Below are 57,671 nucleotides of genomic sequence, written 5' to 3'. Positions count from 1 at the left end.
CTTGAAACCATCGAAGAGGAAAGCTCATGGAAATGCATGTATATGACACTTGGGTGAAAGCCAAGGATGGCCGCACGATGCACTTTGACGTGTTCACAAACACGAGAGACGACAAGAAAGCGATCGAGTATGCGAAGCAGTGGCTGACTTCTATTGGCGAAGGCGATGCAACGGTCAGTAGCAGGGAATGCAGGTTCTGCCACAGCGAAAAGGCCCCTGCCAATGTCGAGGAGGCAATCAGCAAGGACGGCTACTTCATCTACAAGATGGAAGGATGCAGGTGAGCCTGCGGGCCGCTGCGCGAACAATCCAGAAAGAAATTGGAGGAGATCTCAGGGGATCGGTTGAAGTTGTAAATGAATTCAGTTCGAGGGAGGATACACATCCGCAAAGCTTTACTGGTTCTCCACATCGGCTCTGTTCAATGCCTCAGCGTTTTGGCGCTCATGTTCGTTACCCCGCTTTGGGGTAGCGACCTTGTCAAGACCATTGAACGTGTCAAGCCCTCGATCGTAGGGGTGGGTACTTTCCAGAAAACACGTTCACCTGCTCTGAATTTCCTCGGAACCGGTTTTGTATTGAATGATGGCCTCCATGTGGTTACGAATGCCCATGTTGTTCCCGAGGTGCTGGACGTTGCCAATCATGAGTCATATACCGTCATTACCGGCAAGGGAAAACAAGGCGAACTCAGGTCCGCCACTATTGCAGCCATCGACAAGGAGCACGATCTGGCGGTGCTCAGAATTTCCGGCGAGGCTTTGCCAGCCATGGAACTGGGAGATGCGCGCAAGGTGCGCGAAGGGCAGGATCTAGTGTTCACCGGCTTCCCGATCGGGATGATTCTTGGATTTTACCCGGTTACCCATCGTGCCATGGTTTCATCCATCACGCCGATTATTTTGCCCGCGCATAATTCGCGGCAGCTCGACGCGAAGATGATCAACCAGTTACAAAAGCCCATTTATGCAGTTTTTCAGCTCGACGGCACTGCGTATCCGGGCAATAGCGGGAGCCCGCTTTATGATCCCGAGTCCGGGGTGGTCTATGGCGTAATCAACATGGTATTCGTAAAAGGGAAGAAGGAGGCGGCGCTCAGCAATCCGAGCGGCATAACGTATGCTATCCCTGCGACCTATATCCAGGAACTGCTTCATCGCATCGAACCGGAGTAAAGACGTGATTGAAAACTGCTCATACCAGCATATCGGCTGATTTCTGGATAGTTGAGAAGTAACTGGAAGGAGAAACAATGCAAACCGTTACCGTGGCAATAGCGGATACCGACCCCTGCAGGCGTGCGAAATTGGAACAGTCTTTGCAGGGAGGGTCGGGCATCGAGGTGTTGACAGATGTGATGTCCGACGGGGATGGCATCCCTGCAGGCCATGAGCATGAACCTCATAAAAACCCTGTATCAACTGAAGATGTAGTTGCCAGGATTACCCAACTCAAGCCGCGTATTCTTTTTGTCAATCTCGATTTATCCATTGAAAGGGAATGCGCGCTGCTGGAAGCTTTACACCGGACCTGCCCCGAAACGCTCGTGTTACTGCTGACCGATAAATCGGTTCAGGAGGAGCAGGTCATCCAGGCTCTGGCGAATGGGGCGCGCGGCTGTCTGAGCCACGAGGCTGATCCTTTTCATTTTTTGAAGGCGGTTCGTGTCGTGGACAGCGGCGAAATCTGGGTGACACGGCGGATGCTGGGCAAGATAATGGATAGAGTGCTGCACTGATGATTCGCTTTTTTCCGGGAGAACTTCTTGATCCTGCTGGCTAGCGCTTCTCAGGACGATCTGTATCATTGGGAACAGGGGGTGCGTACCCTGTCCCCAATATTCTGCTCGACCAATCTTGAATCTCTCAAGGTCGAACTGGCTCGCTTGAAGCCTTCAGTCCTGCTGCTGGATTATGACTTGCCGCAATTGAACGCTCCAGGTGGAATTTCGGCGCTTATAAAATTGCACCCGGAGGCTAAGGTGATAGTCTTGAGTCGCTCCCTCCCGGACGAGGCCGAGTGGGCGTTGTTCAGAACCGGTGTCAAGGGAGTCTGCCGACGCGATATCGATGGGGAGCAGCTACAAAGTGTGGTGACAGCGGTGCAGCGCGGTGAACTTTGGATTCGAAGAACGCTCAGCTGGCATCTGCTGAATGAGCTTGTTACCATCACCCAGGAAAAGACCAAAATAAAACAGGCGGTTGGAGATCTGCTTGCCAATTTGACTCAACGTGAATATGAAATTGCAACGCTTGTGGGAAACGGTGAAACGAACAAGCAGATTGCCCGCCGGCTGGATATTACGGAGCGCACGGTAAAAGCTCACCTGACGGAAGTCTTTCGCAAGCTGGATATTGCCGACCGGCTCAAGCTGGCTTTGATTGTCAAAGGATCCCTCTACCCCGGAGACTCCTCGAAAATGAGCCATTGAGTGTTTCGCATCCGCGGCCAGATTTCGCTCAATAGCCAATAGCCAATAGGCTGTCCAATACTTCAACCCCGATATCCTTTTCACCTCTGGTTCCTGCTGGTTTTTGTTCCATTTCTCCTTTCCATGTTTTCGCAGTGTTTGATGCGGAATGACCGCAGCGCCCGAACGATGCCTTTCCGGCTCTCGATGTACTAAAGTCCAATTGTCCCTGCTGTAGAAATTGATATGATGTAGCGTATCCAGTTCGGAAAACGGACACTCCTTCGAAGAATGTCTCCTATAAATGTCTCCTATAATCCAGGAAGTTGGATACTTATGAGCGCAGGAATGACGTCATGCGCCGCTACTGGCATCGGAGAATTGAATGGACGGCCCAGCAGTACTTTAAGCAGTGCGTTTAAGCCGGCAGATAATTTTTCGCACGTGTCGGGCCTGAAATCTTCCGGCCAGATCTTCGGTCGACAAAAGGAAAGAGACGGCTGAAAGAAGCGGCGCGAGCTGTCTTGCCCATTGTTGCTCATTGCGGCACAGGATGAGGAGTGAAAATTGTTTCGTATTTCTAATCATTACATATCAAGAACGGTAGTCCTGCTCATCGGCGCGGAAGTATTCGCACTGATGCTCGTAGTGTATCTTGGAACAGGCCTTCGTTTTTTTAACTACGTTGAACCATTTTCTCTCTCCTCCCTGCTTCCGGAAGCTGCCACCTTTGCTTTTGTCATGATCCTGTGCATGGCCGCGATGGGACTGTATCAGCTCGATTCGCGGCTGGATATGAAGGATACTCTGTTCCGCCTGATGCCATCCTTACTGGCCGGATTCGGGATCATGACCCTGATATTCTATCTGGTGCCCGATCTCTATCTTGGGCGAGGTATATTGGGACTGGTAATGCTCCTTGCCTTTTCCGGCATTCTCCTGATGCGTGCGGCTTTCCTTAAATGGTCGAGCCTGCGGCTTCTCGAATCCCAGGCCATTGTGCTGGGAATAGGCGGAAGGGCCCGGGAGTTCGTCGATCGGGCGAAAGATGGTTCCAGGCACCGGGGCCTGAAGATCGTTGGTTTCGTTCCCCTGCCCGATGAAGAGTTGCAGGTCCCGGCCTCTTCGGTATTGCCCAGAGTGGATTCCCTGATGTCCCTTGTGAACCGCCTCAAGGTGAGGGAGATCATCATCGCAATCCAGGAACGCAGAGGAGGATGCTTCCCGATACAGGATTTGCTGGAATGCAAGCTGAACGGTGTCAAGGTTACTGATTCAGCCGCTTTTTTCGAGCGTGAACAAGGCAAGATTCGCGTCAATTCCCTTTACCCGAGTTGGCTGATTTTTGGCGGAGGATTCGATCAGAGTCCCCTCCGAACTGCTATCAAGCGTGTTTTCGATGTGGTTGCGAGCAGCATACTGTTGATTATTACGTTACCCGTCATGATTGTCACTGCCCTCTGTATTCTTCTGGAGGATGGCAGCCCGGTTTTTTACCGCCAGGAAAGGGTGGGAAAGGGCGGTAAGACCTTTATGGTCGCCAAATTTCGCAGCATGCGGAATGATGCCGAGAAGGGGGGAAAGCCGCAGTGGGCGCTGACAAATGATCCGCGAGTGACACGTGTCGGTAGAATTATCCGCAAACTGAGGATCGATGAGCTTCCCCAGATATTCAACGTGCTTAACGGGGATATGAGCTTCGTCGGGCCACGTCCGGAGAGACCTTATTTCGTGAACCGGTTGATTGCGGAAGTTCCCTATTACAACGTCAGGCACAGCGTAAAACCGGGAATAACGGGATGGGCGCAAGTCCGCTATCAATATGGAGCCTCAGTGGAAGACGCGATCGAAAAGCTTCAGTACGATCTCTACTATGTGAAGAACCACAGTTTGTTCCTTGATGTCATTATCCTGATAGAAACCATCGAGGTTGTCCTGTTAGGCAAGGGTGGAAGATGATTTTGAGGAACTATAGCCCGAGATGCTGACGACGGTAGCCACCGCCAGCTATGCAATGGCTGGAATGGGGTATCTGGTCTTGGCTGCGCTCCTGCTTACAAGCTGGCGAGGGCGGCTGCATGGCATGATGCTCCTTGTCGCATGCCTGCTTTCGGTACTATGGTCCGTTTTCTTTGCTTATCAGGCAAACCAGAATGCTCCTCTTTCCCTTTCATCGGATATGCTGGAGATTCTCAGAAATGCTGGATGGACAGGCTTTCTGATCGTACTGCTGGGACTTCACCAGCAGGAAAAAAACTCCTCCGGCACAAGAACTTCCCCAGCTCTCACGGCCATTGCGTTGCTATATGCCGGTTGTCTTTTTGTGGCGGCGTATTCCCACGAGAAGGATGACTTGGCGTTCCACGCAACGACTGACTTCACGAGCAATATTGTCGGAAGTCTTGCCATGGCCATACTGGGCATGATCCTCGTCGAGCAGGTTTATCGTAACACCCCTCTACGACAGCGATGGGGCATAAAGTTTGCGTGTCTCGGTATCGGGGGTATCTTTGCTTACGATTTTTACCTCTACAGCGATGCTTTGCTTCTCAAGCAGATCAATCCCGAGATATGGGCAGCACGTGGAATAATCAATGCCCTGGTCGTTCCGCTTATCGCGGTTTCTGCTGCGCGCAATCCCGACTGGTCGCTGGGGATCGCCGTGTCGCGCCGAATTCTTTTCTACTCGGCTGCATTGTTCGGCGCCGCTGCTTATTTGCTGGCAATGGCTGCCACCGGTTACTACCTTCGATTTTTCGGAGGAAGCTGGGGTACTGTCATGCAGGTCAGTTTCCTGTTTGGCGCAATCGTTCTTCTTCTGGCGGTGCTATTCTCCGGAACGCTGCGCTCCTGGCTCAGGGTCTTCATCAGTAAGCATTTTTTCAGTTACAACTATGACTATCGGGAAGAATGGCTGCATTTTACCCGCACTCTCGCTGAAGGCGAGCATGGGCTGGAGGAGCGCGTGATCCAGGCTCTGGCACAACTGGTGGAAAGCCCGGGCGGAAGCTTGTGGATACGAAAGGAATCGGGAATCTTCGAGCCTGTCGCGCATTTGAATATACCGCCGGCAGGCGGGGCGGAGTCATCAAGCAGCCCCTTCTGTCAATTTCTGGAAAACAAAGAGTGGGTAATCGATCTGGGAGAATACGCAGCAGGTCCCGAGAAGTACGCAATCCCTCTACCCCAATGGCTGCACGCAATTTCCAGAGCCTGGCTGGTCGTGCCGCTGATTCAGCATCGAAAATTGTTCGGCTTCGTAGTGCTGGTCCAACCGCGGAGCAAGGTCAAGTTGAACTGGGAAGTAAGCGACCTGCTCAAGGTCGCCGGGAAACAGGCAGCAAGTTATCTGGCGCAGCACGAGGCCGCGAATGCCCTGATGGTTGCGCGCCAGTTCGAGTCTTTCAACCGGATGTCGACTTTTGTCGTGCATGATCTGAAGAATCTCGTTTCACAGTTGTCCCTCTTGCTCTCGAATGCCGAGAAGCACAGGAAAAATCCCGAATTTCAGCAGGACATGATAGAAACAGTATATCTCTCGGTGCAAAAGATGAGGCGTCTCCTGGAAAAATTGAGCAGTGGCGATTCGCCGGAGAAGCCCGCTCCCCTCGTTATTGCCGAGTTGCTGCAGGAAGCGGTGAAAAGCAAGTCCATTACCGAGCCCAAACCTGTTCTTGAGATACTGGATCCTGACCTTTCCGTATATGCAAATGTTGGCCGCCTGGAGCGCGTAGTTGGTCATCTCATTCAAAATGCAATTGAAGCCACTGCGCGCAATGGAAAAGTGTGGGTTCGGCTAATGCGAAAGAATGATTTTGCCGTAATAGAAATAAAAGACACAGGACGTGGCATGAGCGAGAAATTCATCCGTGAAAAGCTGTTCAAGCCTTTCGAATCCACCAAGTCGGCAGGCATGGGAATAGGTGTTTTTGAAAGCAGGGAGTACGTTTCCGAATTGGGGGGGGAGCTGGAAGTCAGCAGCAGTGCCTCGAGTGGTACGGTTTTCCGGATCATTCTGCCCCTTTATGAAGCGCGGCCTGCGGGCATTCAGAAGGCCGGCTGATTTAATGAATTCGAGGGACCGTAATACACCGTAACACCGGTAATAAGAGGATTGGATGAGTCAGGATAAGAAGAGTCTGTTGGTAATCGAGGATGACCCTGGATTGCAACGCCAATTGCGCTGGAGCTTCGATGCTTATGAAGTGTTGGTGGCAAGCGATCGCGAAAGCGCGCTTGCTCTGGTCAGACGGCATGAGCCCGCCGTTGTTACCATGGACCTGGGGCTTCCTCCCGATCCGGATGGCGCTTCGGAAGGCTTGGCTACGTTGGAACAGATACTTGAACTGGTGCCGGATACGAAGGTAATTGTCCTCACCGGGAATCAGGACCATGGAAATGCTCTCAAGGCTATCGCTGCAGGGGCTTATGACTTTCATCAGAAGCCTTTTGATCCCAATATCCTGAGCCTGGTGATAGAACGGGCATACTATCTCTATGCTCTGCAGCAGGAGAATCGCAAGCTGTTGCAGGCCCAGATGAACTCTCCCATCAGCGGCCTCATAACCCGCGATCCCGTTTTGAGCAAGGTATGCCGCAACGTGGAAAAAGTCGCACCCTCGGATGCTACGGTTATACTGCTGGGCGAGAGTGGTACCGGCAAGGAAATTCTAGTGCGGGCGCTGCATCAGTTGAGCGCCAGGCGGGAGAAGCGCTTCATGGCCATTAATTGTGCAGCCATCCCGGAGTCGTTGCTGGAAAGTGAATTGTTCGGCTATGAAAAGGGTGCTTATACGGGAGCAGTCAAGCAGACGCCCGGAAAAATCGAGCTTGCGCACGAAGGCAGTTTTTTTCTCGACGAAGTGGGTGATCTGCCCATGCCCTTGCAGGCAAAGCTTCTCCGTTTTTTGCAGGAAAGGGTGATCGAGCGAATAGGTGGTCGGAAGGAAATACCCGTGGACGTGCGCGTGGTATGCGCCACTCATCAGAATCTCAAGAAACTGATCGAGGATGGACGTTTTCGCGAAGATTTGTATTACCGCTTGAGTGAAATCGTGATAACCATTCCCCCCTTGCGGCAGCGGGTGGGGGATGCCGCGCTGCTTGCCCATCATTTCAAGAACAAGTTTTGCATGCAGGAGAAACGTTCCTCTCTGAATTTCAGCCAGGAAGCGCTGGCTGCCATTGAAAGTCATTCGTGGCCTGGCAACGTGCGTGAAATGGAGAACTGTATAAAGCGCGCAGTCATCATGGCAGAGGGCTCGGTAATCGGCGCGGATGATCTGGGCCTGTATAGCACAAGTGCAGCTGAGCCTATCAATCTTCGCCAGATACGGGACAGGGCAGAATGCGGTGCGCTGATGAAAGCATTGGCGAGAGTAGACGGGAACGTGGTGAAGGCGGCTGAATTACTGGGCGTCAGTCGTCCCACTATTTATGATCTGATGAATCGTCACGGTTTGAAGTAATACCATGCAGACGTGCATTCCCCATCAAAATTACAGTCAACAGGCTTGCTTTCAATGACGTATCTTGTCCAGGATCTTATTTTCGAATCTGCCAGTCGTTTTTCGGATAAAGAAGCGCTGGTCTACCAGCAAAGCAGGCTGAGCTACGCTGACTTTGCACGGGACATACAGTCAGTACGCGAGGGGTTGTTGGCTCTCGGACTGGATCGAGGCGAGCGCCTCGCCGTTTACCTGGAGAAACGCATAGAGGCGGTTACGAGCCTGTTTGGGGCAGCCTCCGCCGGAGGCGTTTTCGTGCCAGTCAATCCGCTTCTGAAACCGGAACAGGTGGGTTATATCCTGCGGGACTGTAACGTAAGAATTCTCGTGACTTCGGCTGATCGGTTGAAGCTGCTTTCCGAGGTATTGCCTCAGTGTCACGATCTGCACGCGGTGATCGTAACCCGTGGGGCGGAGAGTACCATGCCTGTTGCCGGTCTGACTGTCGCATCCTGGAATGACGTTGTCACCGCCGGCAAACCCGATGAGTATGCAACATCTCGCCATGTGACCGATGCTGACATGGCTGCTATCCTCTACACCTCAGGAAGCACGGGAAAGCCGAAAGGGGTGGTTCTTTCCCATCGCAATCTCGTAGCCGGGGCGGCGAGCGTGTCGCAATACCTGAGGAACAGTTCGGACGACCGCATTCTGTCCGTATTGCCGCTGAGTTTCGATTACGGACTGAGCCAGCTTACGACTGCATTTCGCGTCGGGGCAACCGGTGTTCTGATGAACTACCTGCTCCCACGCGATATCATCGATGCGCTGAAGGAAGAAAAGATTACCGGGCTGGCGGCGGTTCCGCCTCTATGGATTCAACTGGCGCAATTAAGCTGGCCGAAGGATATTCCGTTACGTTATATCACCAATTCCGGTGGCGCGATGCCGCGGGCGACGCTTGATCTGTTGCGCAATGTGTTGCCTAATGCCGCCGTATTTCTCATGTATGGGCTTACCGAAGCCTTTCGCTCCACCTTTCTTCCGCCCGAAGAAGTCGATACCCGTCCGGACTCCATCGGCAAGGCCATTCCCAATGCTGAAGTGCTGGTGGTGCGGGAGGACGGGTCGCCTTGCGCGCCCGGAGAGCCGGGCGAACTGGTGCATAGAGGACCCCTCGTTTCCATGGGATATTGGAATGACAAGGAAAAAACTACTGAGCGATTCAGACCCGTTCCTTGCCGGGAGCCTGGTCTGACTATCCCCGAACTGGCAGTATGGTCGGGAGATACAGTTCGTATGGATGAAGCAGGCTTTCTTTATTTTATCGGCCGTCGCGATGAAATGATCAAGACATCCGGTTATCGGGTCAGCCCGACAGAGGTCGAAGAAGTCGTTTATGGCACGGAACTGGTGGGAGAAGTCGCCGCGGTGGGCGTGCCTCACCCTGTGCTGGGCCATGCTATTATCCTGATTGCCACCGCGAGGCCGGGTTTGAAGCCTGACGACGATGCGTTGCTGGCTGCGTGCAAGACTCATCTTCCCGCCTTCATGCTGCCCAGCCGGATCGAGTACAGAGAGGGCAGTTTGCCGCGCAACCCCAATGGCAAGATCGATCGCAAGCGTCTTGCTCAGGAATTGCATGATATTTTCATGGAACCCGGCGCATGACGGATCCTCGGCCAAGACACGCGTCCATTCAATTTTCCATAAACGACGATTGCCTTCAGATCGGAGGGTTGCCTCTCACACGCCTGGCGCAGCGCGTAGGAAGGACACCTTTCTATGCGTATGACCGGCAGAGGCTGACGGATCGCGTAGCGCTCCTGCGTCAGCATCTGCCTGCGGAAATTCACTTGCACTATGCGATGAAAGCCAATCCCATGCCGGCCGTTGTGCAGCATATGGCTCGATTGGTGGATGGGTTAGACGTCGCTTCAGCCGGGGAAATGAAGGTTGCGCTCGATACACCCATGCCACCCGGCGAAATCAGCTTCGCCGGCCCGGGCAAGATGGACAGCGAGCTTTCCTGCGCCATTGCTGCTGGAATCGTTCTCAACATGGAATCCGAACAGGAAATGGAGCGAATCGCCACCTTGGGTGAGTATCTTGGGATTCGTCCGAAAGTGGCCGTTCGCGTCAATCCGGATTTTGAACTTAAATCATCCAGCATGAAAATGGGCGGTGGTCCCAAGCAGTTTGGAGTGGATGCCGAACGCGTTCCTGCCATGTTGGCCCGACTGGAGAAACTGGCACTCGATTTCGAAGGGTTTCATATTTTCAGCGGCTCCCAAAACCTGAGAGTGGCCGCCCTGCAGGAAGCACATGAAAAGACCTTCCAGTTGGGCATTACACTCGCGAAACATGCTCCCGTTCCAGTCCGCATGCTCAACATAGGCGGCGGTTTTGGCACGCCTTATTTTCCCGGGGATGAAGCGTTGGATATAGCGGCGGTTGGCGAGAATCTGCGGCGCCTCATGCCTGGAGTGAGGCAGGCACTGCCGGAGGCACGCATCGTCATCGAGCTCGGCCGGTACCTCGTGGCGGAGGCCGGCATCTACGTTTGCCGGGTGCTCGAACGCAAGGAGTCCAGAGGACAGATATTCCTGGTCACGGACGGCGGGTTGCATCATCATCTGGCCGCTTCCGGCAATTTCGGTCAGGTGATACGCAAGAATTATCCGGTCGTAGTGGGAAATCGGGTACAGGGAACCGACAGGGAAGTTGTTTCGGTGGTGGGGCCGCTTTGCACACCGCTGGATCTTCTGGCCGACCGCATGGAGATGAGCAGGGCGGAAGCAGACGATCTTATCGTCGTGTTCCAATCCGGCGCATACGGCTTGACCGCCAGTCCCACCGCGTTTCTCAGTCATCCGCCGCCCATGGAAGTGCTGGTCTAGCAGATTCAGCACTGTCATGCATGAGGACCATTATGCCTTTTGACCAAGAGGACGGCAAAAAGCAAATAATCCACAAAAAATCCATCAGATAATGAGAAGCACAATGCCAAGAAAACGTGGAGAATTCCTGTGAGTGGACTATGCGGCTGGCTGGGGTATGGCCATTCTGTTACTGAAAACCTGGCGCTGGTCCGGCAAATGACTAACCCGCTCGTACGGTTTGACAGTTGTAAGTTGCACGCGTGCGCGAACGGGAACAGCGCTTTAGCAATCGCTGCTCCGGACGGGCGCGCTCACATTTATCAGAGGGATGGGCTTCTTGCCGTGTTGTGGGGGTGGGGAAATTTTCTGGAACCTCGTCTGGATGAACAGGCGCAACGCGAAGGCATAGCGAAAACGCTGGCTGAAAATTGGCGGGAAAGGAGTGGAGGAGGCGGAAGAGGCACAAAGATTTTCGAGAGTCTGACCGGTGCATTTGCATGCTGTATTGTCGATGAAAATGCGAATGAGGTCGTTCTGGCGACAGACCGCATGGGCACTTACCCACTCTCCTACCAGGCTTTAGCCGGGGGCCTGATTTTTGCCTCGTCAGCGGATGCCATCCGCTTGCATCCTTCGATCAGGTCGGAAATCGACCCGCAGAGTCTGTATAACTACGTTTACTTTCACATGGTGCCTAGTCCTGGCACCATTTATCAGGGCCAGAAACGCCTTCTGCCAGGTGAATATCTCGTCTACAGTAAGGGCGGCATCGAGACTGGAAAATACTGGGAGATGCGGTTTCGGGAAGATGAAAGACGTCCTTTTCAGGAACTCAAGCAGGAATTTCTGGAAGTTTTGCATTCCAGCGTGCGGACCGCCATTGGCGATGACGAAACCGGAGCGTTTCTCAGTGGCGGAACCGACAGTTCGACGATCGCAGGGATATTGGGTGAAGTGAGCGGGCAACCGGCACGCACCTATTCCATTGGTTTCGATGCAATGGGTTATGACGAAATGGGATATGCCCGGATCGCGGCCAGGCATTTCGGCACACGTCATCAGGAGTACTACGTTACACCGGAGGATGTCGTCTCTGCCATTCCCCAGGTTGCAGCGGTATTCGACCAGCCCTTCGGTAACTCTTCCGCGTTACCCGCCTACTACTGCGCGCAGATGGCAAAATCCGACGGCCTCAGCAGAATGCTCGGCGGAGATGGGGGCGATGAGCTTTTTGGCGGTAACGTACGTTATGCGAAGCAATACATTTTCTCGCTGTATGAGCAGGCTCCCTTGTTGTTGCGCAAGGGACTCATCGAGCCGATCGTTTTTGGTCTTCCTGGTGGAGGTGCGCTTCCCCTGATACGGAAGGCGCGCAGTTATGTCGAGCAGGCGTCCATTCCCATGCCAGCGCGCACCGAGACCTATAATCTTCTCGAACGCTACGGGCGCAAAGCTATTTTTACCCCTGAATTTCTCGATGCGGTAAATCCGGGTTATCCGGCGCGCCTGCTGGACGAGACTTATCATGAGAATAGCGCGGGAAGTCTGATAAATCAAATGCTTGCCTTTGACCGCAAATTCACGCTCGCCGATAACGACTTGCCCAAGGTGGCCAAGGCGTGCGAGTTGGCGGGAATGGATGTGGCGTTTCCGCTCATCAGCGATGAGATCGTTGCTTTTTCCCTGCGGCTCGAGCCTCACCTGAAGCTCAAGGGAACGAAGTTGCGCTACTTCTTCAAGGAAGCGCTGCGAGGGTTTTTGCCGGACGATATTATTGCCAAGCAAAAACATGGCTTCGGGTTGCCTTTCGGGGTGTGGCTTCAAACCCACAAAAACCTGCAGGACCTGGCGTGGGATAGCTTGAGCGATCTCAAATCGCGAAACGTCATACGCGGCGACTTTATCGAGAAGCTGCTGCAGCAGCACCTGGAGGAGCACGCCGGATATCACGGCACCATGGTATGGGTGCTGATGATGCTGGAACAATGGTACAGGCAGCGGCAGGACTCCCCTCGAAGGGCAATACATTCTCAGGCATGAGAACCGGATAAGTAACAGTGATCAGCTGCGTTTCCAGGTACGAAACGCTTCTCCTGTACGTCCTCCGGCCATAGCCCGGATGCCCGAAGTTGCGAACTTCCATCAGCTCTATTCGCAGGCACCAGGAGGATTGCAGGCACAGGAAGTGCTGAATAAGCGAGTGGGTGCTCCTGAGTACTCCCTGCCCTGACCGTTGGCTCCGCGGACACCGCCTTGTATGGAAAAGTACTATGCCTGGCGACATGGCTGAAAGCATAAGGACACCGCGTCAAGGGGCCGGAAAAGACTCCCGCAGCGATTGAAACCGCCATTGCTCATGACCTCTTTCGAGAGAATTTAACCCTACATTTCCTATGGTTACGGATTTGAGCCGTCTATATGTCGCGCTTGACATCGAACTCTTCATCCAGCATACTCCAGCCCTCACGCAGTAATCAATATGCATACCAGCGTAGCAAGTATGGGTATTGCAGGTATGATATTGTTAGTGTGGGATCGGAAAGGATTATTTCCGGCAAGAGGGGTGGAACGGTTCAAGTCAGCTGTTCGATGGTCGCGAAAGAAGTTTGGAAATACTGCTTTTTTCGCCTGCATACAACTGCATGATAGGCCACGACAAGCGGTAAAAAGTGCGGGGTCAGAGGTAAAAGGCGTGGAGATTGCAGGCTCAGCTATTCGATAATGGTTCTTTATCTTTTTTCTGACGGTATCGACCGGGTAGGATATTCTGATGCATGTCAAATCTAAGTCGATTCCTGATCGGAATAAGGTGGATATGAATAGTTTCGGATGCATCGCGGCTGTGTGAACGTTTTGGCGGGATTGTCTGTGTTCCTGGGCGGATTCTCATACAATCTGGAAAATCATCTGAAAAGAGCACATTTTCAGTCACGCCAGGATCATCGCATGAAACCCGGGTTCCCTGTCGGCCGATATTCCATGATTTAACTGGGCATTAGAGATGAAATATACAGAAAGAAGGAGAATATAATGCAAGAAACCGCGTGGCAGGTTTCCCTTGTATTGATGCTGATGATCACGTTTGGTGTCGTGTTTGTCGCTATCAATTCCGGAAAGCGCGAAGAAGAATATGGGCCGCTGGTGAAGCGCGCATACAGTTTTCGCACCAAATTGTTCTGGGTGGTCGCGCTGGTCTTCTTCCCGGCGATGATCTACAACCTGACGGGCTTGCCTTACAGTCCCAAGGCCGTGGCCAGTAGCGGTCCTGCCCAGGTTATCAATGTTACCGGTCACATGTGGTACTGGGAAATGGACCGCGACCAGGTCGAGCCCAACCAGCCGGTCGACATACGTGTCACCAGCGCCGACGTGAACCATGGCTTCGGCATTTATGATCCTGACTTGCGTCTGATTGCGCAGGCCCAGGCAATGCCCGGCTACACCAACGTAATCCACATCACCTTCCCCAGGGAGGGTACCTACCGGGTATTGTGCATGGAGTATTGCGGTGTCGCTCACCACAATATGATGACCGAAATCAAAGTTGGCAAATCTTAAAAAGGAATAAGCATGGCAACTTATACTTATACCCCGGTTCCCGATCAGGGAGCCAAGGCGGGGGTGCTGGCCTATCTGGTCATCTCCTGTGTAGTATTGCTACTGATGATGCTTTTCGGCCTGCTTATGAGGATGGAGCAGGCGCAAATGATCTCCATCGGGGCACTCTGGTTTTATAAAATCATGACGTTGCACGGTGCCGGAATGGTGGGTATCGTCGCGCTGGCCGGAGCAGCCATCATGTGGCATTTTCTGCGCCAGTACGTCGATCTGTCGACAGGCATATTCATGGCCAACCTGATCCTGTTTCTGACAGGTGTCGTCATGATCCTGGCGAGCGTCCTGCTTGGCGATTTCCACGCCGCCTGGACCTTCCTCTTTCCGCTGCCCAGCACTTCCATGGGTATGTGGAGTCCGGGAGCCGCCGCGCTGTTCATGGGCGGATTGCTGGTCATCGGCGTTGGTTTCGTGCTGCTGCATCTGGATATCGCTCGCGCCATCATCAGTCGCTATGGCGGCTTGGGTCGCGGACTTGGCTGGCCACAGCTTTTCGGTCCTGATGACGGCAACGCGCCGCCGCCGGCTGTGGTTGCCAGCACCATGGTCACCATCGTCAATCTGATTGGCCTGGTGGTAGGTGCCAGCATCCTGGTGATGATGCTGATCAATGTTTACGTTCCGAGTTTCGAAATCGATCCGCTGCTGGCCAAGGGCATGATCTACTTCTTCGGACACGTATTCATCAATGCTGTTATCTACATGGCTGTTATCGCGGTCTATGAAATCCTGCCGCGCTATACGCAACGTCCCTGGAAGTCGAACAAGGTGTTTCTTGCTTCCTGGACTGCTTCCACAATCATGGTCATGTTCATCTTCCCGCACCACCTGTTGATGGATTATGCCTATCCCAAGTGGTTCCTGATCATGGGTCACATCATCGGCTATCTCAATACCTTCCCGATCCTGATCGTTACGGGTTATGGCGCCATGATGATCGTGTACCGCTCGGGTATTCGCTGGGATATGTGCTCGAGGTTGCTGTTCGTGTCGCTCTTCGGTTGGGCGGTCGGCGCCATGCCCGCGTTCATCGACGGCACCATCACGGTCAACTATGTCATGCACAACACGTTGTGGGTGCCGGGGCACTTCCACACCTATCTGTTGCTCGGCATGGTTGCAATGGTCTTCGGATTCATGTATTACCTTGGCAAGCCGAACGAGAATGCTCCGGATAGCGCCCTTGATGTCGCTGCTTTCTGGGGATTCGTTATCGGCACGATGGGTTTCACGATGAGCTTCCTCTATTCCGGGAAAATCAGTGCGGCGCGCCGCTATGCGGAGCATCTTCCGGAATGGGTGCCTTACGACAAAATTGCTTCATATTTCGCAATGCTGTTGATCGCTTCCGTGCTAGTATTCATTTTCCGCTTTCTTACGCGGTTGGGGCTGGCGAGTCGCGATTATCAACGTGCCTCTCTTGCGCGAAGTATGGCTACATGACACTTATATGGTAAGGGCGTGACATAACCCATGAGCCTGGCAAAACGCAGCGTACTTATTTCAGCGCTGGTGACTTCGCTGGGCACATGGGTTTTTTGGTGGGGTACTGACGGGTTCACGGCATTTACGGCCGAAACGGCAAGGCGCGTGGAAATACTTCGTTCCCCGCGTGCGCTGCCAGATGTTACACTTGAAGATCAGAACGGAAAAATCTTTCACCTGAAAGATTACCAGGGCAAGTTGCTTGCGGTAGACTTCATCTTCACGCGCTGCACCACCTTGTGCCGGAGCATGGGCATGATCTTCAAGCAGATTCGGGACCTGATACCAGAGGAGTCGTTGGGGCGCGATTTTGCCCTGCTTAGCATCAGCTTTGATCCTGAGCACGACGATCCCGCCAATTTGAAGAAGTATGGCGAAGCCTATGGTGCCGATGGCAAGGTCTGGCGTATCGCAAGAGTACAGGACAAGGCGGAGCTTCAATCGCTGCTGGATGCGTTCGGCATTATCGTGATACCGGACCAGTTCGGCGGATTCGAGCATAACACCGCTCTCCATCTCGTTGGGCGGGATGGAAGACTCAGGCTGATCAGCGATATCGATAAAGCGGTCCCATTCGCCGAGCAAGTTGTAGCATTGCTATGATCGGAACCCTATCTCATCACCCCGGCAGAAGCGCGCTTGCGCTTGGAGTGTTCTACCTGCTCCTTGCCGCACCTATTGCACGAGACTGGCTGGAAGCCTCCATGAGCAGGCATATGCTGGTGCAGATGCCTTTGCTTGTAGTAATCGGAATCATTGCTGCCCGCCTGGTACCTGGGCGTGTGCAGAACTCTCTCCTGATCCGGTTCGGTGGTGCCTGGCCTTGCGTAATAGTGGCCCTGTTTGCTTCAAGTTACTGGATGCTTCCTCGGGCGCTGGATGCGGCATTGACAGATCCATGGGCCGAAGTGGCAAAATTCCTGAGCTTACCATTTCTCGTCGGCTTTCCTCTGGTTTTGGCCTGGAGGCGCCTCACCCTTATTGGCCGGGGCTTTGTCTGGACCAATTTTTTCAGTATGCTGGCGGTACTCGGATGGTTATATATTGTTGCACCTGTACGTGTCTGCAACAGTTACCTGGTGAATGATCAGGAGAATGCCGGGTGGTATATGGTCATAGCTTCGGTGCTGCTTTTCTTTTGGTGGCTCGGGACTTTGCTAGTAGGTGGCGGTGTTGGCCCGGATAAACCCGACCAAGGCGGGTCAGGCAGAACATTCGCATAAATCGTAAACTTTCCGTTAGGAGAATTGAGAGAAAAGTATGGACTATCATCCGCCATTGAAACTCATGGAAGAGGTGGAAGCTGCCAGCAAGAAAAAGGCGGGACTGGACGTCGGCACAATGTTGGTCAAAGGCTTCATGTCAGGCGCGCTTCTGGCGTACGGCACTGCCCTTGCGTTCAAGGTTTCCGCCGGTCTTCCTGAAAACGTTGGTGCACTCGTTTCAGGCGCTGTCTTCCCGGTCGGTTTTGCCATGATCATATTGCTCGGTATGGAGCTTGCCACAGGCAATTTCGCAGTGCTGCCCGTCGGCGTGCTGCGGGGTAAAACCACACTCGATAAACTGTTCCGCAACTGGACCTGGGTATATATCGGGAATTTTTTCGGCTGTGTCTTTGTCGGGTTGCTGCTCGCTATCGCCTTGACCGAAGCGTTTGTCGAGGGGCATGGTGCACTTGGGGAAAAGATCATTGCCGTAGCCAAATCCAAAACACTGGTATATGAGCACGCGGGCGCAAACGGCTGGTTGACCGCTTTCGTCAAGGGCATATTGTGCAACTGGATGGTGGCGATGGGTACCATCCTGGGCATGGTTTCCACGTCCGCTACGGGCAAGGTGGTCGCTATCTGGTTGCCGGTTTCAACCTTTTTTGCCTTGGCCTTCGAGCACTCCATCGTAAACATGTTTGTCATGCCCACGGCCATTCTCCTCGGCGCTGACATCACTGTCGGGCAATGGCTGTTCTGGAACCAGATTCCGGTAACGCTCGGTAATATCGTGGGGGGGGCAGTATTGACAGGCATGGTGCTGCATTATGTCAACAAGTCTGCTCCTTATCCTGCTGTCACAGAAGAAAAGCCGGTGACCGGCGCGACGAGCACGGCGCCTTAAAGAAATATCCCTGGAACATCGCGGCGTCTGGCGTCGCGATGTTCAATTTCCTTGACACAGGATATCTGTCCAGTTAGGCTACGCGCTGTTTTAGTCTGCCCGGGAATTGCGCGGGATCTTGGCTGGGACATGGATATGTGTAGCGAGGGATGGCCGCATCGCAATGGATGCGGTGACGCGGTATCCAGACACAACAACATCATTACGGAGTAAAGGAGAGAAGCAGATGTTAATGAAGCCTTGGCTGAGGCTGGTTACGCTTGCGTGTGGGGTGCTGTTTGCGGGCGCCACGTGGGCTAACTTTCCCAGCGTTCCCAAAGAGACGTATAAGGCACTGAAGCTGGAGCAGTCGGCCTCGCCGAAGGATCTGCATTCAGCGCTGGTGAAGCGTTACAAGGATCCTGCGCAGGGAGCGGGACGTGGCACGCTGGCGAAGTACTGGGAGCCGATCCCGATGAGCATGTACTTTGACCCTGCCTCATATTACAAGCCGCCGACCTCGATGAAGGAAGTTGCGGCGCGTGAGGAATGCGTCAAATGCCACACGGACGAATCGCCGGTATGGGTGAGTGCCTGGAAGAGGAGCACGCACGCGAACCTGGACAAGGTCCGGAACCTGAAGCCTGAAGACCCGACGTACTACAAGAAGGCGAAGCTTGAAGATGTGGAGAAGAATCTTCGCTCGATGGGCAAGCTTGGGGCCAACGACAAGCTCAAGGAAGTAGGGTGTATCGACTGCCACGTCGACATCAACAAGAAAGACAAGGCAGACCACATGAAGGATTTGCGCATGCCGACGGCGGACGTGTGCGGCACCTGCCACCTGCAGGAATTTGCCGAACGCGAATCCGAGCGTGACACCCTGATATGGCCGAACAAGCAATGGCCGCAGGGGCGCCCCTCGCACGCACTGGACTGGAAGGCCAACGTCGAAGTAGCGGTATTTGCCTCCATGCCACAGCGCGAGATTGCCGAAGGCTGCAGCATGTGCCACACCAACCAGAACAAATGCGACTCCTGCCACACGCGGCACGAATTCTCTGCTGCCGAATCGCGTCATCCTGAAGCCTGCGCCACCTGCCACAGCGGAGTAGACCACAACAACTGGGAAGCCTACTCCATGAGCAAGCACGGCAAGACGGTATCGATCATGGGCGACAAGTGGAACTGGAACGCACCCCTGAAGGACGCCTACACCAAGGGCGGGCAGACAGCGCCCACCTGTGCCGGCTGCCACTTCGAATATGAAGGCAAGTACAGCCACAACGTCGTGCGCAAGATACGCTGGGCCAACTACCCCGCGGTTCCCGGCATTGCCGAGAACATCAACAGCGAATGGTCGGAAGCGCGGCTTGACTCCTGGGTCAAGACCTGCACGCAATGCCACTCCGAGCGTTTTGCCCGCTCCTATCTTGAATTCATGGACAAGGGCACGCTGCACGGCATAGCCAAGTACAAGGAAGCGCACGCCGTGGCCGAGAAGCTCTACAAGGAAGGGATGCTGACCGGGCAGAAGACCAACCGTCCGACCCCGCTGCCGCCTGACAAGGAAATGTTCGCAGGCTTCACCCAGCTCTACTGGAGCAAGGACAACAACCCTGCTGCAATCGAGCTCAAGGTGCTGGAAATGGGAGAGAACAACCTTCCCAAACTGCACGTAGGGTTGGCGCACGTCAATCCGGGTGGCTGGACCTATACCGAAGGCTGGGGCCCGATGAACCGCGACTACGTCGAAGTCATGGACGAGAACACCAAGATCCGTGAAATGGCGGCGTTGCAGGCGAAAGTAGCCAAGCTCGATGCCAAGCGCAAGACAAGCCTGTTCGACCTTGACAGCAGCGAGAAGCTCTCGCTTGGCGGTCTGGGTGGCGGCATGCTGCTTGCTGGCACGCTTGCCCTGGCAGGCTGGCGCCGGCGCGAGAAGAACGAGGGCGTCCGCAAGGACTGATATCCTGTTTTGACCGCAAGTACCTCTAGCCGCGCCATCCTGGCGCGGCCTGGCTCCAAACTCCTCCCCTCACTGGGCATTCTCCTGGTGGCGGGAGGAATTCTTTTACTCCTGTGGTTTGCCTGGGCGTGGTTCAATCCCGGGCCTGCCCCCTACCGCTACCAGCTGGTGGAAGAAGGCAGCGCAGACAAATTCCCGCAACTTGGACTGGGCAAGTGGCCGGACCTTTCCATTGCCCGGTACGAAGTCTTTGCCGAAGACATTCCCCAGCCGCTGGCGGTGCTGCATGCGGCTAGGCGCGGCAATGACGCCCCGGTGAGGCTCGACTGGGAAAACCGCACGAGTGAGCTGCTGCTCACCACCGATCTCAAACTCAATGAACTGGCCACCCTGGCTGCCGCCATCGACAAGTACGCCGGCAAGGATGCGCTGGTGCTTGGCTGGTGGGACACCTCGCGCCAGCTGAAGCTTCTCTCGAAGCGCGACACCCTGTTTAGCGGGCAGTTCTCCGAGTACCTGGTCATACCCGCTCCGTGGCAGAAGCAGGCTGACGCCATCCGCAAATACGAAGACGACTTCTGGGGCGGCAAGGCAGGACGGGAAGAGGAGCAGAGATTCGAGCGCTTTGCCGATGCTCTGCTGGCCGAACCTGAAGCGGGTGCTGCCATCCTGCGCGAACTGGCGGGCGATCGCGAAGCCTATGTCGCCATTCATGTCACCGACCTGTACAAGCTTGGCATCATGCGTCCGGGCCAGTTCGACGTTGCCTATCGCAACTTCCCGATGGAAGGCAACATGCATGGCATAGTCGACTATCTCAAGAGATGGGTACAGGACAACAACTACAAGACCTATACCCTGCAATCCCTGTCGGACAGGCTGATGCGCGGCTACTTCCTCAAGGATGACAAAAGCGACCGGACGCTGATTGCGCAGATGCTGCCGTTCACCGAATCGATGCCGCTTGACCTGGCTGCGGTGCAACTCATCTACCAGACCGGGGGCTACTGGGTGTACAGGCTACCGGGCGGCAAGGAGCCTGCATCTCCCGGCGCAATCCCGGAGGATGCCGCATCTTTCCCAACTCCCAGTCTGCCTCCAGCCTCTGAGTAAACCGATATCTGGCAGCCGGCAGCAGCGGTTAATGACCGCTCACTTCTGCCGGCAGCCGCATTGCTAACCGCACCACCTGTCAAATCAGCTATAAAGCAAGAAGTAAGGTAGCTTAGGCCTTGCCCGGGCATGCCTTCTTTATCTGAAGTAGGTCAGGCTTTGCCTGACAGACTATTGATTCCTGAGCTTGGCTTCGGATGCTCCGTCTGACCTATGTGTCTTTGAGCCTTTGAGCATCAGTATTGATGTAAATCCACAAAGCGACCGTGCACGGGACCAGGGATTTTCGCTGTAGCGAATCGGCCCTGTGCATACACCTATATTCAGCACGGTCGCGGCGCCCCTTTACACGATTGAACTTCCAAGGCGACCGTGCATGGGAAAAAAGCACTCCGGTTGCTGATACATCACTTTACTCAGTACACCTACATTAAAGCACGGTCGCAGCGCCCCTCCGCTGCCCGACCCCGCTACGCGGGTCCCCCGTGCTGCGCTTCGGTATCATTTCCTCCAAGGAGTAAGTCTCAATACCATTATTGGTGTAACCTGCAAAGCGACCGTGCATGGAAAAAAAACACTCCGGTTGCTGATACATCACTTTACTCAGTACACCTGCATTAAAGCACGGTCGCAGCGCCCCTCCGCTGCCCGACCCCGCTTCGCGGGTCCCCCGTGCTGCGCTCCGTGCGCTACCGGTACCAGTGGTACCAGAAAGAGTGATAGTACTGGTGCTACCCGTCCCTATAAACGGGAGATACAGTATGGGTACAATAAAAGGTGTGTCCTGAAGTTGCGATCATTGCGCTATCATTACAATGACAGGGAAGACAAACAGAAGAACAAGAACAGGGAATAACAAAATACGGATCAGTTGTAGTCGCATGAAGCTGGAAGAGATACAAAAATCCAGGGATATAACGGAAACAACGGATATACTTGCCGAAAGAAAAAAGGAGGAAGGATGAACCATCGCATGACACTCGCCCTGACCGCGGCAGCGCTGTTTGCGGTCATGGCAGGCAGCGCGTCTGCCCAATCGTTTGAAGGCCGCAAGAAATGCAGTTCCTGTCACAAGAGCCAGGCCGAATCCTTCGGCAGCACGGCGCACGCCAAGGCCATGGACTCGTTGAAGCCCAACAACAAGGCCGAAGCCAAGAAGAAGGCCAAGCTCGATCCTGCCAAGGACTACACCAAGGACAAGGACTGTGTCGGCTGTCATGTGGATGGCTGGGGCAAGGAAGGCGGCTATACGATTGAAGACCCGAGCAAGTTCTTAACCGGAGTAGGCTGCGAATCCTGCCATGGACCCGGCTCCAAGTATCGCGGCATCCACCGCAAAGCCGGTGCCGCTTTCGAGAAATCGAAGAAGACCGCCTCCCGCCAGGTACTGGCCGATGCCGGTCAGGACTTCAGCTTCGAGGAAAGCTGCAATGCCTGCCACATGAACTACAAGGGCAGCCCGTGGAAGGGCGCGAAGGAACCCTACACCCCCTTCACCCCGGAAGTGGACAAGAAATACACCTTCGACTTTGACAAGTACGTGAAGGACACCAAGGCCATGCACGAACACTTCAAGCTCGATGGCGTCTTCACTGGCGATCCGAAGTTCAAGTACCACGATGAATTCCAGGCCAGCGCCAAGGTAGGCGAGAAAGGTTCGGACGACTGACATGGCGATGAAGACAGGCAGTGCCCTCCTGGTAGGCACACTCTTGGGGGTGGTGATGGTGGCGGTGGTATTGGGCGGCGAAGCGGCCGTCTCCACCACCGAATTCTGCACCAGTTGCCACTCCATGACTTATCCGGCCGAGGAGTTGAAGGAATCCTCGCACTATGGCGCTCTTGGCGCCAACCCTGGCTGCAAGGATTGCCACATCCCGCAGGGATTGCAGAACTTCCATCTGGCGGTGGCGACCCACGTGGTGGATGGGGCGCGCGAGCTCTATCTCGAGACGGTCAATGACTACTCCACGCTGGAGAAATTCAACGAGCGTCGATTGATCATGGCGCACGATGCGCGCATGAATCTCAAGAAGTGGGACAGCCGCACCTGCCGCGCCTGCCACCGGAATCCGCAGCCTCCCGGAGCGGATGCCAAGGCTGCGCACAAGAAGATGGAGACGGAAGGGGCCACCTGCATCGACTGTCACCAGAACCTGGTGCACAAGGAGGTTGCAGAAACCGACCTGAACGAGAGCATCAAGCAGGGCAAGATGGTGCTCAAGCCCGAAAAGAAGGATGAGGACGACGAGGAAGAGGAAGACGAGGAGTAATAATCAGCCGATTCGCTGGCGGTTGTTACCCTGATTCCTTTGAGACGCCTGCTAACAATAAGAGTAATTTTCCTGTTCAACCACTGTTTCCGGCAACAACCGGAAACAGTGGTTTTATTTCATGGAGGCCTTGATTTTGTATTCCTGCCTATCCTCGCGCAGAAACGCCAAAAAGAAATCCCGGATGTATGGTATGGTTCACACTTTATAGTTGTATAAGCCTCATACCGGTTAATTACCCCTCAGACTCCCGACAGCTGTCCCCAACACAAGATTCAAGAAATGTTACGCAACTTTCCCAAACCAGGTACTCCATATGCACATAGAATGCGCGACTACTTTATCGCCGCACTCACTTTTCTTTGTGTAGCGCTCAGTCTAAACCTGGATGCAACTGGTAGTCTCGCGCAGCAAAGCTTCATGGGATTGATCGCATGGACGTTTCTGTTCGGACTGCTGATGGGCGAAAATAAAGAAGTGCGGATGCAGGTGATCATTGCGGTCGCTTTCGCCACTGCGGGTGAACATTTTGCTTCCATTTACATGCAAGGCTACACCTATCGTTTTGGAAATGTGCCCGCCTACGTGCCTCCCGGGCATGGCATGGTTTATCTTACCGCAGTCGCCCTGGCCCGCTCCGGCCTCTTCCTGAAGTATTCCAGAAGAATAGCGGCTTTCGTGGTCCTGACTTGCGGTATCTGGTCGCTCTGGGGGATCAGCGGATACCCTGAGCAGGGGGATCAGGTAGGGGCACTGCTATTTTGCGTGTTTCTGATATATCTGTTCAAAGGTCGCTCCCCAATGGTTTATCTGGCAGCCTTTTTTATTACCACCTGGCTGGAGTTGATCGGCACCGCAGCCGGGACATGGAAGTGGGCTACGATAGAACCCGTTCTCAGCCTATCCCAGGGAAATCCGCCAAGCGGTGTAGCGGCCTGGTATTGCCTCGTCGATGCGGTAGCGATTGGTGGCGCACCGGTATTATTGCGTGTTTTCACGAAAAGCGGCGAATGGATCAAAGGAACCAAGCCCGAAAGTATCCGCCAGCAAGCAAGAAATGATTAAGAGTGAATGAATTTTATAATTCGCAGATAGTCTAAACTTTAGATTATTGGCATACGTTAATACTGTACACCTTATTAAATTCGACTCGTCACAAACAGACCAATGCTGTTTAACGCTCTACATAGCGTTAGTCTCTTCATCTTCTACAACCATTGTCGTACATCATTTCCCTTATTTATAAATTATCCTCCTCCGACCGCATTGACACCTCGTGTCATGCGGTCTCGAAGTATTGAATATGTCGTTTACCCAACTTAATTTAACGCCCGAGATTCTGCGCGCCATAGCAGATCAAGGCTATACCGACCCAACTCCGATTCAGGCCCAGGCAATTCCCCGTATCCTCGAAGGCAGGGATATCATGGGCGCAGCACAGACTGGTACCGGCAAGACCGCGGGTTTTACATTGCCGATGTTAAATCTCCTGCAACCCGGCGCTAACACCAGCGCCTCTCCCGCCCGACACCCCATCCGTACGTTGATTCTCGTCCCCACGCGCGAACTCGCTATCCAAGTGCACGAGAGCGTAAAAACCTATGGCAAATATCTTCCCCTGAGATACGCCGCAGTTTACGGCGGAGTGGATATGGAACCGCAAGCTCGTGAGTTGCGGGCGGGAATCGAGATTCTGGTGGCAACGCCGGGACGCCTGCTGGATCATATTCAGCAGAAGGCAATCAATTTGGCTAAGGTAGAGATTCTCATACTGGATGAAGCGGACCGAATGCTCGACATGGGTTTTTTGCCGGATATCAAGCGCATTCTTGCATTGCTGCCGCCCAAACGCCAGAGCCTGATGTTTTCGGCCACATTTTCCGATGAGATCAAGAAACTTGCGGGGAAGCTTCTGAGAGAGCCGGAGTTGATCGAAGTCGCGAAGCGCAACACTATCACTGAATTGATAACTCATGTAGTACATCCTGTGGTTCGCGAGCGCAAGCGTGAATTGTTGGCGCACATCATCAAATCTCAAGACCTGAAACAGGTTCTGGTATTCGCGCGAACCAAGCATGGAGCGAGCCGACTGGCTAACCAACTGGAACGGGACCACATCAGTGCAACGGCGATTCATGGGGACAAAACCCAACCGCAGCGTACTGAAGCATTGACAAAATTCAAACAGGGCGAGGTCCGCGTCCTGGTGGCAACCGACGTTGCTGCCAGGGGATTGGACATTGAAGAGCTACCGCACGTGGTCAATTTCGAATTGCCGACAAATCCTGAGGACTACGTGCATCGCATTGGCCGCACGGGTCGCGCTGGAACCAAGGGCGATGCCGTATCACTCGTATGCGAGGATGAGGCGGAATTACTCAAAGGTATCGAGAAGCTGCTCAAATTCAAGCTGGAATCGAAAGCAATTCCAGGTTTCGGGCCGGAAACCACGGTTGCTCAAGGGGAAGCTGCCACATCGCACGGAAGAATCGACCATAGATCCAATCAACCAACCGAGAAGAAATCTGCCGGATCGCAGCCTCGCGGATTGCAGTCGCGAAAACTGGAGCAGGCAAATTCAATTATGTCGCCTAACGGGACCAAGGGTAAAACTGCCAGGAGTTCCAAGGAGTATGCAGGCTCCCGCAAAGCTGGCAAGTTACCGGAGGACCCGCTCTTTACTCAACCCTATACACCGGGCCCATTTTCCGAAGAGTCTTCGGACAGAACCAGCGCCAAGTCCGAAACATCTCCCCCGGAAAAACGGTTTGACTATTTCGGCCATAAGCAGCAAAAAAAACCCATTCCCGCATTATTCATGCCGCCACGCAATCAAAGCAAGCAGGAGCAGGAAGGGTGACCCCGTATTGCCCGGTTAACGGAAATCACCCCACAAGTTGATAGGCGGTTGGCATGGGAAAGCGCCTGACCAGGATCTATACGCGGACCGGTGATGACGGGACTACTGGACTGGGAGACGGTACCCGCTCTTCCAAGCAGAGCTTGCGTATCGAAGCTATGGGCACAGTGGATGAACTCAACAGTTTTGTCGGCCTTTTGCTTGCGGAAACGCTGGATGGCGAAACCAGGATAAAACTGGAAGATATCCAGCACGACCTGTTCGATCTGGGTGGGGACATATGTATCCCGAGGCGGGTCACTATTAGCGCCGGACAGGTCGACCGCCTGGAGGCGCAACTGGACCATTATAACGAAGCGTTACCGGCGCTCAGGGAATTTATACTTCCCGGTGGCACTCGCGCCGCTTCATTATGCCACGTTGCCCGGGCAGTATGCCGTCGCGCCGAAAGGCGCCTCGTAGACCTTTACCAGGCAGAAACGTTAATTCCTGTACATCTTCAGTATCTCAACCGGCTGTCGGATTTTCTGTTCGTGTTATGCCGCTTCCTGAATCGGCAGCAAGGTGTGGAAGACGTGATGTGGCAGCCCGGCAAGACGGCTGTCTGAAACATCTTCTTGCGCCGTAATCACCTGCTCTTTGCAGTGTCCGCGTCCTTTCGCCGAAAACCGTCGATCACCAGCAATACCGCCCCCAGCGAAATCGCTGAATCCGCCACGTTGAAGGCGGGCCAGTGATAGCCCGCTACATGGAAATCAAGAAAGTCGACAACATGACCCAGGGTGGCGCGGTCCCACAAATTTCCCAGGGCGCCGCCCAGGATCAAGCTCAAAGCTATGCAGAAAAATTTGTCTGCCGCATGCCTGTACAGCAAAAAAACGATTAATACAGAGGCGCCTGCGGAAACGGTTGTGAAAAACCAGCGCTGCCATCCTCCCGCATCGCTCAAGAAACTGAACGCTGCTCCCGCGTTGTATGCCAGCACCAGATTGAAAAAACCGGTCAGCGGCACATGTTCGCCATAATCCAACATGCCCTCTATCCAGCGCTTCGTGACGAAATCGAGCACCACTACAATCAGCGCAATAACCAGGCTTACCCACAGCTTCATATAAGCTTGTCACCATAAGCAAACCGATCAAGCATAGAATCGTTCCTCGCCAGTTCCATATAGATTGGATACGCACCGCCCGCAAATGGTCAGGTGTTCCCTGTCCACACCTACATCCTCCCGATAATGCCAGCACCGTTCGCATTTCGGGTGAGCGCTGGGCGTTACGGCAACGCTTTCCCCTTCCAGTTTCTCAGTGTGAACGACCTGCGCCGCCGAGGTGATCATGACAAGCCGGAGATCATCGCCTAGCGACTCCAGCAGAGAAAAGTCATCTCCAGCAACTCGAATCTGCACCTCGGCTGCAAGTGAAGAACCGATCTTCCCCGAGGCGCGCGACTCCTCCAGGGCTTTCTGAACCTGCGAGCGCAGCTCCCGTATCCTGCTCCAGCGCGCCACGAGCGCTTCCTCATCCGGTTGTGGCGGTAGCTTGTGCCACGTATGCAGGAAAACGCTGTTCTCCGATTCGCCGCGGAGATATTGCCATACCTCTTCGGAGGTAAAGCTGAGGATGGGCGCAAACAAGCGCACCAGGCTATGGGCAATGTGATACAGCGCGCTTTGTGCGGAGCGACGCGGAAGACCGCTAGCCGCAGCTGTATACAGCCGATCCTTGAGAACGTCGAGGTAGAAACCGCCAAGATCCTCCGAACAGAAGTTATGCAAGCGATGCACGATCAAATGAAAGTCAAAGTTGCGGTAGTCTTCCACCACTTCATCCTGGAGCCTTCTCGTAAAGGCCAGCAGGTAGCGGTCTATTTCCAGCCATTGGCCGATGGGCACGGTATCGGTTGATGAATCAAAATCCGCAAGATTGGCAAGCAGAAAACGCAGCGTATTGCGTATCCGCCGATAACTCTCCACCACCCGCTTCAGGATTTCATCCGATATCGAAAGCTCACCCGAATAATCCGTAGACCCCACCCATAATCGCAGGATATCCGCCCCCGACGTATCCATCACCTTCTGCGGCGCGATCACATTCCCCCTGGATTTGCTCATCTTGTGGCCATGCCCGTCCACCACGAAGCCGTGCGTGAGCAGGGCATCGTAAGGCGCGCGCCCGTCGATCGCACAACCGGTGAGCAGGGAGGACTGGAACCAGCCGCGGTGCTGGTCCGACCCTTCCAGGTAAAGGTCGGCCGGATACCCGAGTTGCGGATCAGGCTTCAGAATCGTATCGTGCGTCGTACCCGAATCGAACCACACATCCAGAGTGTCTGTGAGCTTCTTGTAATCTTGCGCTGCCTCTCCCAGAAGCTCCTTCGCATCCAAACGAAACCATGTTTCAATCCCTTCCTGCTCCACCCGTTGCGCAACCTGCTCCAGCAGTTCGCTCGTGCGCGGATGCAGTTCATGGGTTTCCTTGTTGATGAAAAGCGCCATCGGCACGCCCCAGTTGCGTTGCCGCGAAATGCACCAGTCCGGCCGGTTGTTCACCATCGCCTCCAGCCGGGCCCTTCCCCAGGACGGATAAAAGGCGGTTGCCTCCACTGCGGCTGTCGCCGACTCGCGCAGCGATTGCGCGATCTCACCATGATCCTTACGCGAGACTTCTTTATCCATGGATATAAACCACTGCGGTGTCGCGCGGAAGATGATCGGTGTGCGATGTCGCCAGCAGTGCGGGTAGCTGTGCTGGAGCTTCTCGTTCTTCAGCAAAAGGCCGTTCTTCTCCAGTTCCTGTATCACCACTTCGTTCGCCTTCCATACGGAAAGCCCGCCGACAAGCGGCACAGAATCGAAGAAACGCCCGTCATCCCCCACCGGATTCTCCACCGGCAAGCCGTACTTCAGCCCCACCACATAATCGTCCACTCCGTGCGCAGGAGCGGTATGCACGGCACCCGTTCCCGCGTCCATGGTGACATGTTCTCCCAGAATGATCGGTACCTGCCGGGGGTAAAATGGGTGCTGCAGCAGCATGTGCTCCAAGGCATCGCCAGTACATCTGCCCGCAATGCTCACATCGGCTTTTGCGATTCCGTAGCGAGACAAGGCACCGTCAACAAGGGCATCGGCCAGAAGTAAGAACTCACTTCCGGTATCCATCACCACATATTCTTCACTGGGATTCAGGCTCACCGCCTGGTTTGCCGGCAAGGTCCACGGAGTGGTCGTCCAGATAACGACATAAATCGGTTTATCATCATGGGCAACCTTATGCGGCAAACCATCCGACGGCTTCAAGATCTTTTGCCAGAATGCGGCCGGATCAGCCACCCTGAATTTCACGTCTATCGCAGGCGAGGTCTTGTCCTCATATTCGACTTCTGCTTCGGCCAATGCCGAGCCGCAATCGATACACCAGTTGACCGGCTTTTGCCCCTGGTAGAGATAGCCTTTTTCATGGATTTTGCCCAGTGCACGGATAATGCCGGCCTCCGTGCGGTAATTCATCGTGAGGTAAGGGTTATCCCAATCGCCCAGAACACCGAGGCGGATGAAATCCGCTTTCTGCCGCGCAACCTGCTCCTTTGCAAAAGCGCGGCATAGCTCGCGCACCTTATCCCCCGGCAAATTCTTGCCGTACTTCTTTTCGATCTGGTGCTCAATCGGCAGGCCATGGCAATCCCAGCCCGGCACATAGGGCGCATCGAAGCCTGCCAGAGTCTTCGACTTGATGATGATGTCTTTCAGTATCTTGTTGACCGCATGTCCAATGTGTATATCCCCATTGGCATACGGCGGCCCATCATGCAGCACGAACCTGGGGCGGCCTTTACAGACTTCCCGGATTCTCCGATAAAGATTCTTTTCTTCCCATGCTTTAAGCATCACAGGCTCTCGCTTCGCGAGATCGCCACGCATCGGGAAAGGCGTATCGGGCAGGTTCAGCGTTTTTTTATAGTCGGTCATGAAATATCGAAAATGTAGCCAATAGCAGTCTTATCTTTGAGCAGCCTTATCTTTGCACAAGCTTCTTTTCAGAAAGAGCGGAAGCAGATAACGAGGAAAAGTATTTGTTCGCGTTGTCCACATCCCGGCCAATCTGTCTGGTCAGCGCCTCGAGGTCGGAATATTTTTCCTCATCACGCAGCTTGTGAAGAAAATGCACCCGCAAATGGCGGCCATAAATTTCCTGGTCGAAATCGAACAAATGGACCTCCAGCACCGGCTTGCCATGCTCATGCACAGTGGGTCGCACACCCAGGCTTGCAACCCCTCGCAGTGTATCCAATGAAAGCATTTCCAATGATGGGAGCGCCTCGTTCCTCGGAGCTTCCATCTCCACTTCAACGGCAAAGATTCCCGACAGGGGCGGGCGATTATGCTTGAGCTGAATATTCGCAGTAGGAAACCCGATCTTTTTGCCCAGCTTGTCGCCATCCACCACGCGCCCGCTGATGCTGTAGAAACGGCCCAGCAAGCATTTGACCAGATCGAGTTCACCCGCCGCCAACGCTTCGCGAACGGCCGTGCTCGAAACGCGCAAGCCGTTTACCATAAAGCCCGGCATCTCTTCCACCTCGAAACCACACTCTGCCGAAAATGCCTTGAGCATGTCATAGTCGCCGGCACGGCGTGCACCGAAGCGAAAGTCGTCTCCCACCAGAATCCAGCGCGCGGCCAGACCGTGCTGAAGGATGCGGACAATAAAATCCTCCGCCGGAATTCTGGCAAAATCGAAATCGAAACGGCAAATATGCACCCGCTCCACCCCGGCTGCCGCCAGCAATTCCAGCTTCTCCCGCAGGCTGGTGAGGCGCGTGGGCGCCTTATCCGGTGCGAAAAACTCGCGCGGATGAGGTTCGAAAATCATGACGCATGATTCGAGACCAAGCCGGTCGGTCGCATCTTTAAGACGTGCAAGCATCGCCTGGTGCCCCAGATGCACGCCATCGAAATTGCCGATCGTGAGCGCAACCGGCGCATCAGCCTGAACGGGAATGCCGTGGGAAATGCGCATGCCTATTGCTGCTAAAATATTGAATTGTAGCCTGTTTGGACGAGTTTCAGACAGCAGATTTTTCAGACGGGTAATACCCCAAAGTGCGGGAGCAAGAAAATTCGATCGTTTTTACGAGGTTTGGATGCTTCCCCCAGCCGGGCATAATATCTTTACCGGACTTCCACCCCCTCTTTGGGACGGGCCAATTATATTTCCCCGGCAAAAAGGGGCGTGGTTTGACAAGAAAATTGTATGGTTTCCCGGTTGTCTCAGTTTTTAATCTTGCACGCTGGATTCCAACAGGATTGGCACTATGCTACAATTTCGCCGGTTAAAAACCTGTACCTGAATCGACTGTTACAGGACAATCGCTTTAAAAGGCCAAGTAGCTCAGTCGGTAGAGCAGAGGACTGAAAATCCTTGTGTCGGTGGTTCGATTCCGCCCTTGGCCACCAAATGATTGTTTCATCCATCCAAAAAAGTCCAGAAAACCCGCTTCAGTTGTTGAGATTGCGGGTTTTTCGTTTTGTGCCATCCATTCCTGTTCATTGCAATCAACTAGTAATTGTTGGGATATTTGGTCTAGTGAAGATTGAGCAGTTGCGCCACGTGGAGCCTAATTTGTTCGAAGTTTAGTGTCTAAGCTGGCGCGGTTCGCGGATGACTATTCGGAACAGGTGCAGCAGGCACGCCCTGTGCTCCCGAAGGTACTAGGTGACCGGGCGCAGGACAATTGGGAGCCGCTATTTGCAATTGCCGAATGTGCCGGACTCCAATGGATGAAAAGTGCAACTTAGGCGGCACTGAAACTATCTGGCGATGGCGGGCATAAAGCAATCAGCTCGAAGTGCTGTCAAGATTTATTTAGGTGGGGCGACAACCATAGGGCCTGTAACAGGCTCCTTTTGGTGATACGGTTAAAAGATTTCGTCAAGGAATCGTGCAAATATGAGGTCCACTAACCTAGCTTTTTTACGTACTGCCAAGCGTGCAGAGCGTCAAGACGATAATGTTCTACGGAACACTTTTGTCGACTTTGGATCAGTTTTATCAACTCTGACTACAGTCGATCATCAAATCATTTTTGGACGTAGAGGAACTGGTAAGACCCATTTGTTAACCGTAATACGCCAAGGGAGAGAGAGTAGTGGAGAACTCGCCATCCAGCTAGATATGCGTAATCTAGGCTCAGGACTCATTAATTGAGATAGAAGATGACGGTAGCGGCGATACAGATGGCGGAGAAGAAGGTGTGGGCGCAACGGTCATAACGCATGGCGATGCGTCGCCAGTCCTTGAGCCTGGCGAACATATTTTCTACCTTGTGGCGTTGCTTGTAGAGTTCCCTGTCGTATTCGATCTGGGTTTTACGGTTCTTCTTCGGGGGAATGCAGGGCGTAATACCCTTTTCTCTGAGGGCTGCCCTGAACCAGTCAGCATCATAGCCGCGATCCCCCAGCAACTCTTTTGCCTTGGGTAGAACAGGCAACAACAGGGCCGCACCCTTGTAATCGCTCATCTGCCCTTCGGAGAGCAGCAGGACAACAGGCTTGCCCATGCTGTCGCACACGGCATGGAGTTTTGAATTCAAGCCGCCCTTGGTGCGACCGATACGGCGGGGAACATCCCCTTTTTTAAAAGGCTGGCTGCCGTACGGTGCGCCTTCAGATGTGTGGCGTCAATCATTAGCCGATCGGGCGTTTCCTCTTTGCCAGCCAGTTCCGCAAAAATGCGGTTGAATATACCCATCTTGCTCCAGCGCATGAAGCGATTGTAGAGCGTCTTGTGCGGGCCGTAGCTTTTGGGAGCGTCCTTCCATTGCAGGCCGTTCTTTATCACGTAAATAATCCCGCTGAGCACCCGCAAATCATCCACACGCGCCACCCCATGGGACAAGGGAAAATAAGGCTTTATGCGGTTGAATTGTTTCTCTGACAGCATAAAAAGATCACTCATGGCAACTCCTCCTGACATAAGTGAATCACATCCGCTCACTTCCGTGAATCCCAAAATTAATAGGTCCTGAGCCTAGGTTCCTCAGGTGGAATTTATGCTGATTCATCTATTCCTATAACGCAACGAGCGACTCGATTACTTATAGATGTTCTTGCTTCCGTACATGAACACTTGTTTGAGCAAGCGATCGCCCGTGACGGTTTGGTCAATTTAGGAACTGTAGGAAAGGCATTGGATGAGCTATTTGACTCTCATGCTTCGGTAAAAGTTATCGGTGAAACAATAGTAGAAACAGAAGCTTCGGCCGAGACTTTGGGAGGTGCCGACTCGAAACTGGGACTTGATATGTCTCTTTCTTCTTCATTAACGCTCTCGGGTTCGCGAAAGGTGAGTGAGTCTTCCCGTGATAGTGCTACTGTGAAGAAGGCCATTAAGGGGCAAGAGATAAATCGGGTAAACTTCGGACACATTGGAACCGCTCTGCGCAGAGTGGTTGAGAACTTGCCGAAAGGGCGTCTCTGGCTTCTCATTGATGAATGGAGCGAAGTGCCACCAGACTTGCAACCCTTACTTGCAGATTTGTTAAGAAGAGCAGTTCTCCCAATAAAAGGTGTCACTGTTAAAATCGCGGCAATTGAGCAACGCAGCCGTTTTTTGATCACGGACACAAGACAAGGCCACGTGGGGCTTGAATTGGGTGCGGATATATCCTCTGCAGTCAATCTTGATGACTACATGGTGTTTGAAAACGACGAAGATAGAGCTGTGCTGTTTTTCAAAGCGCTCGTCTTTGCCCATGTAAAATCCGCATTAGAAGCGGAAGGAATTTCTGCCCCGAGCAGCGAACTCGAGCTCTTGTCGATCGGATTCTCCCAAGCGAACGCCTTCAATGAAGTGGTACGAGCTTGCGAAGGAGTGCCACGAGATGTCCTGCATATTCTTAGTCTTGCTGCACAGCGGGCCGACGATCAGACTATTTCCGTTGACAATGTTCGTAAAGCTGCGAGGGATTGGTATCAAACTTCGAAGGAAGCCGCAATTAGCGCTAATTCAAACGCCAAACTGCTGTTACATTGGATCGTAGACAGAGTGATCAAGGAGCGCCAAGCAAAAGCATTCTTGCCTGGAGTCCGGTATCAAGGACTCGCTAATCGATTTTCTTTATGATGAACGTGTGCTTCATGTTTTACGTAAGGGTATGTCAGCTAAAGACACTCCTGGGAAACGCTTTAATGTGTATGGGATTGATTATGGTTGCTATGTTGATCTCATAAATACGGTAAATGCGCCGAGAGGGATGCTTGATTTGGGTAATGATCATCAAGAGATTGTTAAGACTGTACCAAAGACAGACCTTCGTTCAATTCGCCGTTGCGTCCTAGACTTGCCGACATTTTATAAACAGGCTGGGACTTAACTAGTGAGTACCTAGAGAGAGGAGGGTGCGATCAGGTTTGGTGTGGCCTTTACAATACCGCAACTCTCGGTCGCATTTCATTTTGATTGGAGGTCACCGAGAAGAAGCATCCTCAGCACCGATGCATTGCTGTTGATTCTGCATGGAAGTAGGCGAATTTGATCTTTGTGTTGGTACATTGTTGGTATGGGGATTTTTGCAATTGTATAAATTAGTTGCTGGAGCCACTTTAATCGATTTGTTCGGTTGAGCCCTTGGCCCAACCTCTGTCTATCGGGCTTTTTCATTTGCAGGTTTAGGGACGCGCCGCGCGAACAGAACGTTACTGTTGGCCGTACACCGCTTCACATTCCCGTTCAAAACATTGCTGCCCCAAGCGCTTTAGCATTCACCTAAGTTTCCCGTACGGGAAATTCTCCTTGCAAAATACTGCTGTCGTGATCATAATTTCCCGATCGGGAAATTATGATCACCATTCATACGCCGCAACAACTTGGCGATGCCCTTCGGGCCGCCCGCAAGCACTTGGGATTGACACAGTTCCAACTGGCGCTGGCTGCCGGGGTAGGCTTGCGCTTCATTGTGGAACTGGAGGCTGGCAAGCCGACAGTACGGCTGGAAAATGTGCTTCGTGTCATCGACGTGTTGGGTGGAGAATTCAATCTGAGCGGACTGCCCGGCGGCAACCAGTGAGGCAGCGAGCATGACACATGAGCTCGACGTCTGGCTGTTTGCCAACTGCGTAGGCACTTTGACGCTGGTCAGCGGGCGACTCATGTTCCGGTATGCGACCGAGTGGCTGGTGCGAACGGACGCTGTCCCGCTGTCCCATTCGTTGCCACTCCGGCCAGAGTCCTTCGACGACCACGCTGCGCGACCGTTTTTCGCCGGCCTGCTTCCCGAAGGCCGACTGCGCCGCTTGATCGCACACCAGCTCCACGTTTCGGGCCAGAATGATTTTGCTCTTCTGGACCATATCGGCGGCGAGTGCGCTGGCGCTGTTACCTTTCTCGAACCGGGTCAGCCGCTGCTCCAGCAGAGTTCGGGCGGTGATATAGAATGGCTGAGCGATGAGGGTATTGTCGCCATTCTTGAGGAATTGCCCCGTCGCCCAATGCTGGCCGGCAGGGATGGCCTGCGTCTCTCGCTGGCCGGCGCGCAGGACAAGCTCCCGGTGACTGTCGACGGGAACAGGATTGGCTTGCCTAAGGGGAGCACGCCCAGTACGCACATTCTCAAGCCCCTCATTCTCGCGCTGGAAGACAGCGTGACCAACGAAGGGTTTTGCCTGGCATTGGCCGAGGTGGTGAGACTCAGGGCAGCGCGCTCGCAAATCCGCTCCCTTGGCGAACTCCGGTTTCTATTGGTTGAACGCTATGATCGACTAATCAATCCACAAGACTCCATCCAGCGGCTGCATCAGGAAGATTTCTGCCAAGCGCTGAGCGTGGTGCCGGAGATGAAGTACCAGAGCGAGGGCGGCCCTGGCCTTGCACAGTGCTTTGATCTGGTACGTCGCGCCACTCGACCCAGCGCCCCGCAGGTGCTGCGGCTGTTCGACTATGTGGTATTCAATACCCTCATCGGCAATCACGACGCACACGCCAAGAACTTCTCCTTGCTCTATACCGACAAGACGCCTGTGTTGGCTCCGCTCTACGATACGCTCTCGACCGCGGTGTACCCAAACCTCACTTCCAAAATGGCAATGAAGCTCGGGAGCAAATACAAGTTCGGCGAGGTACAGGCGCGGCACTGGGATCAGTTTGCGGAGGCAGCCGGCTTGGCCAAGGCGCAAGCGCGCAAACGCATTCTGGAGTTGGCAAGAACGCTGCCGGAGGCTGCCCGTCAACTCCAATCGGCACCTGATAGCGGCTTCTCTGGCCATCCGTTGGTGGAGAGCATCGTGACTTTAATCGAGAAGCGCTCGGCATTGACTGTACGGCGACTGACCGGGCCAAAGGGAGACGACTGAGGGAAGCCGAGACTAAATGTCTAGTAAGAATTGCAAATACAGACTTACCTAATTTCAATAATAAAAGCGAAATATTAATGCCATTACCAATGCAACTGTTTGGGACAATAGAAACGTCGTATGAAATCTTGGAAGCCATGCTCTGCAGGGATCATGACTGCCCAAACCAAGCGATGGTGCATTGGTGGGGCGAAAAGGTCGCTCCTCGGGCGATCTTAGTGCAGCTATTGGAGGAGGACAGTGGAAACATAAAACTCATACCTCAAGAGTTTTATCAGGTCGATCGTTATGGAGCGGTACGCAGAGTAAATAAGCCCTCCAATGAAGATAACGAATTTCTTCAACAATTCACCGCCACGCTACAAAGAAAAAACGGAGCTCTTGTGGGCGAGTGGATTCATGAATCCGATAGAAAAGGGTGCGTTAGCCTTTCACCGTATAATCTTACTGACGACTTAATTCCAGATAACTGTACAACTTGGGATGAATTCAAGGCATGGGCGAAGATCGCACGAATAAAGAATGATGCCGTCATTTTTCGTGGCCACGGGAGTAATAAGTTTCGCCTCAGAACTACCTTAAGTCGGGTTGGAAGACACCGACTTGAGCGATATGATGCTGAGTCTCTTCCAAAATTTAGAGAGCACTCCGAAACAGTTCTGGGGCAAAGATTTGATTTAAACGATATTGAGGATTATTCGACCTTACTTGGCCTCGCTCAGCACCATGGGCTCCCGACACCACTACTGGATTGGACAGACTCCCCCTATATTGCAGCATTCTTTGCTTTTTCCGATGCGGTGGAATTTCGGGAAACACGCTCATCGGCGACACATGTTCGGGTTTATGGGCTCACCCGAGACTTTGTAGACAGTACCAGAATTCCAGTAGTAACTGTCCCGTTCTATTCTCCTTACATCATCTCTTTATCAATCCTACCAAGAAACAATCCGAGGTTATATGCCCAGCAGGGAAAGTTCCTCATAACCAACGTAGCTGATGTTGAGCAATTTATTTGCTCTGCGGAAAAAAGAAGCGGAATAAAATACTTAATTGCCGCCGACATCCCAATTGGTTGTGCATTTGAGGCTTTAGAGGATCTCGAGTTTATGGGACTTTCTGCGGCAACAATGTTTCCTGGTCTAGATGGCGTGTGCCGGATGATGAAACACAAGATGTTATTCAAAGCGTAAGGATCAGATACCCTTGTTCTTCTAGGCTCAGAACTCATTAGTACAAGCAATCTAGGGGTTTGTAGACGTATCGGTTGAAATAATTGGCACTTCCCGAGGCAGTCTCAGATGTCTCTAGCTTAGAGTTAGATTAGTCCCAGGATTCTAGGCAGAGCTTCAGCATTTTCAGAAGCAGATCGCATCTAAATGTTCGAGCTTTCTGCTCCCCACAATCAAGCTCCCGCCTCTCATCCAACTCCTTTTTTCGATGGGCTCGGCAATCAATACCAAAATCCTAGTGCTACGCTATCAGCAGTCGCTATGCCGCTGTCTTGTCCACCCTAAAGATCGGCCATCGAAGCCAAATCGGCAAAACCTCAAATAGAACGCCAATCTGCCCTTATTCCCGCGCTTTGAAGCGCTAACCATCTGTATATCCTTTTTGGCTCAGCCGTATCACGTCTCTTCCTCTTCAAGCAGTTATCACCTGTTTGATCCTCATCGCCAACCTTTCAGGGATATGCATAAATCATGAATAATAATCCGGATTTCAGCATCGGTTTTTCCACCAATCTTGTTCGCGGTCTTAACCCGAACTGGCAGCCGCAGAAGGGGTTGCTCAACATCCTCTATTCCGCCGAACAACAGGCGATGGATTTAAAGCCTGTGGAGCCGGTCGAGCACCGAGGCTCGTGGTCTTACCCAGTGATTACGCTTCATGAAACGGCCCTGGATTTGCTGGACGAGCTGATTCCGTATGAGGTCGTCAAGCCTTCCAGCGACATCGATGCGCCTTCCTTTGGGCCGGGCGCCTTGCTCGCGGGTGCTGCTGGCAGCCGGGCTTCCCTGCAAATACTCTCAAAAACCGTCGGGGTGGATTTGACGAAGCCGGGATTACGTTATGCGCTGGTCAAACTGGTAAGGGTGGATGGAGCGGACAACCATGCGTCGGAGGTGGGCGGCATTCTGGTACACGCGCGTCCCCGCCAGCCCGATCCCGAGTATGGGCTCACTCCTGCCTTCACTTCGGTTGCGATCCAGTTGCGGCATGCCGGGCGCACCCGGCTGCAGGACTACGGCGATCAACTGACAAAGGATGATGCCAACAAGGTCCTCGATTCTTTCCGCGAGTTTGGCACCCATTATGTTTCCGGCGTGGAGCTGGGCGATACCATCCTTCAGGTATTTGCCTATCAGCCCGAACAGTTTGCGCGCATAAAGTCGGCTTATGCAGACGGCAGTAATCCGCTATCGGGTCCTGGCTCGCAAAATTTTGTCCAGTTTACGACTGACCGTGCGGCCGGTATGTTCGGCTACGTGGAAGAGTATGGAAGTGTCATTTGCCTGAGCAATTCCGCCGTCTTCAACTCGACCCTGGAGCAGGGCGATTGGCTGGATAAGCTGTGGTCAAGCAAGAACAGCGTGTTCTCGCTGTTCAACGTCAACTCTGCGCTGTCGCTTGTCGATCTCCAGCAGGAATTCGACGAGCAGACAATCATAGGTGTGCGTCTTGCCAGCCTGAGTGTGATGATCGAACAGAAGCGCGGGCTGATCTGGCAGCGCATCTTCAAAGGCGCGATGGCGCAGAAGTACCGTACGACGATACAGCCGAATTTTTCCATTTACGACCAGCGCGATTTTGTCCGCATGCTGCCGCAGGATACCGCCGGGGTCGTATCATTCATTGCCACTCCAACTGTCAATGCGTACAAGGCACGTCTGGATCTTGCAGACATGCAGCTCGTGGCTGCTGAAGAAGTGCAGGATTTCATTCTTTTTGCCAACGTATTATCCGTAAGCAGCAACAAACCCATCGAGGTGCCCGGAAAAAAAGTGCGGCTGTTCGGGCAGGTGCTGGATATGCGGGTGCAAGGCCAACCCAGGGCGATCTCCCTGACGGATGAAGCATTTGAATCGCTGCAATTGGGGTGTGATGAGTTTCTCGGTGCCTTGACAATCAGAAACAGTTCCGGCTCACGCTACAGTGTCATCGTGGATGGGCTCAGGTTCGACCTGGAAGGCGAAGGCGCAGAGGCAACGCCTTTTGTCGCGGATGACGTGCGCGTTGTGCCTCCCGCTGAGGCCGTGCCTTTGCTTGTGAACAGCCTTCAGTTTTCCATGACATTTGCCGAAGCGGTCATCAGCGACCAGTCAGGCAAGGCCAACAGTTCTCTCCAGCAGTTCGTGCGCGATTATCTGAACTGGTTGGCGGAATTTCTATCAGGCGTAAGCGGTAGCGAAGAGCTCCTTGCGTTGCGTATCCGTGCGATGGATCTCGCCAGCTACGCCATCAATCCGGAATATGGCAGCTTCGTTCCGATCCTGCCTTATACAGACTACGAGCAGTATGTGCAAAGCATACTCAGCTATCTGGACAGGATACAGCTGCAGGTGGCGCAAAACGAACAGCGCATGGCCACTCGGCGCCTGGAAGAACGGGTGATCGATGTCGGCAGGACGCTCAATGAGAACATCATCAAGTCGGGCGAGTTGGTCAGCGATGTGATCAAGGCGAATGCCGATCAGCAGAGAGACCTGGAAGGATTCTACGATTCGCTGATTGTCCAGAGCAAGACCGAGGCTGACCAGCAGCAGAACAAGATCAACGATCTGCGTGCATCACTGTTCGAAGCCCAGGGAGAAGTGAACCTGGCAGTACAGAAATATAAATCCGCGGTACAGCAGTGGCAAACCATGGAAGCGATCAAGTTCGGCCTGGAAGTGGCCACCAATCTGTTCAGCCTTGGCACTTCCATCGCCATCCCGGCATCCTCCATCTCCGCAGTGAAAGACCTTGGCCTCACCGTGCAACGCATCCAGAAGACGCTGAATGTACTCAACGCCCTGTCCAAGCTCTATACCGGCGCCAGCACCGGCGCCAAGGGGCTGGAAAACGCCGAGCACGCGCTGGATGATCTGGACGATGCCCAGTTCGGGTCGCCTTCCAGCTTATCCTGGGACGAAATGTCGATCCAGTTCAACCAGATCATGGCATCGGGTCCGGACATCAAGCCGGAAAAGGCAAGCCTGCAAGCGGCTTTTGCCATGATGGTGCTGCGCGGCAAGGCTGTAACCAGCGCTGAATCCGCATTGCACGCCCTGCAACGAGACATCTATACCAACCAGAAACAGAAAGAGATCAACAGCCGTCAGGCAAAACGGCTGGAGGAATTGCAGCAGAAGCTGCATCCTGCCCAGGTGAAGGATCTGGACCGTTCCGCAATCGATCTGGTAGCGTTGACCGGGCACCTGACATTCATCCAGAACCAGATGCTCACAATTCTTGCCAAGGCATTCCTGATGCAGGACCTGGCGCTTCAATACGCCAACCTTCAGCCCGCCACACCCGTGTTGGCGTACAGTCTGCTGAAATTCAGCGCTGCGGTGGTTCAGCAGAAAGCCGCCACGCTGGAAGCCAAATCCCTGCTCGCCCAGTATCAGGTCACACGAACCAAGCCGATCGAATACGTTATCGAAGGAGTGAAGCCAGAGGAATTGACTGACGGCAATATCTTTCGTACTACCATCTTCCTGGATGCGCCGGCTTTCTACCAATATGTCAACGCCAGGATAGTTTCCGTGGTTGCTTCCGTGGAAGGTGTCAAGTCAACTGAAAGCGGTACTTATCTGCTGCGCCTGGCCTATAGCGGAACCCCCTTTCACGATCGCAACCTGCATCGTGATCCGCTGACATTCCGCACGCCGTGGCGCGAGCGCATATACAGCTATAACGCCCCCGACAACTCGCCCAGGTTTTCCGATGGGGGACAATCCTGGTCTGAAGGTGTAAGCCGGGTGACGCCTTTTTCCATCTGGGAGATTTCGCTGCCGAACACGAGCACGAACAAGGGCCTGCGGTTCAATGGCGATAGTTTGACGATTCGGTTGTCCTTCGTGCTGGAAGCAAGAATTGCGGATGCGCAGAAAGTCATGCAGCGCCGCGCATTGAATCGCCTGCTCGCATCAGGCTTGCCCACGGTGCTTGCGGCCCCGGCAGCTGAAGGTTTCCGCCCGCTGCTTGCTGCGGCTCCAGCCCTGCCCTCCGCAGACACGTTGCTGAAGCAGATGTATGCTCAGGGAAGCTGCACCAACGGCTGGGATGTGGTGTTCAACATGAATCTGGAAGAGATCAACAGAGCGCTGAAGGACCAGTACGAAGCCCTGAAAAAGGATACAGCCTACAAAAACAAAATCGTTGTCAACACTTCGGAGAAATATCCGGGGGACGTGACTGTGATCAACCGCTTTACCATCGAATACGGCTATCCCCTTCTAAATTTCAGCGTCAATAACAACAATACGGCCATGCTGAAAATGGAGGTTTTGAACGGCTCAGTAGAGCGCTGTTCGAAAGTGGGATCATTTCCTGAACAGTGCGATACCCCCCAATCTATCGGTGGCGAAACCTTGACGGCGGTGATTCAACTGGCCAAGGTGGCAGGAACGGTCAAGATCGACAACAGCAATCACAATGTCTTGAAAGTTCAACTCGACATGAAGGAGGGAACGTTCTCGATCAGTAACATCGATCTGAGTGACGCAACCAAAGTGGAATTCAACAAGGCAGTGAAGGAATACTTCGTCAATAACCCTGTGGTCTACCTGATCAACCAGCTCGACCTGACCGCTATTCCCACGCTGGAGTCACTCAAGCCAAGCGATTTTATCTTCAAGCCGCTTCAGACACCCGGCAATAACGAGATGCTGCAGCTCTTCATCATGACCGGAGGACGGGCAGCGCTGAATTACTCCCAGGCTTTCCTGAACAATATCCCCGAGCCGATTCCGCAGGGCCAGAGTAACAGCATGATGGTCCGCTCGGCGCTGATATTCAAGGATGTGCTTCCGCAAAGTTTGAGAAACAATGGCTGGGCGCTGCAAGGGGTCGATCCAGGCAGTTCGGCCAAGGCGTGGTCGGCCAAGTTCACCAGCGCCAGCGTCACCGGCAGCGTGGATTTGAGCAAACTCAACCATAGTTCATCCACCAGCAGCGGTCATGGCAGTGGATCGATCACCCAGTATACCTACTCGATCCCGGGCGGAAACGACGTCTCCTGGTCGCTGGCGGATACCGCCATTGTCGTACAGCCAAACGGGCAGATGTATTACAGCGGGTCGCGGGGGCAGTCACTGCAATATAACGAGCGTGCCTGCACGTCGTACTATCCCTGCTTGTGGAATTGCGACCCCCGCTGCAGCGATTCCAGGCTGGCAACGGATGTGACAATCGAGGTGAAAGCTGCATTGCCGGTGAGTGTAGGTGGAAATGGGCGCAACCAGACGATCGAGATCAAAACCTCGGGTCAGGGTGTCATTGTCAGCGGACATCTTTCCGGAGGTGGTCCTAGCGGCTCCGACGATCTGGCCGCGCAGGTCAATCAGCAGATACAGAGCCAGGTGCCGACGCAGATTGCGGAAAAGCTGTCGATCCAATTTGATTCCATTTCAGTATTCGCGCTGAAAAACCTGCTGTTCCCATCGAACAACTACATTTCATTCAGCAGTTGCGCCGTGCCGGGCGACCTGATTCTCCTGGGCAACTTCAACTCGGCAAAATCCTAGGAACGAGAAAAACTATCCAAATTGAGCGTCCCGAGTGGACGCTCTTTTTTTTGCGCGCCGACAGAGGCACTGGCTTGGAGAGCAGTAGGCTAGCCCGGATATTTCGCCCGGGTCACTGGATAATGGCGAGGTGTTGCGCTGTGAGCACCCCCATCCAGGTGCGGTTTTACGCATTAGAGCATTTTCGCTTTACATGTTGACGTATCCGCAGGCCTCGAAGTAGTTCTGACACTCCTGAGGTGAGGTGGTATCGAGGAGTTTGCTCAATTCCTTCCAGAGCGCATCGACGGTGCGCTTTGATGCTTTGCGCAGCATGGCTTTGAGTTTGGCGAAGAGTTTCTCGATCGGATTGAGGTCAGGGGAATAAGGCGGCAGGTAGCACAGGGATGCTCCCACAGCCGTCAAAGCCTGTTCGACACCGGACACCTTATGGCAGGACAGGTTGTCGGCAATGACGATGTCGCCCGGACGCAAGGTGGGACAAAGAAAGTCACGAACCCATGCCAGGAAAAGCGCTCCATCGATCGGACCATCGACCACCATCGGGGCGCTCACCGCATCGTGGCGCAGGCCAGCGATGAAAGTGGTCGTCTTCCAATGGCCACAAGGCGCATAAGCCAGACAACGTGTGCCGCGCGGGGCACGACCACGCAACCGGGTCATACTGGTCGTGATCCACGTCTCATCCAGAAACACCAGCCTTCCCATATCCCACTTTGGCTGCTGGTCCTGCCAGTCACGGCGTGCCTGCTGCACGTCCTCGCGATGCTGCTCGCTGGCGTGCAGAGTTTTTTTTAAAGCTCAGTCCCCACCTGTCCAACTGGTGCCACAGCGCCGGCGACTTGATCGTGATCCCTTCGCCTTGCAGGCGTTCACACAGTTCGGCCAGCGTCAAATCCGGCTCATTCTCGATCCAGCCACGGATCGTGCCTTCCAGATGGGCGATGCGCGACCGGCGGTGACCACCCATCGGCAGGCTGCTTCGACAGCCCTGCTCTTCCCATCGCCGTCGCACCTCATACACCCACATCCGACTCACTTCGAAACGCCGGGAGATATCGCTCGGACGCTCTGCTCGCTCCAGGGCGCGCAGCACCCGATCCCTCAAATCCTGCGAGTATGCACGCATATCCCACCTCTCTCATGATTGACCTGAGGTAGTTTAATACATGTAACTACTTAAATCAAAAATGCTCTAATGTTTTCTTTCAGTTCCGGCCAATACTGCATCGACGTCGTCTACCCGAACTACGAATCTATGCTTGCCACGCGCCGACAATATGAAGGAAAAATTCTCCACGAAGGCGATCTGATTGAATTTGAGAGAAGACCTCGTTTGCTCCAGATAGCTCGACCAATCATTCCCCGTTTCGCGACAATGAATATTAATTACGAGCTTATGGCAATCGTATAAAACCTGAAAGGAGGAGATTCTGCTGTCTTCACGGAACAAATAATTAAAGAACATAAAATGGACGCCATTGCCCTCCGGGTCGGAAACCAGATCGTTGCTTCGCCCAGTCACCTCGCCAATCAGTGGAAAACCGCGTCCACAGGGACAAGGCTTATCCTCCATCATTACCAGGTCACCAGTATCATAACGTGCCAGAAAAAAAACACGATTGGAAAGATCGGTGGAAATAAGCTTTCCCCCTTCGAGCACCTCGTGATAGCATCGAGTGGTAATAAGGTGAAGGCCCTGCCTTCGCTCGCATTCATATGCCGACACTCCTGCATCATGGCAACCGTACTGGTTGAAACAGGGTGCGGCAAATGCAGTCTCAATCACGTGGCGCATCATTGGTGTCAAGACCTCTGCTGTACATACGACGCCGCGCAGGCCAAAACGAGGGCGTGTCGGAGAAGCAATCACGTGCTGAGCAAGTCGGTAAATTGCCCCCGCATATCCATAGATGAGCCGGAAGCCGCCCGAGGATATTTCCCTGGCGTAAGCTTGCAAGCACTCGTCCGAAAGTTCAAAGGCCGAGAACAGCTTGACGTTCATGAGCTTATAGTAAGCATTCTCTTTGAAGCCAGTACCGAATAGCGATAAACCAGCAAGAAAAGCGACCGGTTCACCCAGTCGGTAGCCGGCTGCGCACCAGCTCAAGAGGATCCCAGCCCACAGGTAAGACTGGGATTGAGTTCCGGTGTAGAAAACTAACGGCTCTCCAGTGGATCCTCCGGTTTTTTTACGCACGCGTCTTCCACGGTAATGGGAATTTGTCAGCTGGTCCCGATTGCGGTTTGCAAAATTCTTGTCAATTATCGGTAGTTCTTCAAAGGAGCGGTATTCAGCATAGAGAGGAAGAGCTGTCCGAATGGCATCGAAGTAGTCATCCAGCAACTGCTTTTGGCGCTGCTGTAACGCCATGGCCGACTCAAATTGTATGCTTTCCAACTGGCGAAATAACTCAACCGAGGTCGTGCCGCGCATCAAATCGATCAGGCTAAATCCCACGCGTTTCAACATGCGGCTATCTCATTGGGCTAGAATTTTTTGCCTCACAGTGTGATGGTGTGGGTTAATGATAAACTTATTTGGGCCTCTCATCATGTTTTGCAACGGATAGTAATAACCTGCGCTTGAAGAAAGATATTCCGATAATGTTTTCGCTGAAAAAGAGCGTGGATTGCCTGTCAGATAGATATGAGGTATGGTAAGAAAAGCGCGGGTATCCTGCCCTATCGCAGACGAAACGGTCGGCTGGAAGTTCTGCTTGTCCATCCTGGAGGTCCGTTCTGGAAAAACAAGGATTTCGGGGCATGGTCGATCGCAAAGGGCGAATACGAGGAGGATGAAGAGCCGTTGCAGGCTGCGTTGAGGGAGTTTTTTGAGGAAACCGGGCATCGTCCATCAGGTCCCTTTCTTCCACTTACGCAACGCAAACAACCCAGCGGGAAGCTGGTGGATGCATGGGCTACGGAAAGCGATTGGGACTCCTCCGGGCTGATCTCAAATGCCTTCAGCATGGAGTGGCCGAAAGGTTCCGGCAGAATCCGGGAGTTCCCGGAGGTGGATCGAGCGGAGTGGTTTGACATTCCCGAAGGAAAGCGGCGTGTTCGTCCTGGGCAGCAAGGTTTTCTTGAAGAGCTCAGCGAAAAGCTATCCTCGAACGAATAAACAACCCTGTCCACGTACTGCTGACATGCCCCATCGCTTCGGTTTTTTATTGTCGGCCTGTTATCGGCCGGGAATGTGATCCGGACAGAGATCGAGTGGAGCCAGACCCACGCTGGGTCCAACTTTAGCAGCCCAGTACACCTTCGATTCAGGCCATCCGAAAAGCTGTTCTTCATGTATATAGGGAGCTACGCAACTGCTGGAACTGCTATCCGGGGAGTTGAAAATAGCGTAAGAACTTCGTTCTATGTAGCCTTGTTCGGTTCTTACATAAGGAACATATTTAGCCATTTATCGAGCTCCTTAAAGTGAATGCAAGCACCGATTGTATGGACGGTTTGTTACAGAATTTATAATGTGCATAGGACGCTCGGCAGCATCCATGACCTCTATCAAGAGGCCACCTGGGAGTGAAGTCAGCAGGAAGGTGAAACGCAAGTGAAATGGATGGGCATTCTGCCCTGATTCCTTGACCCTTGAGATATGCCGGTCCATTTTTATTGGAGCCAATAGGCCGATAACTCTGGAGTGATGTAAGTCTTCTTCAGAAAAAAGAAGGGGAAGGCAGGCTGAATCAAATAGCCAAAAACCCGCCTAAGCGGGTTTTTGGCTGAGAGGAAGGGGATGTTTGGAAAGTTAATTTAAAGCTTGTCTGCCGCGTCCTTCACGGCTTCCTTGGCGTCTCCATATTTCTTCTGTGCCTTACCGGCAACTTGCTTGCCAAGGCCCTTAGCCTCATGCTCTTTACTTCCTGCCGCCCTTCCGGCCTCTTCCTCAATTTTTCCTGCGATGTCTTTCGCGGTTCCTTTCACTTGATCCTTATTCATAAGTCGATCTCCTTTTTCTATGAAATTTAAGATGATTTGCCGTAATTCAGTAAATCGTTACAGCATTGAAATCAGATTAACGCTTTTTAGCAGCTCATACTGTTCGGTAGACCACATTTAAAAAAATTACCTCAAGTTGCTTAACAGCTCACGGCGGAACGTTGGTAGTGTCGCTATTGTTCCATGCACTGAGCGCTGTATTAGCAGCCTCTAGCGCCTTGCCTCTTCGGGGGGTCGCCCCTCCGTCAATGCAAAAGTTGATTACTGTCCCAAGAGTTCGCCCATCGGTTTGAGCGATTCGACTCGATCGCAGATTACTTTGACAATAGCCAGTAATGGGGCTCCGAGCAGTAAACCTGCTATGCCCCACAGCCAGGCGAAGAATAATAGTGCGATGAATAGAACTGCGGGATTCACGCGTGCAAATCTGCCCTGTAGCCATGTGGTAAACACCATTCCCACTACGCCTGAAATAAGCAAAAATACCGCTACCAGTAAAAATGCCTGGGCAAGCGATCCAAATTGCAGCAACGCGGCAATGCCGGAGGCAAGCGCAACCCCGACAGTTCCCAGGTACGGAATAAAATGCAGTACTCCGGCAGCTACCCCCCATATGGCGGGATGCTTCAGTCCCAGCATTTCGAACGCCAACCAGGACATGACGGCAATTAAAGCATTCGATATCAACATGGCAAGGAGGTAGCGCTGGATTTGATTATCCACTTCTTCAAGTATCCGCACCGTATCTTTCTTCTGAGAAAGCGTCGGGCCGACAAACTGTACAAGCTTGCGTCGGAAATGACTACCTGCAGCCAGCAAGAAATAAGTAAGCAGCAATACTACCGGGGCTTGTGCAGTAAACGTGACCAGCAACGCTGACTGCGTGAGCATAAGATCTCGCAACCACGCACTATTCTCCGATTCCTTGACTATGACTGCGCGATCTGCTGCTGATTCCAGACCGGCATCGATAGCAACGCGCTGGAGTTCATCAGCAGCTTGCTGAACATGACGCAACGTACTCCAGTTCCCATCGCGCAAAATGTCTAAACTTTGCCGCAACTTGCGCGCCGTCTCCGGAAGTTGTTCAGCCATTATTGCCGCATCGGGGCTTAAAGAGAGTGTCATCCAGGAAGTGCCTCCGACGAGCACTCCCAGTACACATATCGCCCCCAATGCGCGGGGAATACGATAGCGTTCAAACCAATCCACCACCGGGCTTAATGTGTAACTTACCAGGATGCCAAACAATAGCGGAACAAGGAAAGCCCGCGCCAGATATAGCGCGGCAATGATGGCGATGAATGCAAGTATCCAAAGAGCCGTTGCGCTCCTTTCCCTTGGCTCAGTGTCAAGGAGAGTTATTTTTTCGGTAACAATCGGTGCGGCGACCTCAAGGGCCGGTGCCTTCAATTCGATCGTCGATTCATCAGAGGGTGAGTTCATGGGGTTCTTGGGCTAAATGATAGAGTCATGCTTTCGTGCGCGCACAATCCTCTCTAATCGTCTTGGTGATTCCGCGGATATTGATATCAAGCTTGGCTAAGGTAATCTGAAGACCAGCTATTGCACAATGGGCTGTGGCTCAGGATACCAGTCATGGGGATTTCCTGGAAAAGATTCTTAATGCTGGGAATGATGTTCCCCTTGAGCCCCACAGTGCACTACATTGAGGAAGCCTGCAGCTCTGCCTTTTTGATCAATCCTGAAGTTTCCCTCTGATGCGGGTTGTTGAGCCCGCTTGACCTGTTCCCATATTTTTTTCTGGACCCGAAACTCTTCCAATTGTTGGTATTCAAATGCTTGTAATACTATAATCACGAAATTTTAAAATTCAGCCGGTACTGAGCTAACGTGTCTTCGATGCAGTTATTTGCCTTCGGCATCAACCACCAGACCGCGCCGCTGGATGTGCGCGAGCAGGTGTCGTTTCCGGCGGACGCGATGGAGGATGCGTTGCACGATCTGGTAAGCCATCGTCCGGTGAGAGAAGCGGCGATTGTTTCCACCTGCAATCGCACCGAGATTTATTGCAGTACCGATAAGCCGGACGAAGCCACTCACTGGCTGGCGGATTTTCACCAGTTGCCGACTCGTGAGCTTGAGCCGTATCTCTACAGGCTGCCTAGGGAAAAGGCTGTAAAGCACGCCTTCCGCGTTGCCAGCGGACTGGATTCCATGGTGCTGGGCGAACCGCAGATACTTGGCCAGTTGAAGGATGCAGTGAAATCGGCTGAGCATGCAGGCACGCTCGGCATGCTGTTGCATAAGCTGTTCCAGCGCACCTTTTTTGTTGCGAAGGAGGTTCGCAGCTCCACCGAAATAGGGACAAATTCCGTTTCCATGGCGGCGGCCTCTACACGGCTGGCAGAACGCATTTTCGGGGACATCGGTGAGCAGCGCGTGTTATTCATCGGTGCGGGCGAGATGATCGAGCTATGTGCGAGTCATTTCGCTGCCCGTCATCCGAAGCGCATCACTGTCGCCAATCGGACTGTCGAGCGGGCGCAGGCCCTGGCGCATCGGTTGAACGGGCAAGTCATCACCCTGAACGAGCTTCCCGACCAGTTGGCGCTTCATGATATTGTCGTCACCTGTACCGCGAGCACGCTCCCCATTCTTGGCAAGGGCATGCTGGAGCGGGCGATCAAGGCACGCAAGCACCGACCGATTTTCATGGTGGATCTGGCTGTGCCGCGGGATGTGGAGCCCGAGGTGGCGGAACTGGATGATGTGTTCCTCTATTCGGTGGATGACCTTGCCGATATCGTCAAGGAAGGTCTGGATTCCCGGCAGGGAGCGGTGGCGCAGGCAGAGGCGATTATCGACTCGAATGTGGTCAATTTCATGCACTGGCTGGAATCGCGCCACGTTGTGCCCACCATACGCGCCTTGCGCGACCAGGCGGAGCGTTACCGACGTCATGAACTGGAGCGGGCAAAAAAACTGCTGGCCAAAGGTGAGGATCCGCAGAAAATCATCGAATCCCTGAGCAACGGGCTTACCAACAAGTTTCTCCATTTACCCTCCTACGCGCTCAACCACGCCGCTGAGGACGAGCGTGACGATCTGGTCGACCTGATCAGCCGCCTGTATCACCTTCATCCCTCAGAATGAACAAAAGTATAGCTGCCAAGCTCACGCAACTCAGCGTGCGCCTGGAGGAGTTGAATCGTCTGCTGAGCAGCGAAAACATCATGGTCAATCTCGATCAATACCGCAAGCTGGCGCGTGAACGTGCGGAGATCGCGCCCGTGGTCGACTTGTATAACGCTTATCTGCAAAGCGAGCAGGATATTCATACCGCGCAGGAGATGGCTGCTGACGTTGACATGCGCGAGTTTGCCGATGCTGAAATACGGGACGCCAAAGAGAGGCTGGGGCGTTATGGCGCGGAATTGCAGAAGCAATTGCTGCCCAAAGACCCGAACGATGAGCGCAATATTTTTCTGGAGATCCGGGCCGGTACCGGGGGAGACGAGTCTGCGCTATTTGCGGCCGACCTGTTTCGCATGTATGCACGCTTTGCTGAACGACAGCGCTGGCAGGTGGAAATCATTTCGCAAAGCCCGTCCGACGCCGGCGGGTATAAGGAAATCATTGCCAAAATCAGCGGTGAAGGCGCCTATTCCAGACTCAAGTTTGAATCGGGCGGGCACCGGGTGCAGCGGGTGCCAGCGACCGAGACGCAGGGGCGCATCCATACTTCCGCCTGCACCGTCGCGGTGATGCCCGAAGCAGACGAGATCGAGGATGTCGCGCTCAATCCTGCCGAACTGAGAATCGACACTTTTCGCGCTTCGGGGGCAGGAGGGCAACATATCAACAAGACTGATTCTGCCGTGCGCATCACCCACCTGCCGACGGGAATCGTGGTCGAATGCCAGGATGGCCGTTCTCAGCATAAAAACAAGGCGCAGGCGATGAGCGTGCTGGCTGCGCGCATCCGCGACAAGCAGATGCAGGAGCAGCAAAGCAAACAGGCGGCAACGCGCAAGTCACTGATAGGTACGGGTGACCGTTCAGGACGTATCCGCACTTACAATTTTCCCCAGGGGCGGATAACGGATCACCGCATCAATCTGACGCTGTACAAGATCGAGCAGATCATGGATGGGGATTTGAACGAGCTTTGCTCCGCGCTGCTGGCCGAGCATCAGGCCGAGCAGTTGGCGGCAATGGCGGAGTAGATTCCCCGTTCCGGTGTCGTCCATCACAATTTTTGAAGCGCTGGGGCAAGTCCGCCGGAACGTTGCCGATATCGACGCGCGGATGCTGTTGCAGTACGTCCTCAACGTAAATCATGCCTACCTTCTTGCGCATCCCGAGCAGAAACTGACCGCCGAGCAGACGCAAGCGTTTTACCTGCTGACAGACAGGCGCGCCCTGGGCGAACCGGTTGCTTATCTGACGGGCACGCGTGAGTTCTACAGTCTGGAGTTCAACGTCACGCCTGCGGTACTCGTTCCTCGACCCGAAACCGAATTATTGATCGATCTCGCGCTGGCGCGGATTCCTCCGCATCACCCGTGCAGGATTCTTGATTTAGGGACGGGCAGCGGCGCTATCGCGCTGACCCTGGCCAGGCATCGTCCGCTGGCAGAGGTTACCGCAGTCGATGTTTCAGCCGCCGCGGTCGCCGTTGCCAACGCCAACGCCGCGCGATTCAAGCTGAATAATGTGCGCGTTATGGAGGCAGACTGGTTTGAGGGGGTGGCCGGAGAAAGTTTCGATCTGATCGTATCCAATCCGCCTTATGTAGCGAGGGACGATCCTCATCTGGCCCAGGGCGATCTGCGCTTCGAGCCGCAGATCGCACTCATGGCCCAGGGAGAAGGTCTTGACTGCATCCGGTTGATTATTGCTTCCGCTCCCGTTCATCTGGCGCCCGAAGGCTCACTGCTGCTGGAGCACGGTTACGATCAGGCGGAAGCTTGCAGACGCCTCCTGAGCGAAGCAGGCTTCAGGGAGGTGTTCTCCCATCCCGATCTCGCTGGAATAATGCGGGTAAGCGGTGGATGGTTTAGGAGTTTCCCGAGAGAAGCTGCTAAAATGCAATAATAATCGAAGAATTGCCTGCCCTTGGAAGGCTTTCCTCGATAATCCGATTTGCAGAGCTAACGTTTTTGAGGAGTCAGATATGGATATGCAGGAAATCATCAAGCAACAAGTCACCACGCATCCCGTGGTGCTCTACATGAAAGGTTCGCCGGCAGCCCCACAGTGCGGTTTTTCGGCCCACGCAGTAAAAGTCCTCAACGCTTGCGGCGTGGATGATCTTTTCGCAGTGGATGTGCTCGCAGAACCGGAATTTCGCCAGGGCATCAAGGATTACTCAAACTGGCCTACCATCCCGCAGCTCTATGTTAACGGAGAGTTTGTCGGAGGCTCGGATATTGTTTCCGAAATGTACCAGAGCGGTGAGCTGCAGAAGCTGCTGGAAAGTGCCGAAGCAAAATAAATCCAGACAAATTGATCCGAGTGATTGATATCGACGAGGGGAACGCTGGCCAATGGCGGCCCCCTGAGCCCATCGATGGTGCTTGTGCCTCATGAAGCGGGACTGAAGCGACTGTATATTTCGTCCATAGTCGTCCATAGATTATCTATAGGCTGATCGCAGCGGCGATGGCCCAGTACCGGGCAAACTTTCCTACGGCCATGAACAGCATGGTCGATATCCAGTTAATCCGAAGCCATCCTGCTGCCACGCATAGCACATCCCCAATGACAGGCACCCAGGCGAGCAGCAGGACCGGGCTGCCATATTTGCGCACCCAGATCAAACCCCGCGTGCTCCCCCCCAATCTTTTAAGCAGTGACTTCTCATCGGGCAGCAAGAGGCCTATCGCATAGGAACTCATGCCCCCCATGGTGTTGCCGACTGAAGCAAGCCCTAGAGCAGGCCAGTAAAGCTCGGGGTAAGCTGTCAGCACGCCAAATAGTACTGCTTCAGAGCCGCCCGGAAGTAACGTGGCAGCAAGAAAGCTGCTGGTAAACAGCGCCAGCAGGCTCGATTGCTCATCCATGGCAATCCTGCTTGAGAAAGTAAAGCCGCGTTTCAGCTAAGAAAAGCGTTGAATAAAATCTTCAGCCCGATAAAAGGCTTGCAAAGTGAAGGCGCGCGGCCTGAGTGAAAGGCGCGAAATCCTGGAAATCCTGATTACGACTCCTGCACCTGATAGCTCATCAGGATTGTACCAGCAACGAGCCCTTGGCGGCCATTCGGAAGCTCGCCCGAGGGTACGCTCAGGGGTAACCGGGAAGAGGCGTTACCAGGGATAAACACCCAGGAACAGGCGGTCCCGCAGGAATGGGATGCAGCAGGGGCAGGTGTGGCATTAGGAGCGGAGATTGAAGCCCTATGAAGACGGGGCAGGGGAGGTCATGAACCCAAGGGGCAGAATGTTTGCCAAGGGGTGCGGCCTGATGCAATGTAAACAACCCCCACCCTAAAGGAGGGAGCTTTTAACTGCACCGAGGACACTTCGATGCGAAAACGATTCAGGCACGTTTACAGGTACCCTACCCGCGATGTTGCGGGCGGCATTCAGGTCGGCATTGCAACTATGTCCGCAGACCTGACACCGGAACTCGGATTGAGTTTTTCTGTTGGATTTGGAGACATGCCTACACTCCGAGCAAGTTCTGCTTGTGTTGCGCGGATCAACTGTTTCAACCGTCACTCCAGCACATTTTGCTTTGTATTCCACAAAATCGCGAAGCTGGCCGAAACCCCAGTTGTGCAACCGGTCCCTTTGCTCTTTATTGGCCTTAACACGGCTGCGGATATGTGTCAAATCTTCGAGCGCGATACCCATGCCGTAGCGTTCAGCAGTGGAAACGATAGCTTTAGAGATGCAATGGTTCTGATGTTTCTGGAATCTTTGTTGCTTGCCGCTCATGTGGCGAAGGCGACGCTTTGCTGCACGAGAACCAACACGCTGCAATTCTGCCCGTCGCTTTGCATATCTGGCCCGGTAAGCCTCGACTCCCGCTCCAGAGTACTGATTGCCCACGCTATCAGATGCGATGTTGACGATCCCCATATCAATGCCAAGCATCCCATCTGGTGTAAGCAGGCCAGGATCATCGAAGTCGCATACAGCGCAGATGTACCACTTGCTACGCACGAACATAAGATCAACTTCGCCCTTGCGGTGCGCAAGCAATCTTCGCTGATGCTCCCCGCAGGCAAAGGAAATCTTCTCTCTGCCAGCGAGGAGCCAAATCGAGACCATATCGCCGCCAACAAACCTGAATATGCGGTCATCGTACGGTTGAGCGGAATGCTTGCGAAATGTGCGCACCTTCTCCTGGTCAATCTTGTACGCATCAGCAACTTTTGCGATGCAGCGCACAGCAACCTGAGCAGACAGACTGAAGCGAGCGCGAAGCTCGGCATAAAACGCTTTGTGCATGTCGTACTGGCGGAATACGCCTTGCTCAAATGCGGATTGCGAAAGCCAGTTGCATGCTTCATTACAACGCTCAAGCGTATTTTTCAAAGCGGATTCCTGCTCTGAAGAGGGCGTAAGTTTGAGGTTGGCAACAAGCTTCACGTTTCAAGTATAGAGAAAAACAAGATGGCTTACAATACAGGAGGAGCGAGAAAAGGAGCAGCTTACGCTGCCGCGCTATCCCTCCCCGGCATAAATGCCGAAGTCTCTCGCGCAATGGGATGAAAAAAGTGTAATCTGGAAGGATAGCTGAAAATGTGTGGACGCTACGGCTTGAATCACCCTGATCCTGTATTGTCAGACTGGTACCGCGCTTCATTCATACCGGAACTGAAGCCCCGCTATAACATTGCGCCCACCATGGAAATACTCGCCATACGCGATACTGACAGTGGCCGCATGGGTTCCATGATGCGCTGGGGCCTCATTCCCTACTGGATCAAGGATATGAAGAAGCTGCCGGTATTGAATAACGCCAGGGCAGAGACGGTGGCCGAAAAACCTACGTTCAGGCAGTCCTTCCGCCAGCGGCGTTGCCTGATCCCCGCTTCCGGGTTCTTCGAATGGAAAACGGAGGGCAGGCGCAAACAGCCGTATTTTATATCGAGCCGGGACGGCGCACCATTCTCATTTGCCGGCATATGGGAAACCTGGGACAGCGGCACAGGAGAGACGAAAGAGAGCTGTGCCATCATCACGGCAGAGTGCAATGCGCTGATGCAGCCGATTCATGATCGGATGCCGGTCATCCTTTCACAGGAGGTCTGGGATATATGGCTTGACCCGGACCTGAGGAGGGATGAGATTCTGCTATCCCTGCTCAAGCCCTTTGATGCTGACAGGATGCAAGCATGGCCTGTAACACCGGCAGTGGGTAAGGTGGTGAATCAGGGGGAGGAACTGTTTCGTCCGTTGATTTCAGAACAAGAGGGAGGGTTTTTTGACATGAATTAAATCTGAAAACGTCAGATCACAGAATTCGAGTATTAATAAGACGCACATGCTCTGGGAAAACATTGGCAGCAATGATGGATCAAAAAGTAGCTTTCGGTGGTCTGGCGATAGTCTTGGCTCAGTTATCTACCAATCTGGGAGCGGCTTTGGGAAAGAGCCTCTTTCCGCTGGTGGACCCGAGGGGGTTGCAGCGCTCAGGACGGGTATTTCGGCTTTGATCCTGCTGGCGATATCACGGCCCTGGAGGATTGCCCTGACGAAACGGCAAACCACTCCGATCAAATCACGATTCGATCAATCTCGTTTAGGGAAACTTGATCATAGCAAGGTGACGCCAAGTGCACCGCCGGCAACACGCAGTTCTTGATCGAGCGTGGCCAAGGGCAAATCGAGGCGTTGGGCCAGCTCCAGATAGGCTGCGTCATAGAAGGTGAGTCGGTAGCGTTCGGCAAGCAAGGCAGTTGCTGTCCATGCTTGGCTTGCAGTTTCAGGATCGAGATTAACTGGGAGATCACGGAGAAAGCCAGCCAGCTGATGACGGCGGGTCGCGTCAAGCCGACCCCGCCGCTCGGCCATGGCCAGACCATTAAGAATTTCCAGGGGCCACAACGACGGGGCCATTGCACCGGTTTCAACGATCTGATCCAGCAAATCAAGGATAGCGGAAGTATGCTCATCCTCGAAACACCATGATAGAGCTACTGAGCTATCAAGAACAAAGCTCACAGACGACCTGCATTGATGAGATCCTTGATCTTGAGGCCGTTCAGTGTAACTCCGCGGCTGGCATCCAGCAAACCACGGGCCACTTGACGAGCTTTCGCACGATTAAAGCCAGGTTCAGCGGGAACCAGTCTCGCTACGGCTTTGCCATGTCGAGTGATAAGAATTTCCTCGCCATTTTCGACCCAGTCAAGCAGGGTACCCAGTTTGTTCTTGGCTTCGAAAGCTCCAATTTCGCGCATTACAACTCCTTATAAGCTGGACTATATCTAGCTTATATTATAAATGTTTCTCAAAAATTCATACCGATCATTTTTGCTTTATGAATGATAACGACAGGACTGGAAACCTTAACCAAGCATCACGCCCGATGCTGGGTATGGGTATTACGCTCTTTTTGACGCAAAAGACGGTAAAAATTGAAGGATTTCAGTACGAGAAAATGAACCGAATTTGACTTACGCGCGTTATTTGTAGATGATATGCAAACCGATTACTCCGGAAATTCTCTGAATTACCATCTCTGCTTTAGAGGAAAAACATGACAACTCACTCATCTTTCAAGCAAAAGGTCGATTCCATCATTGATGCGAATCATTTGTTGAAGCATCCTTTTTATCAGGCCTGGACGGCAGGCAAGCTCACCAAGGAGCAGTTGCGCGGTTATGCCGAACAATATTTTCACAATGTGCTGGCCGAGCCGACCTATCTGAGCGCTGTACATTTCAATACGCCGCATTTTCATAGCGAAGACAATAGCGGCGACATCAGTGTGCGCCAGGAAGTGCTCAACAACCTCATCAGCGAAGAGCATGGTGACAAGAACCATCCGGCCCTGTGGAAGAATTTCGCCCTGGCTCTGGGTTCGAGCGACAAGGACCTTGCGCAGGCCTCTGCCCTGCCCGGAACAGCACGGCTGGTTTCCACCTTCCGCGACATCTGCCTGAACCAGCCGTTCTATGCAGGTCTTGCCGCGTTGCACGCCTTTGAATCGCAGGTGCCGTCCATCGCTTCGGTAAAAATTGATGGACTGGAGAGATACTACGGAATGAGCGATCCTTCAAGCTACGAGTTCTTCAGCGTTCACGAGGAAGCGGATGTATATCATTCCCAGGCTGAATGGATGTTGATCGAGCGGTTTGCGGACACCCCCGAGAAGCAGGTCGAGGTGCTCGCCGCGACCATGCGCGCATGCGAGGCGCTGTGGGGATTCCTGGACGGCGTTTATGAGAAGTATTGCGCCGATCTCGCTTGCGAAGAAGAGGAGCCGGTCACGCTGCACTGAGGAAATTCCAGGGAAACCTCGTCTGGCAGGTCCTTCATCATCCGAAGGACCTGCCAGTTTACTGATAA

49 protein-coding genes and 1 tRNA gene are annotated in these 57,671 nt (G+C 53.5%); 37 read left to right on the top strand and 13 right to left on the bottom strand.

The features are described 5' to 3' along the window. Positions 1-26 precede the first annotated feature (26 nt). The 22 genes from ACZ5BW_RS14240 to ACZ5BW_RS14135 all read left to right on the top strand — a co-directional run bounded on the left by ACZ5BW_RS14240 (position 27) and on the right by ACZ5BW_RS14135 (position 26,753). The gene (locus tag ACZ5BW_RS14240; RefSeq protein ID WP_133669663.1) at positions 27-284 is read left to right on the top strand and encodes a DUF2024 family protein; all 258 of its coding nucleotides are present in this window, start codon (positions 27-29) and stop codon (positions 282-284) included. Positions 285-356: 72 nt separating this feature from the next. Next, positions 357-1,175: a S1 family peptidase gene (locus tag ACZ5BW_RS14235; protein ID WP_464541096.1), complete on the top strand. Its 819-nt coding sequence runs from the start codon at positions 357-359 to the stop codon at positions 1,173-1,175. A 77-nt stretch (positions 1,176-1,252) separates the two neighbouring features. Continuing rightward, a complete protein-coding gene (locus tag ACZ5BW_RS14230; RefSeq protein ID WP_464541094.1) occupies positions 1,253-1,738 on the top strand; it encodes a response regulator in 486 nt (161 codons plus the stop codon). 27 nt (positions 1,739-1,765) lie between these two features. Continuing rightward, positions 1,766-2,431 carry a LuxR C-terminal-related transcriptional regulator gene (locus ACZ5BW_RS14225; RefSeq protein ID WP_464541092.1) on the top strand — a complete coding sequence of 222 codons (666 nt, stop codon included), beginning with the start codon at positions 1,766-1,768 and terminating at the stop codon, positions 2,429-2,431. Positions 2,432-2,977: 546 nt separating this feature from the next. Beyond that, positions 2,978-4,369 (top strand): TIGR03013 family XrtA/PEP-CTERM system glycosyltransferase, encoded by a 1,392-nt coding sequence (locus ACZ5BW_RS14220; protein ID WP_464541090.1) that lies wholly within the window; start codon positions 2,978-2,980, stop codon positions 4,367-4,369. A gap of 22 nt (positions 4,370-4,391) precedes the next feature. Next, the gene (gene prsK, locus ACZ5BW_RS14215; protein ID WP_464541088.1) at positions 4,392-6,473 is read left to right on the top strand and encodes an XrtA/PEP-CTERM system histidine kinase PrsK; all 2,082 of its coding nucleotides are present in this window, start codon (positions 4,392-4,394) and stop codon (positions 6,471-6,473) included. A 55-nt stretch (positions 6,474-6,528) separates the two neighbouring features. Next, the gene (prsR, locus tag ACZ5BW_RS14210; protein ID WP_464541086.1) at positions 6,529-7,878 is read left to right on the top strand and encodes a PEP-CTERM-box response regulator transcription factor; all 1,350 of its coding nucleotides are present in this window, start codon (positions 6,529-6,531) and stop codon (positions 7,876-7,878) included. A gap of 54 nt (positions 7,879-7,932) precedes the next feature. Beyond that, a complete protein-coding gene (locus ACZ5BW_RS14205) occupies positions 7,933-9,528 on the top strand; it encodes an acyl-CoA ligase (AMP-forming), exosortase A system-associated (protein WP_464541084.1) in 1,596 nt (531 codons plus the stop codon). After that, positions 9,525-10,757, top strand: coding sequence for a pyridoxal-dependent decarboxylase, exosortase A system-associated (locus ACZ5BW_RS14200; RefSeq protein WP_464541082.1), 1,233 nt, complete (start codon positions 9,525-9,527; stop codon positions 10,755-10,757). The genes ACZ5BW_RS14205 and ACZ5BW_RS14200 overlap by 4 nt, the downstream gene beginning before the upstream one ends. 129 nt (positions 10,758-10,886) lie before the next feature. Beyond that, a complete protein-coding gene (locus ACZ5BW_RS14195) occupies positions 10,887-12,779 on the top strand; it encodes an asparagine synthetase B family protein (RefSeq protein WP_464541080.1) in 1,893 nt (630 codons plus the stop codon). A gap of 990 nt (positions 12,780-13,769) precedes the next feature. After that, positions 13,770-14,297 carry a cupredoxin domain-containing protein gene (locus ACZ5BW_RS14190; RefSeq protein WP_464541078.1) on the top strand — a complete coding sequence of 176 codons (528 nt, stop codon included), beginning with the start codon at positions 13,770-13,772 and terminating at the stop codon, positions 14,295-14,297. A gap of 12 nt (positions 14,298-14,309) precedes the next feature. Continuing rightward, positions 14,310-15,797: a cbb3-type cytochrome c oxidase subunit I gene (locus ACZ5BW_RS14185; RefSeq protein ID WP_464541076.1), complete on the top strand. Its 1,488-nt coding sequence runs from the start codon at positions 14,310-14,312 to the stop codon at positions 15,795-15,797. Positions 15,798-15,827: 30 nt separating this feature from the next. Continuing rightward, entirely contained in the window at positions 15,828-16,442 is a 615-nt protein-coding gene (locus tag ACZ5BW_RS14180) for an SCO family protein (protein WP_464541074.1), read from the top strand. Beyond that, positions 16,439-17,062, top strand: a complete 624-nt coding sequence (locus ACZ5BW_RS14175) for a hypothetical protein (protein WP_464541072.1) — start codon at positions 16,439-16,441, stop codon at positions 17,060-17,062. Before ACZ5BW_RS14180 ends, ACZ5BW_RS14175 begins: the two co-directional genes overlap by 4 nt. Before the next feature lie 37 nt (positions 17,063-17,099). After that, entirely contained in the window at positions 17,100-17,951 is an 852-nt protein-coding gene (locus tag ACZ5BW_RS14170) for a formate/nitrite transporter family protein (RefSeq protein ID WP_464541070.1), read from the top strand. 232 nt (positions 17,952-18,183) lie between these two features. Beyond that, on the top strand, positions 18,184-19,899 hold the full coding sequence (locus tag ACZ5BW_RS14165) for a multiheme c-type cytochrome (protein ID WP_464541068.1): 1,716 nt from the start codon (positions 18,184-18,186) through the stop codon (positions 19,897-19,899). 9 nt (positions 19,900-19,908) lie between these two features. Continuing rightward, a complete protein-coding gene (gene haoB / locus ACZ5BW_RS14160; protein ID WP_464541066.1) occupies positions 19,909-21,012 on the top strand; it encodes a hydroxylamine oxidation protein HaoB in 1,104 nt (367 codons plus the stop codon). Positions 21,013-21,973: 961 nt separating this feature from the next. Further along, positions 21,974-22,681 carry a cytochrome c-550 CycA gene (cycA, locus tag ACZ5BW_RS14155; RefSeq protein WP_464541064.1) on the top strand — a complete coding sequence of 236 codons (708 nt, stop codon included), beginning with the start codon at positions 21,974-21,976 and terminating at the stop codon, positions 22,679-22,681. A gap of 1 nt (position 22,682) precedes the next feature. Further along, on the top strand, positions 22,683-23,285 hold the full coding sequence (locus ACZ5BW_RS14150) for a NapC/NirT family cytochrome c (RefSeq protein WP_464541062.1): 603 nt from the start codon (positions 22,683-22,685) through the stop codon (positions 23,283-23,285). A 282-nt stretch (positions 23,286-23,567) separates the two neighbouring features. Continuing rightward, positions 23,568-24,350 (top strand): hypothetical protein, encoded by a 783-nt coding sequence (locus ACZ5BW_RS14145; protein ID WP_464541060.1) that lies wholly within the window; start codon positions 23,568-23,570, stop codon positions 24,348-24,350. Between the two features lie 238 nt (positions 24,351-24,588). After that, positions 24,589-26,145: a DEAD/DEAH box helicase gene (locus tag ACZ5BW_RS14140; RefSeq protein WP_464541058.1), complete on the top strand. Its 1,557-nt coding sequence runs from the start codon at positions 24,589-24,591 to the stop codon at positions 26,143-26,145. A 53-nt stretch (positions 26,146-26,198) separates the two neighbouring features. Then, a complete protein-coding gene (locus ACZ5BW_RS14135; protein WP_464541056.1) occupies positions 26,199-26,753 on the top strand; it encodes a cob(I)yrinic acid a,c-diamide adenosyltransferase in 555 nt (184 codons plus the stop codon). A 20-nt stretch (positions 26,754-26,773) separates the two neighbouring features. On the opposite strand, the gene lspA is transcribed toward ACZ5BW_RS14135, so the two are convergent. Genes lspA through ACZ5BW_RS14120 form a run of 3 tightly spaced genes read right to left on the bottom strand, consistent with a single transcriptional unit; the run spans position 26,774 to position 31,166 of the window. Continuing rightward, positions 26,774-27,256 (bottom strand): signal peptidase II, encoded by a 483-nt coding sequence (gene lspA / locus ACZ5BW_RS14130; RefSeq protein ID WP_464541054.1) that lies wholly within the window; start codon positions 27,254-27,256, stop codon positions 26,774-26,776. 27 nt (positions 27,257-27,283) lie between these two features. Further along, entirely contained in the window at positions 27,284-30,115 is a 2,832-nt protein-coding gene (gene ileS / locus ACZ5BW_RS14125) for an isoleucine--tRNA ligase (protein WP_464541052.1), read from the bottom strand. A 46-nt stretch (positions 30,116-30,161) separates the two neighbouring features. Continuing rightward, positions 30,162-31,166 (bottom strand): bifunctional riboflavin kinase/FAD synthetase, encoded by a 1,005-nt coding sequence (locus ACZ5BW_RS14120; RefSeq protein ID WP_464541050.1) that lies wholly within the window; start codon positions 31,164-31,166, stop codon positions 30,162-30,164. A 361-nt stretch (positions 31,167-31,527) separates the two neighbouring features. Between ACZ5BW_RS14120 and ACZ5BW_RS14115 the strand changes: the two genes are divergently transcribed. The 3 genes from ACZ5BW_RS14115 (at position 31,528) to ACZ5BW_RS14105 (ending at position 32,354) form a co-directional block, all read left to right on the top strand. Beyond that, positions 31,528-31,603: transfer RNA gene (locus ACZ5BW_RS14115), tRNA-Phe, on the top strand. A gap of 180 nt (positions 31,604-31,783) precedes the next feature. Next, a complete protein-coding gene (locus ACZ5BW_RS14110) occupies positions 31,784-31,945 on the top strand; it encodes a DUF3631 domain-containing protein (RefSeq protein ID WP_464541048.1) in 162 nt (53 codons plus the stop codon). Positions 31,946-32,096: 151 nt separating this feature from the next. After that, positions 32,097-32,354 carry an ORC-CDC6 family AAA ATPase gene (locus ACZ5BW_RS14105; RefSeq protein ID WP_464541046.1) on the top strand — a complete coding sequence of 86 codons (258 nt, stop codon included), beginning with the start codon at positions 32,097-32,099 and terminating at the stop codon, positions 32,352-32,354. Here the strand turns inward: ACZ5BW_RS14105 and ACZ5BW_RS14100 are convergent. Beyond that, positions 32,347-33,104 (bottom strand): IS5 family transposase gene (locus ACZ5BW_RS14100; RefSeq protein ID WP_464541045.1). Its coding sequence is split into 2 segments (ribosomal slippage): positions 32,347-32,771 and positions 32,771-33,104, totalling 759 coding nucleotides; the frame shifts between segments, so codons are not numbered across the junction. The genes ACZ5BW_RS14105 and ACZ5BW_RS14100 overlap by 8 nt on opposite strands. Before the next feature lie 171 nt (positions 33,105-33,275). Between ACZ5BW_RS14100 and ACZ5BW_RS14095 the strand changes: the two genes are divergently transcribed. From ACZ5BW_RS14095 to ACZ5BW_RS14075, 5 genes are all read left to right on the top strand, one after another. Next, on the top strand, positions 33,276-34,271 hold the full coding sequence (locus ACZ5BW_RS14095; RefSeq protein WP_464541043.1) for a hypothetical protein: 996 nt from the start codon (positions 33,276-33,278) through the stop codon (positions 34,269-34,271). Between the two features lie 715 nt (positions 34,272-34,986). Further along, a complete protein-coding gene (locus ACZ5BW_RS14090; protein WP_464541041.1) occupies positions 34,987-35,214 on the top strand; it encodes a helix-turn-helix transcriptional regulator in 228 nt (75 codons plus the stop codon). Positions 35,215-35,224: 10 nt separating this feature from the next. Next, a complete protein-coding gene (locus ACZ5BW_RS14085; protein WP_464541039.1) occupies positions 35,225-36,496 on the top strand; it encodes a HipA domain-containing protein in 1,272 nt (423 codons plus the stop codon). A gap of 77 nt (positions 36,497-36,573) precedes the next feature. Continuing rightward, a complete protein-coding gene (locus tag ACZ5BW_RS14080; RefSeq protein WP_464541037.1) occupies positions 36,574-37,689 on the top strand; it encodes an FRG domain-containing protein in 1,116 nt (371 codons plus the stop codon). Positions 37,690-38,199: 510 nt separating this feature from the next. Beyond that, a complete protein-coding gene (locus tag ACZ5BW_RS14075) occupies positions 38,200-43,230 on the top strand; it encodes a hypothetical protein (RefSeq protein WP_464541035.1) in 5,031 nt (1,676 codons plus the stop codon). A 189-nt stretch (positions 43,231-43,419) separates the two neighbouring features. Here the strand turns inward: ACZ5BW_RS14075 and ACZ5BW_RS14070 are convergent, their stop codons facing one another. The 3 genes from ACZ5BW_RS14070 to ACZ5BW_RS14060 form a co-directional block, all read right to left on the bottom strand. Continuing rightward, a complete protein-coding gene (locus ACZ5BW_RS14070; protein ID WP_464541033.1) occupies positions 43,420-43,986 on the bottom strand; it encodes an IS630 family transposase in 567 nt (188 codons plus the stop codon). Further along, entirely contained in the window at positions 43,967-44,359 is a 393-nt protein-coding gene (locus ACZ5BW_RS14065) for a helix-turn-helix domain-containing protein (protein ID WP_464541031.1), read from the bottom strand. Before ACZ5BW_RS14065 ends, ACZ5BW_RS14070 begins: the two co-directional genes overlap by 20 nt. 66 nt (positions 44,360-44,425) lie before the next feature. After that, positions 44,426-45,703 carry a hypothetical protein gene (locus ACZ5BW_RS14060; protein ID WP_464541029.1) on the bottom strand — a complete coding sequence of 426 codons (1,278 nt, stop codon included), beginning with the start codon at positions 45,701-45,703 and terminating at the stop codon, positions 44,426-44,428. 177 nt (positions 45,704-45,880) lie between these two features. Between ACZ5BW_RS14060 and ACZ5BW_RS14055 the strand changes: the two genes are divergently transcribed. After that, the gene (locus ACZ5BW_RS14055) at positions 45,881-46,354 is read left to right on the top strand and encodes an NUDIX hydrolase (protein ID WP_464541027.1); all 474 of its coding nucleotides are present in this window, start codon (positions 45,881-45,883) and stop codon (positions 46,352-46,354) included. 641 nt (positions 46,355-46,995) lie between these two features. On the opposite strand, the gene ACZ5BW_RS14050 is transcribed toward ACZ5BW_RS14055, so the two are convergent. Both ACZ5BW_RS14050 and ACZ5BW_RS14045 read right to left on the bottom strand, forming a co-directional pair. Continuing rightward, positions 46,996-47,181 carry a CsbD family protein gene (locus ACZ5BW_RS14050; protein WP_107762867.1) on the bottom strand — a complete coding sequence of 62 codons (186 nt, stop codon included), beginning with the start codon at positions 47,179-47,181 and terminating at the stop codon, positions 46,996-46,998. Positions 47,182-47,442: 261 nt separating this feature from the next. Beyond that, positions 47,443-48,627, bottom strand: coding sequence for an AI-2E family transporter (locus tag ACZ5BW_RS14045; protein WP_464541025.1), 1,185 nt, complete (start codon positions 48,625-48,627; stop codon positions 47,443-47,445). A gap of 417 nt (positions 48,628-49,044) precedes the next feature. Between ACZ5BW_RS14045 and hemA the strand changes: the two genes are divergently transcribed. The 4 genes from hemA (at position 49,045) to grxD (ending at position 52,642) form a co-directional block, all read left to right on the top strand. Next, complete coding sequence (gene hemA / locus ACZ5BW_RS14040; RefSeq protein WP_107762865.1) at positions 49,045-50,298, top strand: glutamyl-tRNA reductase; 1,254 nt, start codon at positions 49,045-49,047, stop codon at positions 50,296-50,298. Further along, on the top strand, positions 50,295-51,371 hold the full coding sequence (gene prfA, locus ACZ5BW_RS14035) for a peptide chain release factor 1 (protein ID WP_464541023.1): 1,077 nt from the start codon (positions 50,295-50,297) through the stop codon (positions 51,369-51,371). The genes hemA and prfA overlap by 4 nt, the downstream gene beginning before the upstream one ends. A 13-nt stretch (positions 51,372-51,384) precedes the next feature. Then, positions 51,385-52,242 (top strand): peptide chain release factor N(5)-glutamine methyltransferase, encoded by an 858-nt coding sequence (prmC, locus tag ACZ5BW_RS14030; RefSeq protein ID WP_464541021.1) that lies wholly within the window; start codon positions 51,385-51,387, stop codon positions 52,240-52,242. A gap of 79 nt (positions 52,243-52,321) precedes the next feature. After that, positions 52,322-52,642, top strand: a complete 321-nt coding sequence (grxD, locus tag ACZ5BW_RS14025) for a Grx4 family monothiol glutaredoxin (protein WP_464541019.1) — start codon at positions 52,322-52,324, stop codon at positions 52,640-52,642. A 145-nt stretch (positions 52,643-52,787) separates the two neighbouring features. Here the strand turns inward: grxD and ACZ5BW_RS14020 are convergent, their stop codons facing one another. After that, a complete protein-coding gene (locus ACZ5BW_RS14020) occupies positions 52,788-53,210 on the bottom strand; it encodes a YqaA family protein (protein WP_464541017.1) in 423 nt (140 codons plus the stop codon). A 423-nt stretch (positions 53,211-53,633) separates the two neighbouring features. Beyond that, the gene (locus ACZ5BW_RS14015) at positions 53,634-54,743 is read right to left on the bottom strand and encodes an RNA-guided endonuclease InsQ/TnpB family protein (protein WP_464541015.1); all 1,110 of its coding nucleotides are present in this window, start codon (positions 54,741-54,743) and stop codon (positions 53,634-53,636) included. Positions 54,744-54,896: 153 nt separating this feature from the next. Between ACZ5BW_RS14015 and ACZ5BW_RS14010 the strand changes: the two genes are divergently transcribed. After that, positions 54,897-55,595, top strand: a complete 699-nt coding sequence (locus ACZ5BW_RS14010; protein WP_464541013.1) for an SOS response-associated peptidase — start codon at positions 54,897-54,899, stop codon at positions 55,593-55,595. Positions 55,596-55,913: 318 nt separating this feature from the next. Here the strand turns inward: ACZ5BW_RS14010 and ACZ5BW_RS14005 are convergent, their stop codons facing one another. Next, complete coding sequence (locus ACZ5BW_RS14005; protein WP_464541011.1) at positions 55,914-56,321, bottom strand: type II toxin-antitoxin system VapC family toxin; 408 nt, start codon at positions 56,319-56,321, stop codon at positions 55,914-55,916. Continuing rightward, positions 56,318-56,560, bottom strand: a complete 243-nt coding sequence (locus ACZ5BW_RS14000; RefSeq protein ID WP_464541009.1) for a type II toxin-antitoxin system Phd/YefM family antitoxin — start codon at positions 56,558-56,560, stop codon at positions 56,318-56,320. Before ACZ5BW_RS14000 ends, ACZ5BW_RS14005 begins: the two co-directional genes overlap by 4 nt. A gap of 299 nt (positions 56,561-56,859) precedes the next feature. Here ACZ5BW_RS14000 and ACZ5BW_RS13995 point away from each other — a divergent pair, with 299 nt between their 5' ends. Beyond that, entirely contained in the window at positions 56,860-57,603 is a 744-nt protein-coding gene (locus ACZ5BW_RS13995) for a 4-aminobenzoate synthase (protein ID WP_464541007.1), read from the top strand. Positions 57,604-57,671 lie beyond the last annotated feature (68 nt).

The organism is Nitrosospira sp. TNL300 (assembly GCF_055385915.1).
This window is presented reverse-complemented; position numbering and strand designations above follow the sequence as displayed.

Excerpts from the sequence above, each read along its gene's own strand:
- ACZ5BW_RS14240 (WP_133669663.1), top strand. The coding sequence starts at position 27 with ATGGAAATGCATGTATATGACACTTGGGTGAAAGCCAAGGATGGCCGC.
- ACZ5BW_RS14235 (WP_464541096.1), top strand. The coding sequence starts at position 357 with ATGAATTCAGTTCGAGGGAGGATACACATCCGCAAAGCTTTACTGGTT.
- ACZ5BW_RS14230 (WP_464541094.1), top strand. The coding sequence starts at position 1,253 with ATGCAAACCGTTACCGTGGCAATAGCGGATACCGACCCCTGCAGGCGT.
- prsK (WP_464541088.1), top strand. The coding sequence starts at position 4,392 with ATGCTGACGACGGTAGCCACCGCCAGCTATGCAATGGCTGGAATGGGG.
- prsR (WP_464541086.1), top strand. The coding sequence starts at position 6,529 with ATGAGTCAGGATAAGAAGAGTCTGTTGGTAATCGAGGATGACCCTGGA.
- ACZ5BW_RS14205 (WP_464541084.1), top strand. The coding sequence starts at position 7,933 with ATGACGTATCTTGTCCAGGATCTTATTTTCGAATCTGCCAGTCGTTTT.
- ACZ5BW_RS14200 (WP_464541082.1), top strand. The coding sequence starts at position 9,525 with ATGACGGATCCTCGGCCAAGACACGCGTCCATTCAATTTTCCATAAAC.
- ACZ5BW_RS14190 (WP_464541078.1), top strand. The coding sequence starts at position 13,770 with ATGCAAGAAACCGCGTGGCAGGTTTCCCTTGTATTGATGCTGATGATC.
- ACZ5BW_RS14185 (WP_464541076.1), top strand. The coding sequence starts at position 14,310 with ATGGCAACTTATACTTATACCCCGGTTCCCGATCAGGGAGCCAAGGCG.
- ACZ5BW_RS14180 (WP_464541074.1), top strand. The coding sequence starts at position 15,828 with ATGAGCCTGGCAAAACGCAGCGTACTTATTTCAGCGCTGGTGACTTCG.
- ACZ5BW_RS14175 (WP_464541072.1), top strand. The coding sequence starts at position 16,439 with ATGATCGGAACCCTATCTCATCACCCCGGCAGAAGCGCGCTTGCGCTT.
- ACZ5BW_RS14170 (WP_464541070.1), top strand. The coding sequence starts at position 17,100 with ATGGACTATCATCCGCCATTGAAACTCATGGAAGAGGTGGAAGCTGCC.
- ACZ5BW_RS14165 (WP_464541068.1), top strand. The coding sequence starts at position 18,184 with ATGAAGCCTTGGCTGAGGCTGGTTACGCTTGCGTGTGGGGTGCTGTTT.
- cycA (WP_464541064.1), top strand. The coding sequence starts at position 21,974 with ATGAACCATCGCATGACACTCGCCCTGACCGCGGCAGCGCTGTTTGCG.
- ACZ5BW_RS14150 (WP_464541062.1), top strand. The coding sequence starts at position 22,683 with ATGGCGATGAAGACAGGCAGTGCCCTCCTGGTAGGCACACTCTTGGGG.
- ACZ5BW_RS14145 (WP_464541060.1), top strand. The coding sequence starts at position 23,568 with ATGTTACGCAACTTTCCCAAACCAGGTACTCCATATGCACATAGAATG.
- ACZ5BW_RS14140 (WP_464541058.1), top strand. The coding sequence starts at position 24,589 with ATGTCGTTTACCCAACTTAATTTAACGCCCGAGATTCTGCGCGCCATA.
- ACZ5BW_RS14135 (WP_464541056.1), top strand. The coding sequence starts at position 26,199 with ATGGGAAAGCGCCTGACCAGGATCTATACGCGGACCGGTGATGACGGG.
- lspA (WP_464541054.1), bottom strand. The coding sequence starts at position 27,256 with ATGAAGCTGTGGGTAAGCCTGGTTATTGCGCTGATTGTAGTGGTGCTC.
- ileS (WP_464541052.1), bottom strand. The coding sequence starts at position 30,115 with ATGACCGACTATAAAAAAACGCTGAACCTGCCCGATACGCCTTTCCCG.
- ACZ5BW_RS14120 (WP_464541050.1), bottom strand. The coding sequence starts at position 31,166 with ATGCGCATTTCCCACGGCATTCCCGTTCAGGCTGATGCGCCGGTTGCG.
- ACZ5BW_RS14105 (WP_464541046.1), top strand. The coding sequence starts at position 32,097 with ATGAGGTCCACTAACCTAGCTTTTTTACGTACTGCCAAGCGTGCAGAG.
- ACZ5BW_RS14090 (WP_464541041.1), top strand. The coding sequence starts at position 34,987 with ATGATCACCATTCATACGCCGCAACAACTTGGCGATGCCCTTCGGGCC.
- ACZ5BW_RS14085 (WP_464541039.1), top strand. The coding sequence starts at position 35,225 with ATGACACATGAGCTCGACGTCTGGCTGTTTGCCAACTGCGTAGGCACT.
- ACZ5BW_RS14080 (WP_464541037.1), top strand. The coding sequence starts at position 36,574 with ATGCCATTACCAATGCAACTGTTTGGGACAATAGAAACGTCGTATGAA.
- ACZ5BW_RS14075 (WP_464541035.1), top strand. The coding sequence starts at position 38,200 with ATGAATAATAATCCGGATTTCAGCATCGGTTTTTCCACCAATCTTGTT.
- ACZ5BW_RS14065 (WP_464541031.1), bottom strand. The coding sequence starts at position 44,359 with ATGCGTGCATACTCGCAGGATTTGAGGGATCGGGTGCTGCGCGCCCTG.
- ACZ5BW_RS14060 (WP_464541029.1), bottom strand. The coding sequence starts at position 45,703 with ATGTTGAAACGCGTGGGATTTAGCCTGATCGATTTGATGCGCGGCACG.
- ACZ5BW_RS14055 (WP_464541027.1), top strand. The coding sequence starts at position 45,881 with ATGAGGTATGGTAAGAAAAGCGCGGGTATCCTGCCCTATCGCAGACGA.
- ACZ5BW_RS14050 (WP_107762867.1), bottom strand. The coding sequence starts at position 47,181 with ATGAATAAGGATCAAGTGAAAGGAACCGCGAAAGACATCGCAGGAAAA.
- ACZ5BW_RS14045 (WP_464541025.1), bottom strand. The coding sequence starts at position 48,627 with ATGAACTCACCCTCTGATGAATCGACGATCGAATTGAAGGCACCGGCC.
- hemA (WP_107762865.1), top strand. The coding sequence starts at position 49,045 with ATGCAGTTATTTGCCTTCGGCATCAACCACCAGACCGCGCCGCTGGAT.
- prfA (WP_464541023.1), top strand. The coding sequence starts at position 50,295 with ATGAACAAAAGTATAGCTGCCAAGCTCACGCAACTCAGCGTGCGCCTG.
- grxD (WP_464541019.1), top strand. The coding sequence starts at position 52,322 with ATGGATATGCAGGAAATCATCAAGCAACAAGTCACCACGCATCCCGTG.
- ACZ5BW_RS14020 (WP_464541017.1), bottom strand. The coding sequence starts at position 53,210 with ATGGATGAGCAATCGAGCCTGCTGGCGCTGTTTACCAGCAGCTTTCTT.
- ACZ5BW_RS14010 (WP_464541013.1), top strand. The coding sequence starts at position 54,897 with ATGTGTGGACGCTACGGCTTGAATCACCCTGATCCTGTATTGTCAGAC.
- ACZ5BW_RS14000 (WP_464541009.1), bottom strand. The coding sequence starts at position 56,560 with ATGCGCGAAATTGGAGCTTTCGAAGCCAAGAACAAACTGGGTACCCTG.
- ACZ5BW_RS13995 (WP_464541007.1), top strand. The coding sequence starts at position 56,860 with ATGACAACTCACTCATCTTTCAAGCAAAAGGTCGATTCCATCATTGAT.